The sequence below is a fragment of the Mesorhizobium sp. WSM3860 genome (assembly GCF_002294995.1).
GTDB lineage: Bacteria > Pseudomonadota > Alphaproteobacteria > Rhizobiales > Rhizobiaceae > Mesorhizobium.
In genome coordinates this window covers 166,430-224,100 of the sequence record NZ_NSGF01000007.1, presented here as the reverse complement: position 1 = coordinate 224,100, position 57,671 = coordinate 166,430, and the positions used below count along the sequence as shown (strand labels likewise).

The window sequence follows — 57,671 nt, the reverse complement described above, 5'->3', positions numbered from 1 at the left end:
TGAGCTGCCGTGGCTTCATCGAGCCGTCATGCTCACGCTTCACATTAGGACAAACGAATACGTTGATCCGATCGTCCCCCAGAAGGCCTCCTGGCCCGGTTTCCCGCCGGGCTTTCTTTTTCGCTTGCATCCAGCTTCGGTCGTATGGAGCCGATTGCGCTTACGATGGCATCGGCGGCGTGGCAGTCCAAGGCAATATCCAAGATGCCTTCCGTCGTGCGGATCGAAAGGATGCCAAGATTGCCCCCCTCATCGGCAACAGTGTGAATGTGGATTTCGGCCGGCACAAAAGGCGACGCCTTTTCCATTGTGCATCCCCCGTCTGCTTCCTGGGGCAACAATCCCGCAGTCCGGCTAAGGATTCAAGCGCGCTTGGGTTGAACTGCCTGGCCGCAGACACGGCGAGGCGCCCCCCCGCAAGGCGCGCCTCACGAGGTCGAAATGGGGTTTCAGTGATCGTGCGCACTATGCTCCTGCAGAGAAAGCCCAAAAGTCCGCACCAGGTCGCTGACCTGCTCCGGTGACAGGTAGCGGGGATTGAGACCGCGCAGAAGCAGATAGAGCTTTGCCGTCTCCTCCAGCTCCTCGGTAGCGAATACCGCCGCCTCGAGCGTTTCGCCCGCGACGACGGGACCATGGTTGGCGAGCAGCACCGAAGAGTAGCGTCCGGCGAGCCCTTTGATTGCATCGGCTACCGCAGGGTCTCCGGGACGGAAATAAGGCACCAAAGCCGTCTGTCCGGCGCGCATGAGATAGTACGGCGTCATTGGCGGCAGCACCGACTTGGGATCGATCTCGGGAAGCATGGTGACGGCCACCGCATGGGTGGAGTGCAGGTGCACAATCGCACGCGCTGCTGCCCGCGTCTCGTAGAGAGCGGTGTGCAGGGGGATCTCCTTGGTCGGCGCATCGCCCGCGACGAGCCGCCCTTGCGCGTCGAGCCTGGCAAGGCGAGCCGGATCGAGAAAGCCCAGCGATGCGTTGGTCGGCGTCACAAGCCAGCCGCCGTCATCGAGCCGCAGACTGATATTGCCCGATGATCCCGGTGTCAGCCCGCGCTCGAACAGGGAACGGCCGAAGCGGCATATATCTTCGCGAAGTTTTGCCTCGCTCATGTTGTGGCTCCCTCGATCAGTTCGAACCCGAGATCGATCTTCGTCGGCGGTCCGTCGGAGCAGACCAGCCGTGCGCCGGTCTCTCCGACCGCGACGCGTGGCGTCCGGATGGTGGAAAGCGGTTGTGGCGCCGCGCGTGCGACGTCCAGGCCGTTATAGCCGAAAATCGCCAACCGGCCGGGGATGGCGATACCGCGGGCAAGGCAATGGAAATAACCGCCAATCGCCATGTCGTCGTTAGAGAAATAGACGGCATCGAGATCGGGGGCGCGCCCGAGCAGCCGGCCCAGACCCTCGCGCCCGGCCTCGATCGACGAAGATGAGGGGATGATTTCTTTCGCCGCCACTTCAAGGCCGGCCTCTACAAGTGCCGAGCGAAATCCGGCGAAGCGCTTGGCGGCGCGCAGATCGCGGCTGAGATCGTGGCCCACATAACCGATGCGCCGATAGCCGCGCGAGACCAGGTGACGCGCGCTCGCGCCTCCCGCCCCGCGATTGGAATAGCCGACGACGATGTCGATGCCATCGCCATCGGAATCGAGTAGTTCGGCGACCCTGATGCGGGCGTGCCTGAGCATGGCCACGGTACGCTCGGTGTGTTCGAGCCCGGCCACCATCATGCCCGCCGGACGCCAGCTAAGCAGCGACTCGATGAGGGTTTCCTCGCGGCCCTGTTCGTAGTCCGTGACCGCGACGACTGGCTGGAATCCGGCGCCGACCAGCACCGTGTTGGCGCCGCGCAGCATGTCCGGAAAGACGATGTTGCTGAGCGACGGGATCACGATCCCGACCAGCTTGGAGCCGGTCGAGGCCAGCGTGCCGGCGATGCGATTGGGCACATAGCCGAGGCTTCTCGCGGCATTGAGGACGCTCTCGCGTGTCTTGGCCGAAAATGAACCATGCCCGCGCAACACGCGGGAGGCGGTGCTCTCGCCGACGCCGGCCGCGCGTGCGACATCGGTAAGGGTCGTCGTCCCCGTCGGCGTGCCGTCGGCCAGTTCGTCGGCCACTTTCGATCTCCCCGCTGGAGCGCGACGTCGCACTCGACCATCTCGCCTCCGTTCATCTCTTTTGCCATGTCGCGACAACCTTTTCAAACAATTGTTGGCAGCGCTGCCACTTTTTCGTTGGCAGCGCTGCCAATCTATGTTACCCGGTTACGCAAGCGCTGCCAAAACCGCCACCGGAGGGGAGCGCCAACACCCAATCCACACGTCAAGGGAGGAACCAATGACCGTGCTTACACCTGCGCTTCCGGCGCAAGCCGTAGCCGAAATCGAAACGAGGAGAATCGCCTACAGCAAGGTCTTCTGGCGCATCGTGCCGTTCCTGATGCTGTGCTACGTCGTCGCCTATCTCGACCGCGTCAATATCGGCTTCGCCAAACTGCAGATGTCTGCCGACCTCGGCTTCAGCGAGACCGTCTACGGCCTCGGCGCCGGCATCTTCTTCATCGGCTATTTCCTGTTCGAGGTGCCAAGCAACGTCATTCTTCACAAGGTCGGCGCGCGCATGTGGATCGCGCGCATCATGATCACCTGGGGTTTGATCTCAGCTGGCTTCATGTTCGTCACATCCGCCCCGACATTCTACCTGTTGCGCTTTCTGCTGGGCGTCGCCGAAGCCGGGTTCTACCCGGGGATCATCCTTTTCCTCACCTACTGGTATCCCTCGCATCGCCGGGCCAAGATCATCGCGGTGTTCATGTCCGCGATCCCGGTCTCAGGCATATTGGGCAATCCGCTTTCCGGCTGGATCATGGATTCGTTCGATGGCGCCCACGGCCTCGCCGGTTGGCAATGGATGTTTCTTATCGAGGCGGTTCCAGCCGTGCTGCTCGGCATCGCTGTCTTGTTCTTCCTCGACAACGGCGTTCGTCAGGCCAAGTGGCTGAGCGAAACGGAAAAGCAGGCCCTCGAGCAGGAGATCGCACGCGAGGAGCGTCACAAGGAGAGTGGGCATTCGGTAGCCGGTATCTTCCGCGATCGCCGAGTCTGGCTGATGTGCCTGATCTACTTCACCTTCGTGATGGGCCAGTACGGGCTGACTTTCTGGATGCCGACCCTGATCAAGGCGACCGGCATCACCGGAAACTTCAATATCGGACTGATCAGCGCGATCCCCTTCATCTGTGCCGTCGTGGTCATGAATCTGTTCGGACGCAGCGCTGACAGGCATCGCGAGCGCCGTTGGCACCTGGTCGTTCCGGCACTCCTCGGCGCCGTCGGTTTCGTCGTCGCGGCCGCCAGCTCGAATCCGACGATCGCCATCGCCTTCCTGTCCGTTGCGGCGGCCGGAGCGATCACCTGCGCGCCGCTGTTCTGGTCGCTGCCGACGTCATTTCTCGCCGGCACAGGTGCCGCGGCAGGCATTGCGCTCATCAATTCGGTCGGCAATCTGGCCGGCTTTGTTAGCCCGTATCTCGTCGGCTACCTGAAGGATCTGACCGGCGCAACGCAGGTCGGCATGTATGCGCTCGCCGCAATCCTGGTGCTCGGCGCGGTCCTGGTGCTGACGACGCCACCCAAGCTGGTCAATCGCTAACCGGATTGCGTTTCGAACAAGGATCTCCGTGATGACCGTTTATGCTCGAAGGAAGGAAAACCCCGCCGGGGCAAGGACGAACCGGGCCGCTCTGATCGGCATCGGTTCCATGGGACTTGGCATGGCCATGTCGCTCAGGCGGGCCGGGTTTGAGGTGGCTGGCTTCGACGTCGACGCCGCGGCCGTCGCCCGGCTCGTCGACGAGGGCGGCCGAGGCGCGGCAAGCCCCGCCGAGGCCGCCGAGGGTGCCGACGTCGTCGTGTCGGTGGTCGTCAACGCCGCGCAAACGGAGGCCATCCTGTTCGGTGCGAACGGCGTCGCCGAAACCATGGCCGAGGGCGCGGTTTTCGTCTCCTCGGCCACGATCGATCCCGATGTGGTGCGCCGCCTTGCCACGCCGCTCGAAGCGACGGGACGGCTCTATCTCGACGCGCCGATCAGCGGCGGGTCGGTGCGCGCCGCCGAGGGTGCGCTGACCGTCCTGGCCTCCGGCAGCCCTGCCGCCTTCGCCAGAGCGCGGCCGGCACTGGATGCAATAGCCACCAACGTCTACGAACTCGGTGACGAGCCGGGCGTTGGTGCGGCCTTCAAGATGATCAACCAGTTGCTTGCTGGCGTGCACATAGCGGCGGCCAGCGAAGCCATCGCATTTGCCGCCCGCCAAGGGCTGGACATCCGCAAGGTCTACGAGGTGATAACTGCGTCCGCCGGCAATTCGTGGATGTTTGAGAACCGGGTGCCGCACGTGCTGGACGGCGACTACACGCCGCGCAGCGCGGTCGACATCTTCGTCAAGGACCTCGGCATCATTCAGGATATGGCCCGCAGCGCCAAATTCCCGGTGCCGGTGGCCGCGGCCGCGCTACAGATGTTCCTGGCGACCTCGGCGGCTGGAATGGGCCGGGACGACGACGCATCCGTCGCCCGGCTCTACGCAAAGATCACCGGCACCGAACTGCCGCCACCCGCAAACCTGACCAAACCGGCCTGACATCGGCCTGAGTAGGACTGGATCGCCCATGCCCCGCTTTGCCGCCAACCTGACCATGATGTTCAGCGAGTGGCCGTTCCTGGATCGGTTCCATGCGGCCGCCGATGCCGGCTTCCGTGCGGTCGAATTCCTGTTCCCTTACGAGCACACGCCCGAGGCGATCGGCGAGCGCCTTCGCAGATACGGTTTGACCCAGGCTCTGTTCAATTTGCCGCCAGGCGATTGGGCCGCCGGCGAGCGAGGACTGGCCGCCTTGCCCGATCGGTTCGCCGAGCTCCAGGCCGCCGTGGCATTTGCCCTTCCCTACACGGAGGCCACGGGCGTGAAGCGCCTGCATTTGATGTCGGGGCTCGCCGCTCGCGAGGACAGGGCGGCCGTGGATGCCTATCGCAAAGCGATCATCTGGACCGCCGGCGAGCTTGCCGATCACGGCATCGACTTGGTGATCGAACCGATCAATGGCCGCGGCATGCCGGGCTATTTCCTCAATGACTTCGACTTTGCCGAGCAACTCATCGGCGAACTGGCGCTGCCCAATCTCAAGCTGCAGTTCGATATCTACCACCGCCAGATCCTGCATGGCGATGTCGTCATGGCGTTGCGTCGGCTGCTGCCGATCATTGGCCATGTCCAGATCGCAAGCGTGCCCTCCCGCCATGAGCCGACCTCGGAAGAGCTCAACGACCGGTTCATCTTCGCGGAACTGGACGGGCTGGGCTATGATGGTTTCGTCGGTTGCGAATATCGACCCAGCGGCAAGACGCTTGAGGGGCTCGGCTGGTTCGGCCCCTTTGTCGGCGAGCCCCTCCCCCGGGCTGGCATCAGAGTTTCGCCATGAGCCTCGTCCTTGGCGCAATTGCGGACGACTACACAGGCGCGTCCGACCTGGCCAACACGCTCGCCAAGGAAGGCCTGCGCACGGTTCAAACCATCGGCATTCCGGCCGCTGGTCTCGATCTTCCCGAGATCGACGCGGTTGTCGTCTCGCTCAAGATCCGTTCGGTTGCCGCAGCGCAGGCGGTGCAGCGCGCCCGCGCGGCCGACCAATGGCTGCGCGCCCGCGGCGCAGCGCATGTGATGTACAAGATCTGCTCGACCTTCGACTCCACCGATGCTGGCAATATCGGCCCGGTGCTGGACGCCTTGCGTCACGACGTGGACGAGAAATCGGTTTTGGTGACGCCGGCCTTTCCGGAAACCGGCCGAACCGTCTACCAGGGGAATCTATTCGTCGGCGCGGTGCCGCTCAACGAGAGTCCGCTCAAGGATCACCCGCTCAATCCCATGCGCGATGCCAATCTGGTGCGCGTCCTCGCCCGGCAGAGCATGGCGGCGGTCGGGTCGGTCGACCTCGCGACGGTCGCGCGCGGCGCGGACGCGATTCGCGCGCGCAACGCCGCACTTTCCCAAGATGGGGCCGGAGCGGCGATCGCCGACGCCGTCTTCGAGAGCGATCTTGAAGCGGTCGGCGCGGCAGCCTTGGCACAACGCCTGTCGGTCGGAGCGTCCGGCCTGGGATTGGGTCTCGCCCGCGGCCTGATCGCCGCCGGCACCGCGCAGCGCCATCAACGGACGGTGCTGCGGGACCGGCCGGCCAAAGGGCCCGCGGCGTGCCTCGCCGGCAGCTGTTCGCGGGCGACACTGACGCAGATTGCCCGCGCCGAAGAGACGATGCCCGTGCTGAGGCTCGATCCGGAAAGGCTGATGAGCGGAGCGGCGGAGACGCACCGTGCGCTCGCATGGGCCGCCGCCCGCTTGGCCGATGGCCCCGTCCTCATCGCCAGCAGCGGATCGCCCGAGGTGGTTTCGGCGCTGCAGGCGCGGCATGGACGCGACACTGCCGGTCATGTCATCGAGCAGTCGCTGGCGACCATCGCCGAAGGTCTGGTCGAACTCGGCGTGCGCAGGTTGGTCGTGGCGGGCGGCGAGACGTCCGGCGCCGTCGTGGACCAGCTTGCCATTCCCGCCTTCGAGTTGGGCCCCGAAATCGCCGCGGGTGTACCCGCGCTGCGCGCGCTCGGCAGCCCGCACGGCGAACTGCTGCTTGCCCTGAAATCGGGCAATTTCGGCGGCAACCATTTCTTCGCGGACGCCTTGGCCGTTTTGGCATGAGGCGTGACGGAGTCTTGGTTGTCCAAGGATGACTGAGAAGGTTGCGCCGGGTCTGATTGCTCAGGCCTCGTCGCTCGCCGGCGGCTCCGGCGTCATCCTGCTGGCGTTCATCGTCATTGCTGTTTCAGCACGCCCCGTGACGCAGGCAGAGGGCTTCAGCAGCGGCCCACGGGTTCGTCGCAAGAGTTGACAGGATAGCGTCGCATCGTCCAACCTAGGCACCTCACCAGGGGAGTCCCGGCAAGGGGCTGAGATACTGCTATCGCGCGCAGTGACCCGTTGAACCTGATCCAGTTCATACTGGCGTAGGGACGGTGCGGGGCCTCGCGGGTCGGCAATCCGGCTTCGGCATTCGGGCGTTAGCCCGTGTCCAGGCGAGCGTCCCTTCCTCCTCATCGCGTGGACTGGGTCTCCGTTGCACTCGAGCAAGGAGGCTCACTCATGAATGCCCACACCCCGACCGTCACCGTCGGCGAATTGCCCGCTTCGAAGAAGGTCCACAAGCCCGGCCAGCTCCACCCGGAGCTGCGGGTGCCGATGCGCGAGATCTCGGTCCACCCGAGCGCGGGCGAGCCGCCGGTCACGGTCTACGACTCGTCCGGTCCCTACACCGACGCAGCCGTGAAAAGCGACATTGAGCGTGGATTGCCGCGGCTGCGCGAGACATGGATCGAGTCGCGCGGCGATGTCGAGCGCTACGAGGGCCGCACGGTCAAGCCCGAAGACAACGGCTTCGTCTCAGCCGATCGTCTGACGCCCGAATTCTCGCTTCGTAACAAGCCGTTGCGCGCCGCCGGTGGCCGTGCCGTCACTCAGCTCGCCTATGCGCGTGCCGGCATCATCACGCCCGAGATGGAGTTCGTCGCCATCCGCGAAAACCTCGGCCGGGAGCAGCTGCGTTTGAAACTTCAACGCGATGGCGAGAGCTTCGGCGCGGCGATCCCTGACTTCGTCACGCCGGAATTCGTGCGCGACGAGGTGGCGCGCGGCCGCGCCATCATCCCCTCCAACATCAACCACCCCGAAAGCGAGCCGATGATCATCGGCCGCAATTTCCTGGTCAAGATCAACGCCAACATCGGCAATTCCGCCGTCACCTCGTCGATGGCCGAGGAGGTTGAGAAGATGGTGTGGGCGATCCGCTGGGGCGCCGATACGGTGATGGACCTGTCGACAGGGCGCAACATCCACAACATCCGCGAATGGATCGTGCGGAACGCCCCGGTGCCGATCGGCACCGTGCCGATCTACCAGGCACTGGAGAAGGTCGGTGGGGTTGCCGAAGCGCTGACCTGGGAGGTGTTTCGCGACACCCTCATCGAGCAGGCCGAGCAGGGCGTCGACTATTTTACCATCCATGCCGGCGTGCGCCTGCCCTACATCCCGCTCACCGTCGACCGCGTCACCGGCATCGTCTCGCGCGGCGGCTCGATCATGGCCAAGTGGTGCCTGCATCACCACAAAGAGAGCTTCCTCTACGAGCATTTCGAGGAGATCTGCGACATCGCCCGGGCCTATGACGTGGCGTTCTCGCTCGGCGATGGCCTCCGCCCCGGCTCGATCGCCGATGCCAATGACGCGGCTCAGTTCGCCGAGCTGGAAACGCTCGGAGAGCTCACCAAGATCGCCTGGGCCAAGGACTGCCAGGTGATGATCGAAGGCCCCGGCCACGTGCCGATGCACAAGATCAAGCAGAACATGGACAAGCAGCTCGCGGTCTGCGGCGAGGCGCCGTTCTACACGCTGGGGCCGCTCACCACCGACATCGCGCCCGGCTACGACCATGTTACATCGGGCATCGGCGCGGCGATGATCGGCTGGTTCGGAACGGCGATGCTCTGCTACGTCACGCCGAAGGAGCATCTCGGCCTGCCCGACCGCGACGACGTCAAGACCGGCGTCATCACCTATAAGATCGCCGCGCATGCCGCCGACCTGGCCAAGGGCCATCCGGCAGCCAAGGTCAGGGACGACGCGCTGTCGCGGGCGCGCTTCGAGTTCCGGTGGGAGGACCAGTTCAACCTCTCGCTTGATCCCGAGACGGCGCGCGCCTTCCACGACGAAACCCTGCCCAAGGAGGCGCATAAGGTGGCGCATTTCTGCTCGATGTGCGGCCCCAAATTCTGCTCGATGCGGATCTCGCACGACATCCGCGCCGAAGCGCAAAAGGAAGGGCTCGCGGCCATGGCGGCGAAGTACCGGGACGGCGGCGACCTTTACATGCCCGTCGACAGCACCTCCGAGCGCACCGACACGCCATGAAGGTGCTCATTCGCGGCGCTGGCGTTGCCGGATTGACACTCGCGCACGAGCTGGCAACGCGCGGCGCCGAGGTAACCGTGGTCGAGAAACGCCTCGAGATCGCCGGCAACGCCTCTTGGCAGGCCGGCGGCATGCTCGCACCCTGGTGCGAGCGCGAGAACGCCGAAGAGACCGTGCTGACGCTCGGACGCGGCGCAGCCGACTGGTGGGACGCGGCCTTGCCCGGCCATGTCTCGCGCCGCGGCACGCTGGTGCTGGCGTCTGCCCGCGATGCCGGCGAACTCGACCGGTTCGGCGGCCGCACATCCGGCTTCAGGCAGTTGGACACCAGCCAAATCGCGGCTCTCGAGCCGGCCCTCGAAGGCCGGTTCGGACGTGGGTTGTACTTCGCTCAGGAAGCGCATCTCGACCCACGCAAGGCGCTGCTTTCCCTGCGCGACAAGCTCCGCGGCATGGGCGCGCGCGTCGAGTTCGGCCGCAGCTCGGCGCCCGCAGCTCAAAATATTGAGGTGAACTGTACCGGCAGCGGTGACAGGCGACCGGAACTGCGCGGCGTGCGCGGCGAGATGCTCATCCTGCGAACCGGCGAGATCTCGCTTGCCCGGCCGGTGCGTCTGCTTCATCCGCGCATCCCGGTATATGTCGTGCCCCGCGGGGAAAACCTGTTCATGGTCGGCGCGACGATGATCGAGTGCGATGCCGATGGGCCGATCACCGCGCGCTCGACCATGGAGCTGCTCGGCGCCGCCTATGCGCTGCACCCGGCCTTCGGCGAAGCCGAGCTGGTCGAAACCGGTGTTGGCGTGCGCCCTGCTTTTGCCGACAACCTGCCGCGCATCGAGCGCGACGGGAGGAACCTTCGCATCAACGGCCTCTACCGCCACGGCTTCCTGCTTGCGCCGGCCGTGGCGCGGCAGGCAGCCGACATCATCCTGGGAAATCCTGCCGCAAAGGAGTTTGCCCTTGAAGCTCATCATTAACGGCCAAAGCCACGAAGTGACGGCAGAAACGCTCGCCGCGTTGCTCACGGAACTCGATTTCCAGGGCAACTGGCTCGCCACCGCGCTGAACGGTGAAGTCGTACCAGCCAGGGAACGCGACCGCTGCCGGCTCACCGATGGCGACCGCATCGAAATCCTCTCACCGATGAAGGGAGGCTGATCCGATGCTCGAGTTCTATGGACAGAAGCTCTCCTCCCGCCTTCTGCTGGGCACTGCGCTGTACCCCTCCCCTGCCGTCATGGCGGAGGCGGTGAAAGCGTCCGGGACGGAGATCGTCACGGTGTCGCTCCGCCGGGAAACATCGGGCGGCAAAGCCGGAGGCCAGTTCTGGTCGCTGGTCCAGTCGCTTGGTGTTCGCGTGCTGCCCAACACCGCCGGCTGCCACTCGGTGAGCGAAGCGGTCACGACGGCGCGGATGGCGCGCGAGGTGTTCGGCACGGACTGGATCAAGCTCGAAGTGATCGGCAACCACGATACGCTGCAGCCCGACGTCTTCGGATTGGTCGAAGCCGCAAGGATGCTTGCCTCTGAAGGCTTCGAGGTCTTTCCCTACACGACCGACGACCTCATCGTTGCCGAGCGCCTGCTTGACGCCGGCTGCAGGCTCTTGATGCCTTGGTGCGCGCCGATCGGCTCCGCCCGCGGGCCGCAGAATCTCGATGCGCTGCGAAGCCTGCGCGGCCATTTCCCCGGCATTCCGCTGATTGTCGATGCCGGCATCGGCCGGCCCTCGCATGCCGCGGCAGTGATGGAGCTCGGCTACGACGCGGTGCTGCTCAACACCGCGGTCGCCAAGGCCGGCGACCCTGTCGTCATGGCCGCGGCCTTCGGCAGGGCGGTCGAGGCCGGCCGCGAGGCCTATCGCGCCGGCTTGCTCGAGCCGCGAGACATGGCCGTTCCCTCGACCCCCGTCATCGGCATGGCAGCATTCTGATGAAGCTCGATCCATTTTACCTGATCGTCGATTCCGCCGCCTGGATCGAACGCATGGTGCCGCTCGGCGTGAAGCTGGTGCAACTGCGCATCAAGGACCGGGACGACGCTTCGCTGCGCCGGGAGATTCGCGCTTCGAAGTCCTTGTGCGAACGCCATGGCTGCCAGCTCATCATCAATGATTACTGGCGCATCGCGATCGAGGAGGATTGCAATTTCATCCATCTCGGCCAGGAAGACTTGGCCGACGCCGATCTAAGCGCGATCCACAGGGCGGGCACCAAGCTCGGCCTCAGCACGCACGACGACGCCGAACTCGAAATCGCGCTTCGAGCCGAGCCGGACTATGTCGCACTCGGACCGATCTATCCGACCACTCTCAAGGCGATGAAATGGGCTCCGCAGGGGCTGGACCGCATTGGCGCCTGGAAGCAGCGCGTCGGTGAGATTCCGCTGGTGGCCATCGGCGGGCTCACCGTCGAGCGCGTTGCCGGTGTCTTCGCGCACGGCGCCCAAAGTGCGGCGGTGGTGACCGACATCACCCGGAACGCGCAGCCCGAGGCGCGCGCATTGGAATGGCTGGCGGCGACGGCGCCATGGCGATGACGCCGCATGTGCTGATCGTTGCCGGCTCGGATTCGAGCGGCGGCGCGGGAATGGCCCGAGACGTCGAGACCGTATCCGCCTTTGGACTGCGCAGTTGCCTCGCCGTCACGGCCGTTACGGTGCAGACTCACGCGGCCGTCGAGCACATCGAGCAGATGCCGCCGGAGCTTATCGCCGCTCAGATGCGTGCGGCCTTTGCTGCCAATCCGGTCGCAGCGGTCAAGATCGGCATGCTGGGCACGGCGGCAGCGGTCCAGGCCGTCTGCTCCGTCCTGGCTGCCAATCGCGAAGTGCCGGTGGTGCTTGATCCGGTTCTGGCCTCCACCTCGGGGCGCGTGTTGCTGGAGGACCATGCTATCGACGTGTTGCGCCGTGATCTGATGCCGGTCTGCCGGCTTGTCACGCCGAATCTGATCGAGCTGGCAACCTTGGTAGGAACAGAACCTGCGAAGGACGAAGAAGGCGCTTGCGTTCAAGGCGAGGACCTGTTGGCGACGGTGCGGACCGCCGTGCTCGTCAAGGGCGGGCACGCGCACGGAGGTCATGCGAATGACGTTCTCCTGCAGCCGGACCGTCGCGCAGTTCGGGTCGAAGCGCCTCGCGTCGATCGGGGGATGCGTGGCACCGGCTGCGTGCTGTCCAGCGCCATCGCCGCATCGTTAGCTCAAGGTTTGCCGTTGGAGGCGGCCGTACGAGGCGCCAAGCGCCATGTTCTCGAACACCTTCGTGGGGCGCGATGACGTTAACGGGCGAGCGCGATGCGCATCTTGACCGATTCCCAGGAGGGTCAGAGGCGCCCCGGGGTCCGCGCCGGCGATCTGAACCTTGAGGTCAGTGGCATCAGCGCGTTAGCGTCTGCTATTCACCTCGCTTCGTAAGATGCCGCCCCAAGGATCTGGAGCAGCGGCCGGAAGCGGATCGTTACAAGTGGCGGCGCGATTTCGCTCCCGCATGGGCATGCAGCGGCGGTTTAGGCTTGTGTCCGCGCAATGATTGTTAAACGCTCGATCGTGCTGCGCCTCCAATTTGACGGGAGCAACGATTTTGCCCAAGCCCACAACGTTTCGGGCCTAGCTCAATTTTAATCAACAAAATCAAAGATAATGGTGGGCCCGGAGGGTGTGAGACTTCTAAGGGAAACCAATGGCTTACGGGATGGTTAGCCAACCCATATCCTTCGTATGATCTCGTATGGTCTGGCGAACCGAAGGATCAGGAGAAAGATTAGTTTTCCTTGCGAGCGGGATTTCTATGCCGCCCACGCAAGGGGTTGATAAACGCATGTTCATTACAAAGGGCAAGAGCGCGGCTGTTGTGGGTCGAGAGCAGCCAGGCAGCTTTCGTGGGGCCACAATATCTTCAACTCAAGCCATTGACACTACTTTCTCATCCCGCGTGCCGAAGTGAGGCCGTCGTTCGAACGAGATATGAAGTCCCCTCTCCAACAAGAACTGACGAGCCAGATTCGTATCGCGCTTGCCGACCCGCGACACCCATTCCGAGAACAGCCTCACCGCGCGCCGGTTCATGTGCCGCGAAGGGCAAACGAGCCAGTATCCGGGAAACTCTATGACTTCGAACTCGGTCGAGACGGGCACCAAAGCGCCCGAAACAAGGTCCTCGAATGCAATCGACGTGCTTTCCAGGACCACGCCCGCTCCATCCTTCGCCAGTTGAACAGACATCGACGAACGGTCGAAACGAGTGGGATATGTCATGCGTGCGCCTTGGACACCGTTGCGCGGCAGCCAATAATCCCAGCGGAAATAGGCTTTCACGCTGTCGATCAGTCTCGCTTGGCGAAGCTGTTGGCGCGGGTCGGATGAAAGCCTTCGCAATTCAGCAAGGTAGGAAGGCGAGCACATCGGCAGGATCAGGTCGTTGACAACGCAATCCGAATAAAGGCCGGCCCAACCCCCGTCGCCGTAGCGAAGATCGAGATCGATGACCTCGGTTTCGAAATCAGAGAAATTGGGTGTCGCGTCGACGCGCAGATTCCAGGTCGGGTATTCCTTGCTGAATTCGGCCAAACGTGGCGCCAGCCATCTCTCGCCGAAGGATGGACTCACGCGAAGGCTGAGCTGGAAACTTTCGCGCTGCCGCACAATGGCGTTTCGAACCTCGCGTATGGATTCGAACGCCTGCGTGGTTGTCTGATAGAGCCGTTCACCATCGATCGTCAGAGAGAGATGGCGCTTTTCGCGCTGAAAGAGCCGCACGCCGAGCTGATGTTCCAAGAGCCGGAGTTGCTGGCTAACAGCCGAAGGGGTCACCTGCAATTCCTGTGCCGCCTTCGAGACTCCACCGAGGCGCGCAACGGCTTCGAAATGCGTCATCGAATTGAACTTGATGTCCGACATCGTCAGTTAAGTTCAGCTACACAACTCGTTAAGAAACGAGAATTGAGCCGAATGTCAATCGGCCGCATCATTTCTGCGATCTCGGGAGGAGATGCAGAATGGAAACGGCCCAGGGTCCAGGTGGCGCCGGCAATGTGCAGGCGGCTGCACAGGTATCGACCAGGAAGCCTTTGATCGACGCTGCCAATGTCGAGAAGAGTTATGGCGTGACCCGTGTCCTGCGCGGTGTGAGCTTTCAGGTCCGAGCCGGCGAAATCCATGCGCTGCTGGGCGGCAACGGCGCCGGCAAAAGCACCCTGATTCGCATCATCACAGGTCTGACCTCCCGTGACGCCGGCGAGATCGGTTTCGCATCGGCGAAAGCCGACCGGAGCGGTCCCATCATAGCGGTGGTGCATCAAGAGCTGGCGCTGCTGCCTGAACTGTCGGTCGCGGAAAACATCGGCATCGTGCATGCGAAATCCGGTTTGTCGCAGAGCAGTCGTCGTCGTATGCGCGAGATTGCGCTCAATGCCCTTCGCCTGATCGATCCAGCCATCGGTGAAGCGATCGTAGATCTGCCGGCGCGCAAGCTATCCCTGCATGAAGGACAGATCGTCGAGATCGCCCGCGCGCTTTCAACAGGCGCCGAGGTGCTGCTTCTCGATGAGCCGACCGCCAACCTCACCGCCGGCGAGACGGCAAAGCTTTTCTCCGTGCTCAAGCGATTGGCGCACGAAGAGGGCATTGGGATCGTCTTCGTCTCGCACCGGATGCGGGAAATCCGCGAGCTCTGCGATGTCTGCACCATTCTACGGGATGGAACAACGGTTGCGAATGCCACGCCGCTCGCATCGCTGAGCGACGCCGAGATCGTCCAGCGGATGGGGCAGTCCACGCACCGATCAGGACCACAGCCTAGGCGGCTGGAGCGCGCCCAAGAGGGCGCGCCGGTGGAACTCTTCGGCCCGGACGCCGCCAGGATGGAGATTTGGCCCGGCACCATTCTGGGGCTGGCCGGCGCGCCGGCGGGTCCGACGGGTCTGATCGATCCGCTTGTCGGCGCGGGAAAGGGCGCCGGCTGGCGCCTTGCTGGCGACGGTTTCGGAGAAAGCTTCCCCTCCCCGGCTGCGGCGGCGCGCGCGGGCATCGGCTTCGTCTCGGGCGACCGGGCGGCGAAGGGCATCCTTTCGCAGCTTCCGATCGTCGACAACGTGCTTGCCGCGCGGAGAGTCCGCGACAGGCGACGGGTCGTCAGCGCCGCCGAATGGCAGGAATGTTCCGATCTGGTTTCGGCGCTGCAGTTGAAGGCGGGTTCGATCTGGGACCTTCCGGCGTCGCTGTCCGGCGGCAACCAGCAGAAGCTGATCGTTGCCCGCTGGCTTGGATTGCCGCTGCGCATGGTGGTGCTGGAAGAGCCGACGCGCGGCGTCGACATCGGCACCAAGCACGACATCTACGCCCTGATCCGCGAGATGGCGGATGCCGGAGCGATCATTGTCTGGTGGTCGACCGAGAACGTCGAACTGCTCGAGCTGTGCGATGTGATCTTTGCCTTCGACACCGAGGGGCGCCCGAAGGGGTTTCTACCGGACGAGCGCTTCACCGAAGACGGGCTCGCCGAGCTGACGGGGATGGCAGCATGACCGACGCAACCAACGGCGCCACGACGGCCAAGAAGGCTCGGGCCGATAGGACCCGCGCGCCCGGGATTCTTCTGTCCTACCGCACCGAGTGTGCGATCGCCGGGGCGATTGTCGTCCTGTTGCTGGCGGTCGGCATATTCGTGCCCGCGGCGCTCAGCATGGGCAATGTCCAAAACATCATCCAGGCAGCCGCGCCGCTCATCATCATGTCCCTCGGCGTCTTCCTGGTCGCGGTCACCGGGGGTATCGATCTTTCGGTCGGCTCGGTGTTCTCGCTGACTGGAATGGTCACGGCGCTGGCAATGGCCAATGGAGCGGACGATCTTACCGCCAGCCTGGCAGGCTTCGCCGTGGGGCTGGTATTCGGAGCGATCAACGGCTTTCTCGTCACTGTCGTCAGGCTCGCCCCTTTCGTCGTCACCCTCATCACCTACGCGGTAGCGGGCAGCCTGGCCTTCATCGTCACGAACGGTCGCTCGATGCCGATCGGTGCGCCGGATTTCTGGCTGCTGAATTCCGGCGAGATCATCCCCGGCATCCCCAATCATCTTCTGTTCTGCATCATCCTGATGGTCGTGCTGGAATATGTGCTGCGCAAGGTCGTGCTGGGCCGCTGGTTCTATGCCGTCGGCTCGTCCGCCATTGCCGCCCGCCTGCTCGGCATTCCGGTGCTCCGCATCAAGTTCGCGGCCTATGTCGCGTCAGGGCTCCTCGCTTCGTTCGCCGGGCTGCTGACGGTGAGCTACATCCTCAACGCCGAGGCCACGGCAGGCGCCAGCCTGATGCTGCAGGCGATCGCTGCCGTCGTCATCGGTGGCGCCAGCCTCTTTGGCGGAACCGGCAGCGCTATCGGCGCCGTGCTGGGCGCGCTGATGATCACCTGCATCCAGAACGGCGTGAACCTCATCGGCGTCAACAGCTTCTGGCAAGGCTCCGTCACCGGCGCGGCGATCCTGCTTGCGGTGCTAATCGACCGCTTCAGCAACAAGAACCGACTCTAGATCATCACGGGAGGAACCAAGATGAAGTTGAAGAGCATACTGATTGCAGCATTGGCGGCGTCCGCCGTGTCCAGCGCATCATACGCCGAGGACAAGAAGACCGTCGCCTATATCGCGCCCTCGCTGGACATCTCCTACTGGCAATGGGTCGGCTACGGCGTGAAGGAGAAGGCCAAGGAGCTCGGCATGGACTATGTCGAGTACACCTCTGAGAACTCACCCGCCAAGCAGATGGACAACGCGCGGACGGCCGTGACAAAGGGGGTCGCGGCAATCGTGATCGGCCCGGTCAGCTCGACATCGACGCCGCCGCTGCTCAACTATCTGGAAAAGCAAAAGGTGCCGATCGCCTTCGCCGGCATCGGCCCGCAGCCGGGCCTGACCAACTATACGTCATCGGTCACTGCCAACAATTATGAGACCGGCAAAGCTCAGGGGAAATTCACCTGCGATCTCGCCAAGGAGCGCGGCGGCAACAAGGTCGGCATGCTGTCGCTGCCGCAAGACCGGGAGAATGCGCAGAAGTATCTCAAGGGCGCCAAGGAGGCGTTCGCGGCAGACGGCTGCGACCTGGTCCAGATGCTTGAAACCCGGGGCCTCACCATCAATGAGGCTGTCACCCAGGCAAATGAACCTGCTTACTGCGCATCCCGACATCAAGGCTATCTACGGCATGTATGATGAGGCCGGCAGCGGGGCCGCAAAGGTGGTCGAGACCCGAGGCCTTACCGGCAAAGTCGGCATCACCGTCGCCGACGGCTCGCCCACTACCATTGCGCTGCTGAAGAAGGGGGCGATCCAGGGCATCTTCTTCCAGGAAGCGGTCGGCCAAGGCATCGACGGCACCCAGCAAGTCTACAACGCCCTGACGGGAGGCAAGGTAACCCAGGATCTGGCCTTAGTGATGCCATTGGTCACCGCAGACAAGGTCGACAGCCCCGAGGCCAAGAAGGTCATCGCCCGCGTTTTCCCCCCGAGCAACTGACCGTCTTCGAACGGACCCGCCGGCGATGCCGGCGGGTCCAGCAGCAAGCGAGGGATTCCGACCGTGGCCGAACTGCCTTTCATCGATCCGCATCATCACCTTTGGGATCTGGAGACCCACTATTATCCATGGCTGACCGATGGCGTTAAGCCGGCCGCCTTCGGCGACTATGAGGCGATCCGCAAGAGCTATCTGATCGACGACTATCTGGAAGACGCCAGGAACCAGAACCTGGTGAAATCGGTCCACCTGGACGTCGGGTTCAATCCCGCCGATCCGGTCGGGGAGACGCGCTGGCTGCAAGGCATCGCCAACAAGCGGGGTTTTCCCCATGGCATCGTCGGCTACGCCGACCTGTCCAAGCCCGATGTCGGCGACCTTCTTGACCGACACATGGAATATCCGAGCTTCCGCGGCATCCGGCAGTCGATGAATTATCATGCCGACCCCGCCAAGACCTATCTGACGCGGCCGGAAGTCAGCCGGACACCCGAATGGCGGCGTGGCTTCCGAGAGTTGGCGAAGCGCGGGCTGAGTTTTGATCTGCAGCTCTACTATCCGCAGATGGGCGAGTTTCTTGAATTGGCGCGCGCCTTTCCTGATGTGCAGATCATCCTCAACCACACCGGCATGCAGGTCGACGGGCCCGAGCATTTCGACGCCTGGAAGAAGGGCATGCGCCAGCTCGCACAGGCGCCGAACGTCGCCTGCAAGATCTCGGGTCTCGGCATGGGCGACTGGACATGGACCACGGGGTCGATCCGACCTTACGTCGAGGAGGCGATCGCCGCCTTCGGCATCAACCGATCGATGTTCGCGACGAACTTCCCGGTCGACAAGCTGTTCTCCAGCTTCGACGCCATCGTGAACGCCTTCAAGGAGATCACGCGACATTATCCGCATGAAGAGCGGCTTGCGCTGTTCCATGACAACGCCGCCCGGTTCTACCGGCTTTAGGTCATCCGCCAAAAGATTGGAAATAGCAGGAGAGTTCGACATGTTGCTGAAGGGCAAGGCCGTGGTCATTTCGGGTGCCGCAAGCCCCCGGGGAATTGGCCGCTCCACGGCAACGCTGATGGCGGAGCAAGGCGCGCGCATTGCTATTCTTGACCTCGATGAGGAACAAGCCCGTGACGCCGCCGCGTCGCTTGGACCCGAGCACATGGGCATCGCCTGCAACGTCGCCGACCTCGATGCCTGCAAGAGAGCTGCGGCAGAAGCGACCGAAGCGTTCGGAAGGGTCGAGGTGCTGTGCAACATTGCCGGAATCACGCAGCCCGTAAAGACACTGGACATCGGCCCGGCCGACTGGGACCGCATCCTCGATGTCAATCTGCGCGGCGTCCTCTATCTCAGCCAGGCCTTCATCCCGCATATGCGTGAAAATGGCGGCGGCTCGATCATCTGCATGTCGTCGGTTTCCGCGCAACGCGGCGGCGGCATCTTCGGTGGCCCGCACTATTCAGCCGCCAAGGCGGGTGTGCTCGGGCTTGCCAAGGCTATGGCACGCGAATTCGGACCCGACCGCATCCGCGTCAACTGCGTCACGCCAGGCCTGATCCAGACCGACATCACCGGCGGCAAGCTGACCGATGCGATGCGCGCCGACATCATCAAGGGAATTCCGCTCAGCCGGCTGGGCGAGGCGCGTGATGTGGCGGGCGCCTACCTCTTCCTCGCCTCCGATCTGGCCAGCTACATCACCGGCGCCGTGATCGACGTCAATGGTGGGATGCTGATCCATGGCTGATGATGCGGCAGGATTGGAGATGCCGCGCGCGGGCAGCAACGTCAGCCTTGCCGAACGGGCCTATCGCATCCGCCGGCATGCCGTGCGCATGGGCGAAGTCCAGGGTCAGGGCTATGTCGGGCAAGCGCTCGGGGTGGCCGACGTGCTCGCGGTCGCCTATTTCCATGCGCTTCGCTACCGGCCGGATGACACGCAATGGGAGGGGCGCGACCGCTTCCTTTTGTCGATCGGACATTATGCGATCGCGCTCTATGCGGCATTGATCGAAGCAGGCGTTCTGCCGGAGGAAGAGCTCGAGACCTACGGCACCGACGACAGCCGCATGCCGATGTCCGGGATGGCCGCCTATACGCCCGGCATGGAGATCACCGGCGGGTCCCTAGGCCACGGGCTCGGCATCGCCGTCGGCATGTGCCTGGGGCTGAAACGCAAGCAGAGCGACAGTTTCGTCTATAATCTCTTGTCCGATGGAGAGCTCGGCGAAGGCTCAACCTGGGAAGCGGCAATGTCCGCCGCCCACCACAAGCTCGACAACCTCATTGCCATCGTCGACTTCAACAACCAGCAGGCCGACGGCCAGTCGACGGCGACGCTGTCGTCGGAGCCGGTGACAGACAAGTTTGAAGCGTTCGGCTGGCACGCGCAGCGCGTCGACGGCAACGACATCGAGGCGGTCCGCGCGGCGTTCGATATCGCCAAGGCCCTCAAGGAGCCGCGCCCGCGTGTCATCGTCTGCGACACCCTCATGGCCAAGGGCGTGCCGTTCCTCGAGGCCCGCGACATCACGCATTTCATCCGCGTCGAGCCGCACGAATGGGCGCTGGCGCTCGAAGCTCTGGAAAAGGGACGTCCGCAGTGAGGCTGTCAAAATTCGCGCCGCGCCAAGCCATCAAGGCGGGAGAGCGCAAAACCACGTCAGCGATGATCGCCTCGATCGCGGCCGACGGCGTTGCGACGCGCAACGCGCCGTTCGGGCACACGCTTGCCCGGTTAGCCCACCGGCGGCCCGGGATAGTGGGGCTGACGGCGGACCTTGCGAAATACACCGACCTCCATGTCTTCGCGCAGGAGCATCCAGACCGCTTCTACCAGATGGGCATGGCCGAGCAGGTGTTGATGAGCGCTGCCGCCGGCCTGGCGCGCGAGGGTTTCACGCCCTTCGCCACGACCTATGCCGTTTTCGCCTCGCGGCGCGCCTATGATTTCATCTGCATGGCGATCGCCGAGGAGAATCTTGACGTGAAGATCGTCTGCGCCCTGCCGGGGCTGACCACCGGCTATGGGCCGAGTCACCAGGCGACTGAAGACATCGCCATCTTCCGCGGCCTGCCCAACCTGACGATCATCGACCCTTGCGACGCGCTCGACGTCGAACAGGCCACCGAGGCGATCACGGACCATAAGGGGCCAGTCTATATGCGGCTGCTGCGCGGCAAGGTCCCCGTAGTCCTCGATAGCTACGGCTACCAGTTCCAGATCGGCAAGGCGCGGCTGCTGCGCCATGGCTCGGACGTGCTGTTCATTTCGAGCGGCCTGATGACCATGCGCGTGCTGGAGGCCGCAAAAGCGCTGGAAGCGGACCGGATCGGCTGCGCCGTTATGCATGTGCCGACGATCAAGCCGCTCGATGCTGAGGCGATCCGTACTGCCGCGCGCCAGTCCGGACGGATGGTGGTGGTCGCCGAAAACCACACGATCATCGGCGGGTTGGGTGAAGGGGTTGCCGCCCTGCTGATGCGCGAAGGCGTGACCCAGGTCTTCCGCCAAATCGCCTTGCCCGACGAGTTTCTAGATGCCGGCGCGCTGCCAACGCTTCACGATCGCTATGGGATCTCGACCGCCGAGATCGTGCGCCGTATTCGGGAATGGACGGAGTAAAGCAAAGTAGAAGCTCGAGCTAGCGCTTGGCTATCGCATGTCCGCTTATGGCAATGCGCCAAGATGGTGTTGACGACCGATATGCTGAAGGGTCAGGAACCCGCGGGCAGCAGGCGGTGAGCTATGGGGATTTGTGTTTTGGGGTGTGCCAGCGTCTGTCGCGGACGTCCGCTATTGGAGCTCTCGTGGCTGGTCGAGCATGCGGCTTCTGGGCCAGATCGGAGAGCTTCTTGCGGTGATACCGACGGGCTTCACGTGCCTGACGACCGGCGCCATAGCGACGCGCGCATACCTTCCCATTGAGCCGCGCCGGCGTGGCGCGGTCGTGCGAGGAAGCGGGCCATGCCGGGTCATGGAGCGTTCTCCCGGTTTGTTGCTGTTTGGCTCGGCGGTCCGCGCGGCTGCCTGCACCGTTCGAACACCTCGATGACGATCATACGCCCGCCGCAGCACGGGCACGGCGGGCGGAAGTCGTCCGGTTCCGTCGCAGGATCGTTCGTGACGGGAGGCGCGGCCGCGAGCAGGTGGCGGGCGAGCGCCAGGCAGTCCTTGCGAGAGCCGCCTGCGAGCAGGCCGTAGTGGCGGATGCGATGGAAGCCGCGCGGCAGGACGTGCAGCAGGAAGCGGCGAATGAACTCGTCTGTGGCGAGCGTCATGACCTGCTGGCGGTCGGTGCCGTCGCGGCGATAGTTCTTGTAGCGGAAGGTGACGCCAGCGTCGTCGAAGGCAATCAGGCGGCGGTTCGAGATCGCAACCCGGTGGGTATAGCGCGACAGATAGGCAAGCACCGCTTGCGGTCCGGCGAAGGGCGGCTTGGCGTAGACCACCCAGCGCTTTTTCCTGACGGCAGCCAGGTGGCGCAGGAATGCCCGTCGGTCGGCGAGGTGCGCCATCGATCCGAAGAAGGCGAGCCGCCTAGCGTCGTGCAGTGCGATCAGGCGGGTCAGGAACAGGTGGCGGAAGAGCTTGCCGAGCACCTTCACCGGAAGAAGGAAGGCCGGGCGCGAGGAGACCCAGCGTTTCCCGTCCGGCGCGATGCCGCCGCCCGGCACGATCATGTGGACATGGGGATGGTGCGTCATTGCCGAGCCCCATGTGTGGAGCACGGCAGTGATGCCGATGCGCGCGCCGAGATGCTGGGGGTCCGCTGCTATCGTGACCATCGTCTCCGATGCCGCGCGCAACAGCAAGTCGTAGACCAGCGACTTGTTGTGGAAGGCGACGTCGGCGACTTCGGCCGGCAGCGTGAACACGACATGGAAGTAGCCGACCGGCAGCAGGTCGGCTTCCCGCTCGGCGAGCCATGTGCGCGCGGCCGCGCCCTGGCACTTGGGACAGTGCCGGTTGCGGCAGCTGTTGTAGGCGATGCGCCACTGGCCGCAGTCCTCACAGGCCTCGACGTGACCGCCAAGGGCTGCGGTGCGGCAGTTCTCGATCGCTGACATCGCCTTGAGCTGCTGTTGGCTCAGATGCCCTGCATGGGCGACCCGGTATCCGGGGCCGGCAGCACGGAAGATATCGGCAACCTCCAGGTCCGCCCTCACCGGTTCAGCCGGGAGGCGACTTATCCTCCATCAGCGCCATCAGCCGGTCGAGCGGACCTGCGACCGCATGGATCGTCCGGGTCTAGACCTTGGTGTAGAGCGCTGTCGTTTCGAGCTTGCTGTGCCCGAGCAGCACCTGGATGACACGGATGTCGACGTCCTGCTCAAGCAGGTGGGTGGCGAAGCTGTGCCGCAGCGTATGCGGGCTGACGCGCTTGCGGATGCCGGCGACTTCGGCGGCTTCCTGAACCGCGCGATGGAGTTGCCGCGACGAGATCGGATCGGTGCAACTGCGCCCCGGGAACAGCCAGCCATGCGGAAGCATCACCCCGCGACGCCGGCCTTCGCGTCACCACAGCCGCAGCAGTTCCAAGAGTTGCGGCGAGAGCATGGCGTTGCGATCCTTGCGTCCTTTGCCCTGCTCGACGCGGATCAGCATGCGTGTCGAGTCGATGTCGTCGACCTTGAGGTGCGCGACCTCCGATACGCGCAGGCCCGCGCCATAGGCGACACCGAGCGCGGCCTTGTACTTGATGCCAGGTGCTGCTTCGAGCAGCCGCGCCGCTTCCTCAACGCTCAGCACGTCCGGCAGCTTGCGTGGATGGCGCATGATCACCAGCACACGGGCCAGATCCCGCCGCTTCAGCGTCACCAGGAACAGGAACCGCAGCGCCGAGACCGCGCCGTTGATGGTCGCAGGCCCGACGCCGTTCTCATGCTGATACAACTGGAAGCGGCGGATGTCCTCGGGCGTCGCAGCATCGGGAGAGCGTCGGAGGAAGGCTGCGAAGCGCCGGACGTGACGAACGTAGTCCTGCTGGGTATGGGAGCCCAGGCCCGCATGAGCATGTCTTGCTGCATGCGCTGGCGAAGTGGCGTGATCGGTGCATCCGTCGACGGGGTATCCATGGCGAGTTCCTCTCGTTGAAGGAACTCCATGGTCGGATCGCAGCTTCTACCCGCTCAAGACCAATGCCTGTCGCGCCATCTCAGAACGAGGCGCCCCTCCCGCGAAGCGGGTTCGTGCATGAGGCGCAAAGCCGCCATTCGTGTCCATCGTTGTTTGCGGCCCGAAAGGCGAATTAAGAACATCTATTTGTGGGCTAAAGTCGGAAATCTTCTGTATCGCTCCGCTTCGTCCCGCGCCCACCTAAATGTCGGAAAATATTGGATGGGTACCGCAAGCGAGCAGGGGCGCCGGTTGCCGGATCAGCCCGTCCATTCAGTGATAATAGATGTCCAGGCGATTGCAGTCGCTTACTGACATAGCGATATCCCAGGCAATTTTCGATCGCGTTCCTGCGCAGCGGCGCGCCACAGCCTGGGCACCCGTCTGAGCCTTCGCAAAACCCCACTTGTCTACCAAGCGCGTCGCTATCGCCTGCACTTTTGTTTCGTACCAAAGGCATTTCTTTAGGTCGCGCAGCTTGATGCTAGGCCTCATACATAAATCTTTTCCGCTTTTGCATCTCCTTGAGCCTTGAGCATCGACCTGACGCCCTCGTTAGCCCTTTATCGAACCGGCCATGAGACCGCGCAGGAAATACCTGCCGGCGAACACATATATCGCCAGAGTAGGCAGCGCGGTCATGACCACGGACGCCATGTCGACGTTGTAGGCTTTGACGCCCGTCGTTGTGTTCACGACATTGTTTAACGCCACGGTGACCGGAACATTTTCGCCCGACGTAAACGTCGTGCCGAAGATGAAATCGTTCCAGATGTTCGTGAATTGCCAGATGATCGACACGACGAAACACGGCACCGAAATCGGCAGGATGATGCGCCAAAGGGTCTGGTAGAAACCGGCGCCGTCAACCCGTGCCGCCTTAACCAGATCCGACGGCAGCGACAGAAAAAAATTCCGGAAGAACAAGGTTGTGAACGGAATGCCGTAAACCACGTGGACCATTATAAGTCCGACCATGGTGTTGGCGGCGCCGATAGCGCCCAGGGTCCGGGCCATCGGAATCAGGATGATCTGGAAGGGAATGAAAACGCCGAACAGCAGGATTGCGAAAATCAGATCCGCACCGCGGAATTTCCACTGTGTCAGCGCGTAGCCATTGATCGCCCCACCCGCCGTTGAAATCGTTACCGAGGGCACGATCATCACCACGGAGTTGATGAAGAAATCCTTTAGGCCGGCACAGCGCAATCCTATGCAAGCCTCGGACCACGCCTGGCGCCAAGGCTCGAAGGTAACACGCTGCGGAAGCGATAGGATCGATCCGTTGCGGATATCGTCAAGGTCCTTCACGGAAGTCAGGACCACGACCAGCAGCGGCATAAGATACACGGCTGCGAAAAGGATAAGGCAGACATAGATGAAGATGCGGGCGACCTGATGCGACGCGCCGCGCTGCAGAATGATGGCATCAGCGCTCATCGCGGTTGTTCCTGATGTCGATATAGAGGTAGGGAACGACAATCGCGGCCACTGTCATGAGGATCATGATGGCACTGGCCGCACCCACCGCCATCTGATCGCGCCCGAACGTCTGGGTGTACATGAAGGTCGCGGGCAGATTGGTGCTGTTTCCGGGGCCGCCTGACGTCAGTGCGACGACGAGGTCGAAGCTCTTTACGGCCTGTTGCATCAGGATCACGCCCACGGTCATGAAGGTCGGTCCAAGCTGGGGTATGATGATGCGCCGATAGATTTGCGTCGCCCCTGCCCCGTCGAGCCGTGCAGCTTTGACAAGATCCTCATCGATGCCCCGCAACGCCGCCAGAAACAGGGCCATTACAAAGCCCGAAGACTGCCACACGCCGGCGATGACCAGGGTGTAAATCGCGTATTCGGTGTTGACCAGCCAGTCGAACCTGAAGCTTTCCCAACCCCATAAATGGAGCAAACGCTCCAATCCGAGACCCGGATTGAGGATCCACTTCCACGCCGTCCCGGTGACGATGAAGGACAGCGCCATCGGGTAGAGATAGACGGTCCTGAGGAAGCCTTCCGCGCGGATCTTCTGGTCGATCAGAATCGCCAGAGCGAGGCCGATTGCCGTCGAAAACCCGATGAACAGAAAGCCGAATATGAAGATGTTGGACACGGCGATCTGCCATATCGGGTTTGACCAGAGACGATCGTACTGGGCAAATCCGACAAAGCTGTAGTTGGGCAGCATTTTGGATGCGGTAAGCGAGATCACGCCGGTCCAAATCATGAAGCCGTAGATGACTACCAGCACGATGACAACCGACGGAGCGAGCGCCAGTTGAGAGGCGTTCTTGCCCAGCCACAGCCGAAGATCGGACTTTGGCGTGCTACCGTCGGCGAAAGCGCCTGCATCGGGAAAACTCATCGCCACGGTATGGCCTTTCTGCATGCTCCGGATAACGGCTCCTGCCATGCGGCGAGGGGCAGTTGCGGCGGCGAAGTAGTTGAGGCAACGCCGCCGAAACTTCGGGGGCGTTGCTTCGGCTCGATTGCTGTTACTCGGCCGACTTCAACCCGGCCACGAGTTGATCGATGGCCTGCTGCGAGGTCATGGTGGGCGTTTCGAAGAAGGTCGAGACCACGTCGAGGAAGACGCCGGTCTTGGTGGCCCCGGTCGCAGCATTATGGGTAAGCGACGGAAGCGACGTGTTGGTCTTCTGTGCCTCGGCGCGATCGGCATAAGCCGCCTTGCCGCAGAAATCGAACTTGTCCATCGAAACGTCCACGCGGGACGGGATCGACCCCTTCTTGATGTTGAAGGCCTCCTGGAAATCCTTGTCGAGAATGGCGGACGCCATCTCCATCTGGCCCTTGACGCGGTTTTCGTCCTTGGTCGTGAAGAAACCGAAATTGTCGGTCAACCAGACGTAGTCGCCCTTGGTGCCGGGCGCCGGCGAACAGCCATAGTCGACATTCGGCTCCATCTTGGCGAGCGACAATTCACCCTTTGCCCAGTCGCCCATGATCTGCATGCCGGCTTCGCCCTTGATCACCATCTGGGTCGCCAGGTTCCAGTCGCGGCCGGGATAGTTCTTGTCGACGAATTTGTTCATGACGCGAAGCTGGTCGAACACCTTGACCATCGTTTCGCTCTTGATCGCTTCCTGATCCTGCTCAATCAGCGCCTTGCGGTAGAAGTCAGCACCGCCGAGGCCAAGCACAACGTTCTCGAACAGATCGGCCTCCTGCCAAGGTTGGCCGCCAAGGGCCAGGGGCGTCACGCCAGCGGCCAGCAGCTTTTCGGACACCTGGTTGAATTCGTCCCAGGTGGTCGGCGGCTGGACCCCGGCCTTGTCGAACACCTTCTTATTGTACCAGAGCCAGTTCGACCGGTGGACATTGACCGGCACCGCGACGGTCTTGCCGTTGTACGATATCAGGGGCACCAGCTCGGGAGCGATGATCTTCGCCCAGTCTTCTTTTTTGGCCAGATCGCTGAGATCGGTAAGCACACCCTCGGCAGCCCAGGCCTGAACCTGCTGTGCGTGCATCTGTGCTGCGGAGGGCGCTGTATCGGACGCGATGCGCGCACGAAGGACCTGCACCATGTTCATTCCGGTACCGCCGGCAACCGGAGAATCCGACCATGTGACGCCGCGCTTCTCAAGGAGCTGTTTCAACACGTCCAGACCTGCCGCCTCGCTGCCGCTGGTCCAGTAATGCATGACTTCAACATTTTCTCCCCCAGCAAACGACATCGTTGAGGATGCCGACAACATGATGGAAGCAATGATAAGACTACGTGTGATCATCTGAATTCCCCTGTTTAGTTTTCTGACAAATTTCGATCTCGATCATCGATTCAAAGCCTGCAGCCGACGACATTGTGTTTCGTCGACACAGGCATTGCTTGATCGTGAGCTTTGCAGTTCTGGCCTGACTTTCTATCGGCTCGGTCAATGTGCTCGCACCGCACCAGCGAGCCGCACCCTCCAGTTGGCAACACATGTCTGACTATCATGATTACATATTACATATCTGTCAACAATTATGGCTCACTAAAATAGCCGCATGCGCAAATTTTGGAGATCGACAGTTCCTATAGCGTGTTAACATGTTGAAATTTATGAGTACTTCCATAAATATCGATTTTTTGGCCTGCCTGCCTTTCTACAAAGCTTGTTGACAAATCCATCCGTTGTCAGACAATTGCGCAGTCGAGCCGCGACACAGGGCTGCGCCTCCGCGTAAGCCAACAGGGAAGGAAACAGGATGGTCGATACCGTTGTCTGGGGTCTGATCGGCGCAAGCACGATCGCACGCGAGTGGATGGTGGATTCCATCCGGAAACATCCGTCCGGGAAGGTAAAGGCGATTGTCAGTTCGGATTTGGACAGAGCCAGGGCCTTCGCCAGCGACAAGGCTATTGCTGCCAGCTATGCGTCAGTCGAGGCGATGCTTGCGGACCCTGAAATTACCGCCGTCTATATAAGCAGGACCAACGACCGGCACGTGCCGGATGCCTTGGCCGCAATCGAGGCCGGCAAGCACGTGCTGTGCGAGAAACCCTTGGCGCTTGAGATCGCGGATGCGCAGAAGATCGTCGATGCGGCTCGAAACAAGGGCGTCGTTCTGGCGACCAACCACCATCTTCGAAACATGGAGAGCCACCGCGCCATCAAGAGCCTCATTGACCAGGGCGCGATTGGAAAGGTGAATTCGATACGCGTCTTCCACGCAGGGGAACTCCCAGACAGCCTGAAGACCTGGCGGCTTCACGACAAGGCTGCCGGCGGCGGCGTGATCTATGATATTACCGTTCACAATGGCGACCTTCTTCGTTTTTACCTTGGCGCCAACCCAATCAGAATAGCGGCCATCGCCGCGACTTCGGGAACAGGCCCGAAACGCATCGAGGACAGCGTGATGTCGGTCTGGGAATTTCCCGGCGACATCCTTGTGCAATGCCATGACAGCTTTGTTGTGGGCCACGGACCGCGTGGCGTCGAAATCCATGGCAGCCAGGGCAGCATCCTGGGTATCGACGTCATGTCCCAGGCGCCCGGCGGCCGCGTGATCCTGCGCACGAAGGACGGCGACCGCGAAATTCCACTGGAACTGAAAGTGACCTATGACAGGGGCATCTCCGATTTCATCGCGGCCATCCAAAACAGGGGCAAGCCCTCCTCGTCCGGAGATGACGGCGTCTGGAGCCTGAAGCTGGCAAAGGCGGTCGCCGAATCGGCAGCGACGGGACGAACGATTTCGATAGAACAGACCTGAACCTGGGACCGCACCATGCTGACCATTAGCACGCTTGGCCACGCCGACGCGGAGCGCGCAATCAAGGTGATCGCTGATTCAATCCTGGCCGATGGCAAATGCGCCGTCATCGCCGTGGTGGATCAACAGGGTGAATTGATCGCCCTGTCTCGCCTTGATGGCGCACCCTATCCATCCATCCTGATTGCAGCCAATAAAGCATGGACCGCCGCACGTGAGCGCCGGCCCTCCATGGATGTCGGGCAGGCAGCAAGAGCGCCGGGCGCGGGTTTTGACATGGGTTCCTATGGCGACAGCCGCTACACCGGCTTTGGCGGCGGGCTTCCTGTCGTTGTCGATGGAACGGTGGTCGGGGCCGTCGCCGTCAGCGGTCTTTCCACGCAAGAAGATATCGATCTGGCCAAAAGAGGAGTGGACGCCATCTTGCAGGGCTGATCTAGCTGGAAGCTGGCGCCATCGTGTCCCTACGGTTTTCCAAAGACCGTCCCCAGTTCTTCGACCTGGGCGTCGGTAAGATAGCGCAACTTCATCGATCGCAGCACGATGAGCAGTTTGGCCGTCTCTTCGAGTTCCTCGGCGGCGAACACTGCGGATTCCAGATCCCTGCCCGCGACGACAGGCCCATGATTGGCGAGCAGGACGGCGGCATATTTCCCGCCGAGATCATCGATCAACTTGCCTGCCTTTTGGTCGCCGGGCCTGACATAGGGAAGGATCGGGACCTGCCCGACCCTCATGATGACGTAAGGCGTCAGCGGAGGAATGCAATCGTTGGGATCGACATCGGCCAGGCACGAGAGCGCGGTGCAGTAGGTCGAATGGAGATGCACGACTGCGCCAGTCGCCGGCCGGCTTTCGTAAAAGGCGCGATGCAGGAAGACCTCCTTTGACGGTCTGTCACCGGATATGTGGCGCCCATCCCGGCTGATCTTGGAAATCCTGTCCGCGTCGGGCGATCCCAGCGAAGAATTTGTCGGAGTGATGAGAATGCCGTCTTCCACCGCGCAGGAAATGTTCCCCGCCGACCCGACGGAAAAACCTCGGTCGAAAAGCGACTTTGCCAGCCTGACAATGTTGGCCCGAACCTGTTCTTCGCTAGTCATCGTCCCGCCATTTGTTGAAGTGCCTTGGAAAAGAAGTCGCGCGATCCGAAGTTGCCGGATTTCAGCGCGAGCGCCATGGCAACCGGCGCCGCAACGGAAAGTACAGGCACGCCTGGATCGATTTCCATGCCAATCGCGACGCTCTCGACCGCCAGCGCGCTGACGACCGCACCGGAGGTTTCACCGCCAGCGACGACCAGCCGCCGCACTCCGGAATCGACGAGGTCGCGGGCGGCATCGGCAAACAATTGATCCAGTCTATCGGCCACCGCCTGCCGACCGTACCGGGCTTGCGCCGCTTCCACGTCGGCCGGTGTGGCGGATGAGTAGGCGATCGGCGCGCGTCCTACGTTCGCCAAGGCGAATGCCACGATATCCCGCCTGGTCATCGTGCCGGCCATCACGTCGTCGACAGCCACCGGAAGGCCGGGATGCGATTGCAGGTGGAAGTCGATCTGGCCGCGCGTTGCACTGGAGCAACTGCCGGCGAGGATCGCCTCGGGACCGGCGACGCTCGATTTCTCGGGCAGCGCGCCCGAAGCCTTTTCCTGTGCTATGAAATTGGCGGGCAGACCGAGAGCGATACCCGATCCGCCGGTTACAAACAGGCTGTCCTGGACGGCAGCGCCTATCGCAAGCAAATCCGCATCGTCGATGGCGTCGACGATCGCCAGCACCTCGCCGCTTGCCGCCGACGCCCTGAGCGCATTCGCGATCGCATCACCGCCCGCCTTGACCGTTGGCCAGGCGATATGACCGACCTGGGTTGAGCACTGCTGCTGAAGCCAACGTCTCAGGTCCGGGTCGGTCATCGGGTTCAGGGGATGATGCTGCATGCCCGATTCATGAAGAAGCCGACCTCCGACAAACAGATGGCCCTGATAGACGGTTCTGCCCGCTGTCGGAAACGCAGGACAGGCGACGACGCCCCGGACGGAAAGCGCTTCTGCGATCGCCTCGGCGACCGGCCCTATATTGCCCTCCGGCGTGGAATCGAAGGTAGAGCAGTATTTGAACACGAGCTGCTCACATCCCTGTTTCCGCAACCATGCAAGGGCCGCCAACGACTGGTCGATTGCCTCCTTGGTCGGGACAGACCTAGTCTTCAGCGAAATAACGCCCGCCTCGATGTCGGGCTTGGCATCCCGCACCGGAACGCCGAGAAATTGGGACGTCTTGAGCCCGCCCTGGCCGGGAAGGCCCTTGGCGATCGTGTTGGCAATATCGCTCGCGCCGGTAAAATCGTCGGCGATGACGCCCAGAAGCATGAGGTACTCCGCGAGACTGAAATTCGTGGAATGGACGCGTCGGCAGCGACGCTCCCTCTAGTAGATCGCGTCCACGCCGGCCTTGTTCACGCCAGACGCCTGTCGACCTCGCGCCGCGCCGCAAGACTTTGCGATGAGGTCAGAGGCCAACAGAGCTTCGCGCCGCGTGACCTCCCGGTGGGTTAGGAGGCGCAGGCGCCCTGCCTTTACCGGCGATATCCGCACGCCGCTTTCGAGCAATTCGGAGTGCAGGTAGTCCACGTCGAAGTCACCTTGGGGCAGATTGACAAACACGATGTTGGTGTCGACGGTGGATGGATCGACATCCAGGCCCGCGTCCCTCAATCGTGTGGCCAGAAGTTTCGCGTTCTGGTGATCCTCCGCGAGGCGATCGACCATCGTGCGCAGTGCGACCCGCCCGGCCGCGGCTATCACGCCGGCCTGACGCATGCCACCCCCAAGAATCTGCCGCCACCGCCGGGTCTGCTCGATGATCTCGGAACTCGCAGCAACGACCGCACCGAGCGGGCAACTCAAGCCCTTGCACAGGCAGAATGTGGTCGTGTCCACCGACTGAACGAAATCGCTGACCGATCTGCCAAGGGATATGGCGGCATTGAAGATGCGCGCACCATCGAGATGGACATTAAGGCCGCTTTCATGGGCGATGCCGGCCAAAACCGCGAGATCCTCCGGGCTCATCACCCTGCCGCCGGCCGCATTGTGGGTGTTTTCCAGGCACAGCAAGCTTGCAGGTGCACTCAGCCGCGACTGCCCCACAGCGATCGCGTCCGCAAGCGCCGCCGGGGAGATCATGCCGCCTATGCCCTGGACCGGGCGTGGTGTCAGGCCGCCAATCGTCGACGGCCAGCCGCTTTCCTTGATGTGGATATGCGCGGCCGCCTCGAGGATGATCGAGGTGCCGCGCGGCGCCAGCGCCATGGCTGATACGACGTTTCCCATCGTGCCGCTGATCACCAGCATCGCACTTTCCACCCCAAGCAGATCCGCGACTTCCGCTTCGAAGTCGAGCACGGTCGGATCGTCGCGGAAGAAATCGTCCCCGAGCTCGGCGCGCGACATCGCCTCGATCATTTCCGGGGTCGGGGTGGTGACCGTGTCGCTGCGCAGGTCGATCATTCTGTTGGAAGCCTTCATGTTGTCTAAGCTCCCCATGCGCCGCCGGGCTGGAGATCCCGAAGCGCACCGATGAACCCGATGCGGGGACTGGTCAGGACCGGGACTTCGGTCTTGCCGACGAGTGGCAATGCCGCAGCCATCGAGGCCTGTGCCAGCACCACCACGTCGGCGTCGAGAGTGGCTGCGGCGATGCCCTCCGCCACCGCTTGGAGATAAGCATCGATGTTACCGCTCAGAAAAAGCTGTCTCGCTCTGTCGAGCACGACGGAATCGATATCGGGCTTGCGTCCTGCGGCCCTGGCTTCCGCCTCGATCAGCGCAGCGGTCGGGGCAATCGTCGTGCCGAGCGTCGCCAGGACCAGAATGCGGCTTCCAGTCCTGACGCTTTCGCGAGCCATGGGCCGGTCGATGCGCAACACAGGCCTGTGGGAAGTCGAGTTTGCGACGTCGGCGGCTGCCCCGATCGTTGAGCAAGTGCAAATCACGGCATCCGCCCCCAGCCGGAACTCCGCCAGCATGGCTTCGGCGGCCGCGGCTATGATCCCAGGCGTGGCGCTGCCGCACTCGATCGCCGACTTCAGCAGATCTTCACGCACCGTGTGCTTCAGCGCTATGCCCGCACCGAGCTCCGTCGCAAGGCCGTCGAACACAGCAACCAACGCAGGCGCCGTATGAAACATATGAAGGATCAAGGGGCGGGCTTGGCTCACAGTCACCCTCTCAATCCACGCTGACGGAATGCCCGGGCAGCGTGTCCGATTCCTATCGACGGCTGTGTGGTCTGTTCCCGCCTTCCTAGGATGGCATCCGCGCCGCGCTCTCCGATCATGATGGAGGGGGCGTTGGTATTGCCGCTGACAAGCGTCGGCATGATCGATGCGTCGATGACCCGCAGGGCGTCGACCCCACGCACCTTCAGGTCCTTATCGACGACTGCCATATCGTCGCTTCCCATCTTGCAGGTACCTGCCGGATGGAAATCGGTCTTGGACCATTGCCTTATGTATTCGGTGATTTGCTGGTCAGAGCGCACATCTTTGCCGGGCAGATGCTCCGCCTTGTAAAGGCTGCTGAAGCTCGGCTGCGACAGGATTTCCCGCGCCAGCTTGAAGCCTTCGATGCTGTGGCGCAGATCATTCGGATTGGACAGGAAATCCGGGTCAATAAGCGGATCGTCCATAGGATCTGTCGATGCCAGCGTCACCTGGCCGCGGCTTTCCGGGCGAAGATAGGCGGTGTTCAATGTCATGCCATGCCCGGCAACGCGCACGCGGCCATGATCGATTACATAGGCGGGCAGGAAATGCATCTGCATGTCGGGCCAGTCATTGTCGCCGGTTGTGCTGACAAATGCGCCGCCCTCGCACACATTGCTGGTGAGCGGACCGGTTCCAAACATCAAGAACTGCAGGCCGTGCCAGGCGGCCATCGGGCCCCGGTCATGGCCGTTGTAAGACGCGCGCTCCTTCAGGCTGACGCAGCAATATACATCCATATGGTCCTGGAGGTTCTTGCCAACACCTGGAAGATCAGCGACCGTCTCCACACCTGTTTGGCGTAGTTCCGAAGCTGGTCCGATTCCCGAAAGAAGCAGCAGTTTCGGCGAATTGATCGCGCCGGCGGAAACGATGATCTCACTGCCGGCTCGAACAATCGCGGCGCGGTTGGAACCTGGCGCGAGATAGGTGACTGACCGTGCCCTGCCATGTTCAACGACAATCCTGGTGACCCGCGTTTCCGTCACCACGGTCAGGTTTGGCCGTGACAGGTTTGGGTAAATGAAGGCGGCTGCCGTGCTGCTGCGGCGAACGGCCCGCTGCGTCACTTGATAGTAGCCGACGCCATACTGATCGCGCCCATTGAAATCCGGGTTGTGATTGAACCCGGCTTCCTGGGCCGCGCGGACGAATTTCCGGGTCAGATCTATGGGCAGGCGCTGGTCCGAAACTCCCATCGGCCCATTGGTGCCGTGGAAAGCGTCGGCAAAGCGCTCATTGTCTTCCGAGCGGCGGAAATAGGGCAGCAGATCGTCATAGCCCCAGCCTTCGTTACCCTGCTCACGCCAGGAATCGTAATCTTTCCGGTTGCCTCTGATGTACACCATCGAGTTGACCGAACTGCCGCCGCCGAGGAGCTTGCCTTGCGGAAACAGAAGCTTCCGGTTGTTGAGGTGCTTCTGCGGCACCGTCGACCATTCCCAGCGAACCTTGTTGCCTTGCAAGCGGGAATAGCCGGCCGGCCAGCGCACCAACGGTGTATCGTTCCTGGCGCCGGCTTCCAGCAGCAGCACCGTCACGTCAGGATTCTCGCTCAGGCGGGAGGCAACGACACAGCCGGCCGATCCGCCGCCGACAACGATGTAGTCATATTCGGGCTTGATCGTCGTGTCAGGCATTAGGAGCCTCAATCGCCTGTCCGATCCAGCGCCGGGAATAGCCGCCGCTGCGTATCTGGACTGTTTTAATGTCTGTGAACTCCTCGACGCCGAGCCTGCCGACTTCACGACCGATGCCGCTTTCGCCCACACCGCCGAAAGGAAGCTCGGCCGGGCCATCGAGATAGGTGTTGACCCATACAGTGCCAGCGTTGAGCGATTGTACTGCCTTCATCGCGTGCGACACATTTCCGGTCCATATGCCGGCGGACAGGCCGTAGACGGACTCGTTTGCCAGAGCGATTGCGTCCTCCAGCGTCTCGAATTCGAGGATCGATACGACCGGTCCGAAAATTTCCTCCCTCGCTATGCGCATATGCGGTCGCACGCCGGTGAAGACCGTAGGGTCGATGAAATACCCCCCATTCTCTTCCCGGTGCGTGCCGCCCAGCGCCAGCGTCGCGCCCTCCGCCTTGCCGACGGCGATGTAGTCGACGATCTTATCGTACTGATCCTTGTTGATGATCGGTCCGAGCAGCATACCGTCAGCCTGGGTATCACCCACCGTCACCCGCGCGGCGCAATCGACGAATTTCCGGATGAATTCCGCCGCGATGGAGGACTGGAGCAGAAGTCTGCTGCCCTGGTTGCAGGATTGACCTGCATTGAGAAATGCTCCGTGCAGAGCAGCGTCCAGCGCATTGTCCAGATCGGCATCCGCCATGACGATGTGCGCGTTCTTTCCACCCAATTCCAACGACACCTTCTTCATGCCGTCAGCACCGACCCGCATGGCATGTCTGCCCACTTTGGTGGAGCCGGTAAACGAGATCATGTCGATGCCGGGATGACGCAGGAGCAGATCCCCACAGGTCGCACCCGACCCGGCGACGATGTTGAGGACGCCGTCCGGCAGGCCCGCCTCTTGAAGGATTTCGCCGAGCAGAAAAGTCGTCGTGCTGGTCAGTTCACTTGGCTTGACCACCGCAGCGCAGCCGGCGGCAAGCGCGAATGGCAATTTCTGGCTGATGATGAGAAACGGGAAATTCCAAGGAGTGATGATGGCAGCGACACCGAGCGGCGCACGCACCGTCGCCGCGAAATAACAGTCGCCGAGCTGGCCAAAGCTATCGCCTGTGATGGAGCGCGCCTGTGTTGCCGCATAGGTCCACAGCATGGAAGAGCGCTCTATTTCGACGCGGGCCTGCTTTGCGGGCTTGCCGCTTTCTGCCATTTCGAAAAAAGCGAGTTCGTCCGCACGACGCCAGATGATATCGGCCGCTTTCGCAAGGACTGCCGAACGCTCTGCTCCTGTCGCACCGGCCCATTTCGTTCTGAACGCGCTTTTCGCGGACAAAACCGCCATGTCGACGTCGGCTTCCGTAGAATCGCGAAATCGCGAGACCAGAGTGCCATTGCTTGGGTTGCGACGCTCGATTTCGCGCCCTGATGCCTGACGCCAGCTGCCATCTATCCAGTTGCCGAAATTTCTTGTCTTCGTAAATGTCATGTCAGTTTCCGAAACAGTTCTGAATTCCTTTCGGCCCGGATTTTCCAGGGCCTGAACTCCATAGATTCGCGACCGGAACAAACGCGCCATCCGCCGGCTCCCAGCATGCCGCACACACCTGGCCAATGCCGTCCGTCGAGTTGCGAAGCCGCACTGCCGGCGCCTTTTCCCTGCCCCGGCGCACTGAGTTAAGAGCCGGCAACATCCACAGTCATTTGATTTTACATATTTGTCAATTAGAATTCTGTTTGTCATGCGCAATTCCCCTGGACAACCACGGGAGAAAACAGAGAATTCCGGCTGAATGGCATCCAGATTTTCAAATAACATGAACAATTTCAACGTAATAGCATAAAAACTCAAGGACCTTCGCTTTCCCACGGCGACTTCCTCACCGGGGAAGATACAGGATTGACATAGCTACATTAGTCAGACAAACTACCTTCAACTCTGTTCCCAAGGTAGGCTATGAACGCGCAAATGAACCGTGTGTCCGTCGACATCGGCGGTACCTTCACAGATGTCGTGCTGGAAATAGCCGGCGAACGCTCTTCCACCAAAGTGCTGACGACGAAACGGGCACCTGAGGAAGCGGTTCTGGAAGGAGTCGAAAGTCTCCTGGCGCAGAAAGGCCTGTCATTCGCCGATCTCGATCTGTTCCTGCACGGAACGACGCTGGCGACGAACGCCATCATCGAACGGCGCGGGGCGAACACAGCCCTTGTGACCACCGACGGCTTCCGCGACACCATCGAGATCGGTTCAGAAAGCCGTCACGACCAATACGATATTTTCATCAAGAAGCCTCAGCCCCTTGTAGGCAGGAAACATCGGTTCGTCATAGGAGAGCGTGTCGCCGCCGATGGTTCGGTGCTGAAAGCCTTGCCCGAGGACCAGGTGGCAGAACTCGGTAAAACGCTCAAAACGGCTGGCATCGAAAGTGTTGCCATCTCGTTCATCCACGCCTACGCGAACCCTGCACATGAGCTCAAGGTCCGGGAAGTCCTGTCGGCCGCCTTGCCGGACGTGACGTTCTCGCTGTCCTGCGAAGTCTGTCCGGAAGTTCGGGAGTATGAGCGTACGTCAACCACCGTGGCCAACGCCTATATCCGCCCGATCATGGCCGGCTATCTCGGCCGTCTGAAGACGGAACTTGCCCAACGCGGACTGCGTGCTCCCCTGCTGCTGATGACGTCGGGTGGTGGGCTGACGACCGTCGACCAGGCGGCAGCATTCCCGATAAGACTTGTGGAATCAGGCCCCGCCGGCGGCGCCATTCTTGCTTCCAAGATCGCCGGCGACTGCGGTCTTAAGGAAATCGTGTCCTTCGACATGGGCGGCACCACCGCCAAGCTTTGCCTGATCGACAACGGCACGCCCTTGAAATCCCGCAGCTTCGAGGTCGACCGCACAGAACGGTTTCTGAGAGGCAGCGGCCTTCCGGTTCGCATTCCGGTCATCGAAATGGTCGAGATCGGCGCAGGCGGCGGTTCCATTGCCCAAGTCGACAGCCTTGGTCGGCTGACCGTCGGGCCGGAAAGTGCGTCGTCGGAACCAGGTCCGGCTTGCTACAATCGGGGCGGCAATCGCCCCACGGTCACTGACGCCGATCTGGTTCTTGGCCGCATCGACGCCACGAACTTCGCCGGCGGCAAGGTCGGCCTGCGCCGCGACCTTGGTGAAAAGGCGCTGGGCGATCATGTCGGCTCTCCGTTATCCTTGGAATCGGTGGTCGCGGCTTCGGCCGTGGCAGCCATCGTCGAGGAAAACATGTCGAACGCCAGCCGCGTCCATGCGGCGGAACACGGCAAGGACCTGCGCAAACGCGCCATGATCGCATTCGGCGGCGCTGCGCCGATGCATGCGGCCCAGCTTGCCCGTAAGCTCGGCCTGGAAAAGGTGATCGTGCCGATAGGCGCGGGCGTTGGCTCAGCCATCGGTTTCCTGGAAGCGCCGCTGGCCTATGAGATCGTGCGTAGCCGCCACAGTCGTCTTGCCGACGTCAACGAGGGCGCCATCCACGACCTCATCTTGCAAATGCACGCCGAAGCCATTTCAGTGGTCGAGCCGGCGGCAAACGGGCGCCCGGTCGAAATGCGCACGTCGGCATTTCTGCGCTATGTTGGTCAGGGCCACGAGCTGGAAGTCGACCTGCCGCTTGATACATCAGTCAACATCGATCCCACCAAGCTACGCCAGCGTTTTGAAGAGCACTACAGCGCAGTGTTCGGACGCTTCCTGGAAAACCACGCAATCGAGATCCTGACCTGGGCGGTCACCGCGACGGCGAATCAGCCCTTGCACGACACCGTGAAGGAAGTTCGACCGACGAGCGCTAAGCCAAAGCCGAGCGGCTGGACGGATTTTGTCGATTTCGACGGCAAATCCGTCAAAGCGCCGGTCTATCTGCGCGCCGAACTTGGCAGCGGCCATTCCATCGCCGGCCCCGCGGTCATAACAGAATCCGAGACCAACACCGTCGTGCCTGCGCATTTCGAAGTGGCGGTCGACCGGCTGGGTCATCTTGAACTTACCAATACCGCCATCGGTGTAGCGGCGGCCGCGGAATAATGGAGACTTGCATGCAACAGACTGACCGGCCGATACCCGCTATCAACGAGATCGAATTCCAGATCATGTGGAATCGCTTGATCGCAGTCGTCGAAGAACAGGCCCAGGCGCTCCGGCGCACAGCCTTCAGCCCAATTGTGCGGGAGTCCGGAGATCTATCCGCCGGCTTCTTTCACCCCGACGGGCGGATGATCGCACAGGCGGTGACCGGTACGCCAGGCCACGTTAACACCATGGCAGCATCGGTTCGTCACTTCCTGGCGCGGTTTCCCGCGTCGTCCATGAAGGATGGTGACGTCTACATCACCAATGATCCATGGCTCGGCACCGGCCATCTGCATGATTTCGTCGCCGTCACGCCAGCTTTTTTTGCAGGGTCGATGGTGGGGCTATTCGCTTCCACCTGCCACTTCATGGATGTGGGCGGCATCGGCTTCGGACCTGACGGCCGTGACGTCTTCGAGGAAGGTTTTTATGTTCCTCCCTTGAAGATGATCGCCGAAGGCAAGCTCGATGGAACGCTGATAACGCTTGCGCGAAGCAATTCGCGCTATCCCGCCGAAATGGAAGGCGACCTCATGTCGCTTGCCGCATGCAATGCGATCGGGGTGGGACGTTTGCGCGAGATGTTAGGGGAATTTCCGCTGGGCGATCTCACACCGCTCTGCGACCAGATCGTCAGCCGCTCGCGCGAGGCAGCCATTGCGGCGATTGCGGGCCTGCCGACCGGAACAACCACCGCGGAAATGGTGATCGACGGTTACGACAAGCCGGTTGCCCTGGTTGCGACGACGACCATCTCCAGCGATTTAGTCAAAGTTGACTTCACGGGCACGTCGGGCCTTTCGGCACGTGGCATAAACGTGCCTTTGAGCTACGCACAGGCCTATTCCACGTACGCGATCGCATGCGCGCTCTTTCCCCAGGTGCCCAACAATTCGGGGTCGCTGTCGGTCGTAGAGGTCACCGCGCCGGAAGACACGATGGTCAACGCACAGCGCCCTGCCCCGGTCTCGTCACGGCATGTGATAGGCCAGATGCTTCCCGACGTGGTCTACGGCTGCCTGGCTCAGATCGTACCTGACAAGGTGCTGGCCGAGGGTGCATCCTCGCTCTGGAACCTCATCCTCGAGGACGCGCATGACGCCTGCCTGACCCAAGGCATCGGGCAGACTGCGAGGTTCTCGGCACTGTCGGTCCAGACGGGAGGAACCGGCGCCCGCCCCAATGACGACGGGCTCAGCGCCACCGCCTTTCCGAGCGGTGTTTCGGGCGTGCCGATCGAGATACTGGAGACCATGACGCCGTTGGTCTTCTGGCGCAAGGAACTGCGCCCGGGAAGCGGCGGACAGGGCCGCTTCCGGGGCGGGCTCGGCCAGACCATCGAGATCGGCCATCGCGACAACCATCCGTTCTATATCTATGCCGCACTTGATCGCATCGAGCATACGGCGCGAGGACGGTTTGGCGGCGCAGAGGGCGGCGCCGGCTATCTTGGGCTGAAATCGGGACCGCGGCTGCGCGGCAAGGGCAAGCAACTCGTCCCAGCAGGCGATACGCTCGTCGTCCAGACGCCTGGGGGTGGTGGATATGGCCCGGCCGGGGAACGCGACAGCACCAGAATTGAGGCTGATCGCATCAACCAGCTCGAAAACTGAAAAACGGGCAAGCCTTCCGTTTCACGTTCCACAGCCGGCAAGTCATGTGACCAAATCGGCAAACGGCGATAGCCACGGCTATCTCCGACACATTTCTTCTATTCTTTTCTCATTGTATGGGTGATGCGCGCCGGTGCCGAAATTCGACATATATGTGTCGTGGCGATAGCCACGTGCCTCAAGGACGACGGCGATCAGTGCGTAGAGCACAGCAAGAAGCGTCAGAACCACCCCTACGCCAGGCACCCAAAATTGTGAAAGCCCAGTGGCGACCGCGCCCAACGCGCAGGCAAGCGTCAGCCAGCCGACCGTCTTGTGATAGGCTTCAAACCAGCGCCGTCGTGCCGTCATGTCATAGTGATCTCCAGACGGAACAGGAGGCTCGTTGTTCATTGAACCTGCCGGATTACGGACACCGTGCGAGCCGCGAAACCAGGCGCTGACGATCTGCATTGCGCCCAAGACCAATGTCGCGATTCCGAACACGGAGTGAAGCGTGCCGCTGAAACCTCCGCTCGCGGCAATGGCGATAGCGCCAGCGACAACGCTGGCCATGGCAAGTACTGACAAACCGAACCGGTGCATGGTGAACCAGAAAAGCTTGCGGCCTAGCTTGGCGCTTGCTTTCGGGATGCCGATCGGCGACGGCGCCGGTTTGCCGAAACGCGTAAGCAGCAGTACGGCCGGTATGAGCACGATCCAGATCGTGAACATCACCCACGCATGGTAGATCCAGTGCGGCCTGGTCCCGAATACCTCGTCATACAGCGATTGCGGCAGGTCCATCAGGGAGTCCTCAGGTTGACCATATGCGCGCCGAACCGCGGTGGCTGTCGCGGCAGCATGAATGCGCCCGCCGGACATTGCCTGGTCCCGGCTCAGGATTGCCCGGCATCGTGCATAGGCCGGCGTCCCGCGCCCTGCACAATGCTGTGCTAAACGCAGATTCTACAGGTCAGGCCTCTGGCAATGCGTGCCGGCGGGCGGTTTTCTGCAAGCTGGTGCAGAGGGAGGACTCACACCGCGCTCAGCATCAAACAAAATGACAATGTCTGACTTTTTAGCGCAAATCAAGCTTGAAATCTGACAAATGACGTGTAGATTTACAAATATGTAATGAGGCGCTGGAATGGCTTACGCCCAAAGGACAAAACTTTCGGAACGGCTCTACGAGACGATGAGGCAGCTCGTCGACAGCGGGGAATGGTCCGAGGGAACACGCATACCGACCGAAATGGAGCTTGCCGAACAGCATGGCGTCTCCCGGCCGGTGGTGCGCGAAGCCCTCATCCGGCTGCGCAATGACGGCATAATCAACTCGAAGCGGGGTTCAGGCAGCTACGTCCTGAATGGCTCCGATGCCCCTGCCAAAGGCTTCCGCCCAATCGAGAATATCGCCGATCTTATCCATGCATTCGAGTTCCGGCTCACGATCGAATGCGACGCCGCGGCCGTGGCCGCCCTTCGCCGACGTGCCGAGGACATGGATGTGATCATCACCGCACACAATGCATTTGAGGAAGGCATGAGCGATGAGGCCTTTGGCGATCTCGACCTGGATTTTCATATCGCTGTCGCGCAGGCCTCGCAGAACTCCATGTACGCCAGCACAATGTTCATGCTGCACAAGCAGATCGTTTTCGGCATGCGGCTAACCGGCCAGTTCGCCACCGCTGCGAGCCAGACCCGATTGGAAGTGGTCCGCATCGAACATGCATCGATCGTGGATGCGATCGCCGCCCAAGAGCCGCTTCAGGCTTACCAGGCCATGTTCAACCATTTGACCTTGTCCCGGCGCAGATTGCTGGGCTTCGATGCCGTTCTCGACTGGAAGAGATCCGAACCGACCGTTCTGATCAACAAGATGGGAGCGCCTGACAGCTAATTCCGCTGTCCGCCGCAAGCGTCACTCTCGAATTCTGGTCCAATCGGCTGCCATACCCGAACCGCGCTCCAGGCGGAGCGCGAAGCCTTTGTTTTGTCGTTGCCACCCGTTCACAAGGCCAGTTTCCCTTAGACAAGGTACGTCGATGTCATCCCTCGCCCTCAACCAGATCAACAAATTCTACGGCCCGAACCTCGCGGTGCTGAAGGACATCAACCTGGAAATAGATTCCGGCGAGTTTCTCGTCCTGCTTGGCCCTTCCGGCTGCGGCAAGTCCACCTTGCTGCATGCGATAGCAGGTCTTCATGGGGTGACCTCGGGCGAGATCAAACTGAATGGCAGGGTGATCAATGATTTGCCCTGCCAGCACCGCGACATCGCAATGGTGTTCCAGTCCTATGCGCTCTATCCGTCGATGACTGTGCGCCAGAACATCTCGTTCCCGCTGGAAATGCGGAAAGTCTCCAGCGAGAAACGTTCGGAGGCCGTACAGGGGGTCGCCAAGCTTTTGCAAATCGAGCACCTGCTGGACCGTAAACCGTCGCAGTTGTCGGGGGGGCAGCGTCAGCGCGTTGCCATCGGGCGCGCCCTTGTCCGCGAACCCAGCATCTTCCTGTTCGATGAACCGCTTTCCAATCTTGACGCGCTGCTCCGGGTGGAGATGCGGACGGAATTGAAGAAGCTGCACCAGCGGATGGGCAAGACCACCGTCTACGTCACCCACGATCAAATCGAAGCGATGACGCTCGCAACGCGAATTGCAATTCTGGACAAAGGCGAGCTGCAGCAGGTCGGGACGCCCAACGAGGTGTACGATTCGCCTGCCAACACATTTGTCGCCACCTTTATCGGCGCGCCGCGCATAAACCTGATCGATGGCAGCGTGGTCGAGAGCGGCAGCAGCCTGACGGCAAGGTTTGGCTATGCGCCGGATATGATCCCTCTGCCCGCGGCGTTGGCCAGGCATTTTTCGGAAGCGGCCCCTGACTGCACCTTTGGCATCCGCCCCGAGAACTTTTCCAGCGTCACGGGAAGCCTTGGTGAGAACGATCTCGATATCGACGTCGTCATCGAGTTGATCGAGCCCACTGGTTCTGACGACGTCATCATTTTCAAATTCGCCGGCGCCGAACTGACGGCGCGACTGCGTGCCGGTTCGATCCTCGGACTTGGCCCGACCCGGCTGCGCCTAAACACAACGAAACTAATCGCCTTCGACAAGCAAACCGGAAGCCGGATCGGCTGACCGCGACCAGATTTTCATCTCCATTCTGCAGCCTGGAGGACGCTCTCCGATGTCAGTCTGGAATAAGACCTCCCCCTCCATCACCACGAGTTCCAGGAAGAAACAGATGAGCAAAATTTACAAATGGGGATTGATAGGCGCCAGCCGGATTGCCGAGGAGTGGCTGATCCCGGCTATCAACGGCGATCCGAACAGCGAGGTCGCCGCAGTGTTTTCCTCCGACACGGCCCGTGGACGCGCCTACGCCGAGCGAAACGGCATTCCGCAGGCCTACGATACGCTCGAAGCGCTGCTTCGCGCGGATGTCGACGCGGTATACATAAGCAACACCAATGAGAAGCACGGTCCAGATGCGATTGCGGCAATTTTGGCTGGCAAACATGTGCTCGGCGAGAAGCCGATGGCAATGACCGTAGCCGAAGCCGAAGCCATGATCGCGGCCGCCGAATCGCATGGCCGCGTCTTGGGCATCAATCACCATCTGCGAAATATGGCGACTCACATCAGGCTCCACGACTTGGTGAAGAATGGTGATCTGGGCACGCTCGTCGCTGCCCGCATGACATTCGGCGTGCTGCTTCCGGTCGCCAATCGCGGCTGGAGAACCGAGTCCGTGACCGCCGGAGCCGGCGTTTTCTTCGACCTTACCGTGCACGACGCGGACCTTTTGCACTACATCCTTGGCACGGAAGCGCAGGAGGTCGTCGCGATGACCGCCAACAATGGAATAACGTCGAAGGAAGTCGAGGATACGGTCGCGATCATCGCACGAATGAAGACCGGCACAATTGTTCAGATCACCGAGAGCTTTGCCATCGATCACGCTAGAACGACGGTTGAGCTCTTTGGCACGAAGGGCTCCGTTTTTGCGGACGACGTTCTGCTCCAGCGTGGCGGTGGACGTGTGTTCGTGCGCAGGAATGGCGAACAGGTCGAAGAGCAGATCGACCATGTCAACGCCTACGACAAGGTCATCCGTGACTTCAATGCGGCCATGGCTGGCAATGGCTTCCCAACGGTGACAGGCCGCGACGGGTTGAAATCCTTGAAATTTGCCATGGCCGCACGCGAAGCGGCACGGACCGGCCGCTCGGTGCCGGTCTGAGGTTCATTCGCGAGGAGCGGTTCCGGTCGAACCGCTCCTTTTTTTAATCCAGCGGATATCCGATGCGCGAGGCGATTTCTGCCCCGCTGCGCGGTTGGCTGAGGACCTGAACATTTCAGTTCCACGTCACTAGAACTGGGTAGATCCGCCTTGCACTGCGGGCAGGGCATGAGTCCACATCTACGTGAACTTTTCTTCTAATAAAGGCGTTCTCGTGCGTCAGATTGCGAATGCAAAATTTTACCTGCGAAATCGCGCTGTAGCCGCCCCGATGTAAGACAAGTGCGGTGAGCGGACCAGTAGGTGAAGCTTGCAGGCGTTCTCTGGGTGTATTCACAGGTTGCGCCTTTGTAAGCCGCTACGATACTCACATCACGGTTTGAACCGATCGCGAGTCAGTCTCCAGTGGGCAATCACAATCAGAGGTGCCAAGTGTTTTTGCAGATAGCAAAATTTTGTTGGCCTTTCCTGGTTCTTCTTATCTTTGCAATGCTCTTTCCAAGCGCGATATCCATGCTTGCCGAACAAAGCGTGGAGCGCGGCATAATTGCTCAGGCGCAATCATCTGCGGCTGAGCACTATCTTTCGATCCTTGTTGAGAAGCCCTAAATAGGCGCCTTGCGATCCGGGCATTTCAACCAACTTCGCGAGCTAGAATGTTCGCTTTACGTCGATTGTAAACAATCCGCACCGCCACCGATGAACGACCTCAGGAACTTGGCCGACGGGGCCCTGCTGGAAGCCGTTCAACGGCAGACGTTCAGATATTTCTGGGATGGCGCTCACCCTGCGAGCGGCATGGCGCGCGACCGGCAGCGGCGCGGTGGAAAGTCCGACAACGATCTGATCTCGCTAGGTGGCACCGGCTTCGGGCTGATGGCCATTGTCGTTGCTGTCGAACGCGGCTGGGTTCCACGCAACGACGCCATGGAGCGAATTGATCGCATCGTAAGTTTTCTGGAACAGGTCACCCGATACCACGGCATGTTCCCGCATTTCGTCCACGGTCGGAGCGGGAAGACTATTCGCTTTACCCGCAAGGACGATGGTGGCGATTGCGTCGAAACCGCATTGTTGTTCCAGGGATTGTTATGCGCGCGCCAGTATTTGAATCGACGGTCTATGGCTGAAACTCGCCTACGCGAGGGCATCAATCGGTTGTGGCGCGCTATCGAATGGGATTGGTACTGCCGCGATGAGGAAGTGCTTTACTGGCACTGGAGCCCCAGCTTCGGATGGGCAATGAACTGCCCTGTATCGGGTTGGAACGAGGGAATGCTGTCTTATGTGCTGGCGGCGGGGTCCTCCACGCATCCGATAAGGGCAAGCGCTTATCACAACGGGTTCGCTCGCGACGGCCAAATGTGCAACGGCCAGAGTTTCTATGGAATAGACTTGCCGCTTGGCCCGGATCACGGGGGGCCGCTGTTTTTGGCCCAGTACTCTTTCTGTGGTCTTGATCCTCGCCGCTTGCGAGACCGGTACGCGCACTATTGGCAACAGAATGTAGCCCACACGCGCATTAATTACGAGCATTGCGTCCGCAACCCGCACGGACATTCCGGCTACGGGGAAGATTGCTGGGGACTCACCTCAGGCCATGGGCCGTATGGTTACGTCGCGCACGCACCAGACGAAGACAAGGGGGTCATCACACCAAGTGCTGCCCTGTCGAGCCTGCCCTACACCCCGGTGGAATCCATGCGCGCGTTAAGATGCTTCCTCGCAAAACCGCTTCACCGGATCTGGGGGAGTTTCGGATTTTTCGACAGCTTCAGCGAGAACCTAAGTTGGTTCGCGCAAACCTATCTGGCGATAAACCAGGGACCGATCATAGCCATGATAGAGAACCATCGCAGCGGCTTGCTCTGGGAGCTGTTCATGAGCGCGCCTGAAGTGCGCGAGGGATTGAGGCGATTGGGCTTCGTTCAGGTCTAGGGTTCAGCGACTGATGCCGTCCCCACGCGGCCGATAAGATCAAGGTCGGCCTGATCACCAAGTTACCTGTTCCATTCTATTCCACTATGGAAGAGGCCGACATGTGCCGCTTATCCCCAGATCGAATTGGTGACTGGGCCGGGCAAGCACCACCGACGCGGTGAGCGACAACCTTGGCTCCCTTGAAGTTCACAGCACAGAGGCACTTTGGCCCGACGCTGCAAACGCGACCTCGGCATGAGCTTCATGAAATGGCGGCAGCGGCTGCGCCTCTCGCGTGCGGTCACCATGCTTGCCAACGGCTTTTCCGTTCAAACTGTCAATGACCACGGAATCGTGACCCTGGTTTTTCATGTAAAAGGGACCCCGGTTTGGGGTGGTGAAGGGCACGCCGGTGAGCGCCCGATCAGGCGGAGCTGGTCGAGCTCGAGACCATCGCTGCAGTATCATAAGTGGAGCAAGCTTCCTGGGCGGCCGCGGGCGTCTCGACAACGCGCTAATAGCGCACCTCAAGCCGAGAAAGCGTCCAAGAGACCCGCGAACCCGGCACTGTTGCCAAAAATCTGCTCAATTTGGTCGGGAAGCAGAACCCCCTCTTCTTCCACGACTTGACGCAAATTCCTCTTTCCTGCCAAGGCGCGCTTAGATAATTCAGCCGCTTTGCCGTAGCCGATGAGCTTTGCCAGGGGCGTCGCTAGAACAAGGGATTGGTCGAGCAGCGCTCTGCAGCGATCAACATCGACTTCAATTCCGTCGATGCAGCGCTCCTTGAAAATGAGCATTCCTCTTGTCAGGAGCCGAATGGATTGAAGAATGTTCAATACGATCACCGGCTCCATTGCATTCAACTGAAGCTGGCCCGCGCTTGCGGCCAAGGTCACGGTAAGATCGTTACCAATCACCTGGAAGCCGAGCTGATTCATCATCTCTGGAATGACGGGGTTGATCTTGCCCGGCATGATGGAAGAGCCGGCTTGTACCGGCGGCAGGCGAATCTCCCCGAAGCCACCGAGCGGTCCGCTGCTCAGGAGGCGCAGATCGTTGCAGATCTTGGTCAGCTTGACCGCAATGCGCTTCAGGATACCTGAAAAGGACACAAACCCGCCGGTGTCGGATGTTGCCTCGATGAAATTGCGGGCAGCGATAAGTTGAATCCCGGATATTTGCGACAGATGACGACAAACGACGCCGGGGAACTCGCGCGGCACATTGATCGACGTTCCGATCGCCGAACCGCCGAGGTTGATTTCTAGCAGCAATCTCGATGCTGATTGAAGCTGGATGATGTCCTCGTCAATGAGTTCGGCGAAGGCCCCGAACTCCTGCCCGACTGTCATCGGAACGGCATCTTGAAGCTGAGTTCTGCCGACCTTCAGGGCATTTGCGTGCTGCAGCGCTTTCGCGCGGAACGCCTCACGCAAGCCGACCTGTGCAGATGCCAGCCCCTCGCAGGCTCGCAACACCGTGAGGCGAATTGCGGTCGGATACACATCGTTGGTCGACTGGGAGAGGTTTACGTCGTCATTGGGGTGCAGTCTCGAATAGTCGCCAACCGCTGCGCCGAGCTTGATCAAGGCCAGGTTCGTTACAACCTCGTTGACGTTCATGTTGGTGGACGTACCGGCGCCACCCTGCATCATGTCCACGGGGAAATTCTCATCGATCCCCCGGAGCCCGATGAGTTCGTCACAGGCATCCGATATGGCCTGTGCCTTTTCGAACGAAAGCAGTCCGAGTTCCATGTTTGCAAGGCCAGCGGCCTTTTTCACCATGGCCATCGACTGGATGAGCTCGGGGAAATCCCTCAGGCGCAGTCCGGACACGTCAAAGTTCTGTTCCGCTCGACGGGTGTGCACGCCGTAGAGCACATTGCCAGGAATAGCGAGCGGTCCGATTAGATCGGATTCGATGCGTTCGACAAACATGGTTGCTACCCCTCTCAGGACAGGATCTCGGCATGATGTACCGCCTCATCGGTTGCCTCTGGACGGCACGATCGGCTTGGCGCGGCAAGCCCCCGAGTTGCAGACCCGGGAAAGCTTTTGTGGTATAACGACGCTCCCACAACGTGCAGGCTTTCGACTCTGCCATCGCAAAGCTCGAGGTTGCTGCAGTTCCCGCACCCGCGGGAGGTGACATCGCTACGTCTGCTTGATTGTGGCGCCAGCCTTGATGGCGAGTGCCGCGACGGTCAGTGCAGGATTAACGGCCGCTGATGTAGGAAGCACCGAAGCATCGGTCACGTAGAGGTTTGCGATCTCATGCGAACGACAGTCGGTCGATACAACTGACGTCTGAGGACTGCTTCCAAGCCTGGCGGTGCCACACTGGTGCGAGGTCGTCTTTCTGCCGAAGGTTCGGGAGAGCACAATGGGAAAGCCCGCCTTACGCATGACGTGGCGCGTCCTTCGGATAAGGATCTCGTGCGCACGCATGTTGCTGCGTACCCAATGCATGACGATACGGCCGTTGCTAACCGTGACGCGGCTCTCGGGATTGGGCAGGTCCTCGCTGGTCAGAAACCAGGCATAGCAATTGCGGGCAATCAGTCCGGCCAGCCAGCGCGGCAGCAATGGTGCGTTGGCCTTCAGGATATTCCCCGTAATGTGTCCGAGTAACTGGACGTTTCCGAGCGGAAAACCTGTCTCCGGGTCGGCATTGTAGAAGTCGTTGAACGCTAGCGTCTTCTGGTACACCGATGTGTTGGCGGATAGCGGGTCGATCGCGAGCATGGCGGTGGTGTTGTGGTTCATGAAATTGCGGCCGAGTTGGTCGGAGCCATTAGCCAGCCCGCGCGGGTGCGCGGCATTGGCAGACCGCAGCAGCAGCGCCGCGGTCTGGACGGCGCCGGCCGCAACGGCAAAAACGCCTGCGCTGATGCGTTGCTCAACGCCATCTTTCAGGAACACCGCGGCAGTCACCTGCTGGCCCGTTGGATCGGTCTCCAAACGCAAGACGTTGGCCCCAGTCACGAGACTGACGTTGCCATGATTAAGCGCAGCCGTCAGCGGGCCAGCCTCGGCATCGATCTTGCCGGATCCGGTATTGGGAAACGCATCCCATCCGGTCTTAGCGCGGCGAAGCCATTCTTCGATGTCTATTGCCAGAGGCAGACTGGAGGGGTGTATGCCTGCCTTGTTCAGCCGAGAGCGCACGGCGGCGATGGCCGGCTCGTCCTGCACCGGTGGAAAGCGGTAGGGGCTTTCACGCGGAGGCTCGGTTGGATCCTGTGAGGCATCGCCGCGCACCTTGAAGATCGCCTCGGCACGATCGTACCACGGCTCGAGTTCGTCATAGGTGATTGGCCACCCTGGCGAAGCGCCGTCCATGTGAGGGCGAGGCGAGAAATCCTCCAGCCTGTAGCGGTACATGACGGCGCCAAAGAACTTGGAATTACCGCCGACATAGTAATAATTGCCCGGCTGGAAGGCCTCGCCGTCGCTCCCAACCCACTCTTCAGTCGAACGGTAGAAGCCCTTGAGGAATATCGCCGTCTCATCGCGCGCTTCGGGGGTATCACGCAGGTACTGGCCACGTTCCAAGATCACGATCCGCCTACCGCTGTCGGCGAGGCTATAGGCCAGGGACGCGCCTCCAATCCCCGACCCGATGATTACGATATCAGCTGTCTGATCCAAGTCGGTACCTCAATCTATGCGTTTTTCGGTCTCAGCATCGAACAGCACGATCTTGGCAGTATCGACAGCGAGGGTCGCGGAAGTGCGGGCTGCTACAGCCCGTGGTGGCACGCGTGCCGTGACCTCCACGCCCCCTGCCTGGAACAGAGCAAGCGTGTCGGGTCCAGTCGGCTCGACAACGTCGATGTGTACCGACACCGTTTGCGGAGACTGCACGCCGGCGACGCTGAACAACTCCGGTCGAATGCCCACCAGAATACTGCGCCCGGCGTATTTGGCTGCCGCTTGTGAAGACAAAGGGATGCCCGTGAGGCGGCCCGCCGTCGCGCCCGGGATGTCGACCACCGCGACTGGCCTGCCGTCTTCCACGTCAAGGCTCGCCGGAATGATGTTCATCGAGGGCGACCCGACAAACTTGGCCACATATACGTTCGCCGGCCGGTCGTAGACGGACTGTGGATCGTCGAGGTGTTGAACAACGCCGTCCTTCATCACAGCCACGCGAGTGGCGAGCGTCATCGCCTCAATCTGATCGTGCGTGACGTAGACGATGGTGGTTCCCAATCGTGCATGAAGACGCTTGATCTCGGTCCGCATGTCGACGCGCAGCTTGGCGTCCAGGTTGGACAAAGGTTCGTCGAACAGGAACAGCTTGGGTTGGCGCACAATCGCGCGCCCCATTGCCACGCGTTGGCGCTGGCCTCCGGAAAGTTGCGAGGGCTTCCTATCCAGAAGATGCGTCATCTGAAGCAGGTCAGCCGCGGTCTTGACCGCCTTGTCCCGCTCGGCCTGCGCCACACCGCGTATCTTCATTCCGAACTCGATGTTCTGGCGAACTGTCATCGTGGGGTACAGGGCGTAGGACTGGAACACCATGGCGATGTCCCTGTCTTTCGGTGACAGGTCGTTGACCACCTTGCCGGCGATGCGGATCTCTCCACCTGAGATGTTCTCAAGGCCCGCGATCATGTTGAGCAGCGTTGACTTCCCGCAGCCCGACGGGCCGAGCAACACCAGGAAGTCGCCGGTACCGATGGAGATACTGACCTCCTTCAGGACCTCGAGGTCACCGTAGACCTTGCGGGCCCGATCGATTTCAAGAGTTGACATGGCATTAGCCTTTCACGGCACCGGCGGTCAGACCGCGCACGAAGTAGCGTCCAGCGACGACGTAGACGAAGAGAGTGGGAATGGCTGCAATCATGGCGGCGGCCATGTCGACGTTGTATTGCTTGCGCCCCATCGTCACGTTGACGATGTTGTTCAGAGCCACGGTGATCGGTGATGACTGCCCGGCAGTGAACGACACGCCGAAAAGAAAGTCGTTCCAGATCTGCGTGAACTGCCAGATGCAGGAGACCACGATGATGGGAAGCGCAGTCGGCAACATCACTGAAAAGAAGATTCGAAAGAAGCCGGCTCCATCGATCTGTGCCGCGCGGGTCAGTTCGTCCGGGATGGTGATGAAATAGTTCCGGAAGAACAAAGTCGTGAAGCTGATGCCGTATACCGTGTGAACCAGCACGAGACCGGGAATGGTGCCCGAAAGGTGCAGGCGACCCAGCACTTGCGCCATGGGCAGGATCACGGCTTGGAACGGCAGGAAGCATCCGAACAGCAACAATCCGAATATGGCATTCGCGCCGGCGAAGCGCCACTTCGTGAGGATATAGCCGTTTATCGCCCCTATCCCTGTGGACAGGATGACGGCAGGCACGACCATCAGGATTGAATTAATGAAGTAGGGCCGCAGCCCCGTGCAGGCCGTGCCAATGCAGGCCTCCTGCCATGCCTTGTTCCAGGCTTCCAAGGTGATCGCCTTGGGCATCCCGATGAATGAGCCCCCATAGATCTCGTCCAGCGACTTGAGCGAGGTGACGGTCATCACCCACAGCGGCATTAGGTAGAAGGCGGCGAGTGCGATCAACGAGCCGTATATGAACACGCGCCCGATCTGGCGCGAGCGGCGCGCTGAGTGTTCTTCAGTGCGCATTGCGGTCCTCCCTCAGTTCCGAATAGAGGTAGGGAACGATGATCGCCGCAACCGTCATCAGCATCATGATGGCGCTGGCGGCACCGACACCCATTTGGTTGCGCCTGAAGGTTGCCGCAAACATGAAGGTGGAAGGCATCTCGGTGGCGCTGCCAGGCCCGGCATTTGTCAGGGCCAGCACGAGGTCGAAGCTCTTGATCGAGATATAGCTCAAGAGGACAATGACACTAAGAAACGCCGGGCGCAGCATCGGCACTATGACGTTAAGGTAGATTCGCGGCAGGCTGGCTCCCTCGATCTGCGCGGCCTTTATGATTGAAGTATCGATCGCCCGCAGCCCCGCCAGGAAAATGGCCATGGCAAACCCTGTCGATTGCCAGACCGCTGCGATCACCACGCAATAGATTGCAAAGCTCGGTTGTGTGATCCAGTCGAAGACGAAGCCTGTCCAGCCGAGCTCGTTGATGACCTTCTGCAGACCGAGGTCCGGGTTCAAGATCCATTTCCAGGCTGTGCCGGTGACAATGAACGACAAGGCCATGGGATAGAGGTAAACGGCACGCAGGAAGCCCTCCGCCCGCACCTTCTGATCGAGAAGGATCGCCAGGAACAAGCCGAGCGCAATGGTGATGGTCAGGAACAGCGCCGTGAAGATGAAGAGATTTGCGACGGCTGTATGCCAGCGTGGGGTCGACCACAACCGGACGTATTGCTCGACCCCGACGAAGTCGAACTTAGGCACCATCTGCGACGAGGAGAGCGAAATCCAAGCTGTCCAAACTATGAAAAGATAGACGGCGATCAGAACGGCCAGGAGACTGGGCGACAGGACGAGCCGCGGCAACCACAGGTCTAGTTTGTTTTTGGGCGACATAGGACTGACCAACCTCGCTATTGCTGAGCACGGTTACAGGAGAGGGCCCCGCCGAGGCCATATTCCGGCAGGGCCTGCCTGCCCTGATCAGCGGGCGTTATTGATGCCGTCGACCAAAGCCTGAACGGCGTCTTTGGACGACATGTCGGTGACGAAGAATTTGCCGACGACGTCGGTGAATACGCCAGCAAATTGAGGCTGAGCGGCAAAACCTTCTGTCAGACCGCCGAGCATGGCTCCATTCTTCACCGCCGCCTCGCGGTCAGCGTAGCTGCGTTTCGCGCAGTCATCGAAGCTGTCGACGGAAACGTCGGAGCGAGCAGGGATAGAGCCCTTGATCAGGTTGAACTGCTTCTGCACTTCGGGATCCATGATTGATTCCGCCCACGCGTCCTGGCCCGCCGTGGTCACAGCGTCATCGACTTTGAACATGCCGAAGGCATCGATCACGAACTTGAAGTTCGGCTTGTCGGTCGGGGTGGGAAAACACAGAAAATCGACGCCCGGCTTCAGGCCCTTGGCGAGGAACTCACCTTTGGCCCAGTCGCCCATGACCTGCATGGCGGCCTTGCCGTCCGCAACCATGCCAGTGGCCACGGCCCAATCACGCCCGGTGAAGCCATCATCGACAAGCCCGCGGACCTTCCTCAGCCTGTCGAACGTCGCAATCATTTCTGGACTCGAGAGAGCGCCCTCGTCCAAGTCGATGACAGCCTTCTTGTAGAATTCGGGTCCGTTCACATCCACAAGGATTGCCTCGAAAACTTCGAGGATCTGCCAGCTCTCGTCACCCATGGCCAGGGGGATCGCTCCGGCAGCACGCAGTTTCTCGCCGTCGGCGATCAGCTCGTCCCAGGACTTCGGTTCCTTGACGCCGGCCTTGTCGAACACGGCCTTGTTCGCCCAAAGCCAGTTCTGCCTGTGCATGTTGATCGGGACCGAAATGAAGTCGTCTCCGTTTTTCACGAAGGCAAGCAGTTGCGGCGCGAGCGCTTTGTCCCAGCCGTTCTTGGTGTAGAGGTCGTTGAGGGAGCGCAGGACGCCCTGCTTCCCCCAATCGAGACCCTCATAGCCAAGAAACTGCATCGTTGCAGGCGGATTCCCGGCGGCAAGGCGCGTGCGCAGCGCCTGGAGCGCGTTGGCGCCGCTGAGGCCGCCCACCGCGCTGTCCTCCCAGGTGTAGCCCTTAGTAGCTAGCTTGTCGGTGATGACCTTGAGAGCTTTCACCTCGCTTTCGGACACCCAGTGATGAATACCTTCAACCTTGCCTTTGCTTTCGGCCATTGCGGCTACGGGCGCGAGGGCGATCGAGGCGGCCAGGATGGTAGTGAGCTTCATTGTAGTTCCCCTTCTTGCTTGCGTTGGTGATTGATGAACCGGCTCGACCTTTTCGGGGCGTGCCGTGGCGTTCCGCATCAGAACGGTTCGGCGGCCGAACCGTATGGAACGTTGCGTCGGCCGTACCGGCGGACGCGGATGTTGGACTGCTCTGCGTGTCCTGCAAAACCTTCCATGATGCAGAGGCGTGAGCTGTACTGGCCGACCAGAGCGGACGCTTCATCGGTCTCGATGCGCTGATAGGTGCAGGTCTTCAGGAACTTGCCGACCCAGAGCCCGCCTGTGTATCGGGCCGCCTTATTAGTAGGCAGCGTATGATTGGTCCCGATCACCTTGTCGCCGAAAGAGACGTTGGTGCGGGCCCCAAGAAACAGAGCGCCGTAGTTCTTCATTTTCTCAAGGAAATAGTCCGGATCACGTGTCATAACCTGCACGTGTTCGGAGGCGATGCGATCCGCCTCCGCCACCATCTCATCGACCGTATCACACAGGATGATCTCGCCGAAATCTTGCCAGGCTTTGGCCGCGACGGCGGCTGTCGGCAGGATTTTGAGCAAGCGCTCGATCTCATCCAGCGTATCGCGGGCCAGCTTCTCGGAATTGGTGATCAAAAGAGCGGGAGAGTTTACACCATGCTCTGCCTGGCCCAGCAGGTCGGTCGCCACGATTTCACCGTCGGCACTGTCGTCAGCAATCACCAGGGTCTCGGTCGGACCCGCGAAAAGATCAATGCCGACCTTACCGAACAGCAACCGTTTGGCCTCGGCGACGTAGGCGTTGCCGGGGCCGGCCAGGATATCCACAGGCGCGATCGTCTCCGTGCCGTAAGCCATGGCGGCGATAGCCTGGACGCCGCCAAGGCAGTAGATTTCGTCCGCACCGGCGAGGGCCTGGGCGGCTACAATCTTCTCGGCGATCTTGCCCCGGAACGGAGGTGCGCAAGTGATGACACGCTCGCAGCCCGCCACCCGAGCGGTCAAGACGGTCATGTGAGCGGAAGCAAGCAGCGGATACTTGCCGCCCGGGACGTAGCATCCAACGTTCTGAATCGGTATGTTCTTGTGGCCCAGAATCACACCAGGCAGCGTTTCGATTTCCAGATTGCGAAGAGTGGCGCGCTGGGCTTCGGCGAATTTGCGCACCTGGTCCTGCGCAAAATCGAGGTCTTCGCGTTCGCGCTTGGTCAACGCGTTGATGCATCCATCGATCTCGGCCTTGCTCAGGCGATAGCTATCCCGGTCGAACTTGTCGAAGCGATTGGACAATTCGCGAACTGCCCTGTCGCCCCCCTTCTCGATTTGGGCAAGTAATGCCTGAACCGTCGCGGTGACTTCCGGTTGGCCGCCGTCTGCGACGCTGCCTTGGGCGGACTTGACCATGCGTATCATGACAATAACTCTTCATTCGCGAGCGCTTGCGCGTCGCATTCTCTGTGAGATAGATGGCGATTAGCGAGGGCGGTGCTTAGCCTGCCCTCACCTCAATCTTGCTATAGGTGCTGCTCGCGTGCGCGCATTTCGGCGTATGCGGCCTGTTCTTTTTCGTAGTAGGCCGGCGATGGGAAATCCCACCAGCCGGTCGCGAACGGTCCCGCCGCGTCGCGTGAGACAATGACCTCGACAAGAGCCGGGCCGCCGCATTCCAAGGCTGCCTTCAAGCTGGTTTCGAGATCTTCATCCTTCTCGACTTTCCAGGCCTCGAGCCCGAATGCGCGGGCGGAGGCCGTGATATCGGCAGAGTAAGGCTGGCCATTGCCGGAGTGATGGGTAAATTCGGAAGCAATATGGCGACCCATGAACTTGCGCTGGCCGCCACGGATCGACATGTAGCCCGAGTTGTTCAACACGAGAAACACCACATTGATGCCGTTCATCACGGCAGTGCCCATTTCGGGCAGCGACATCATGAAGTCGCCGTCGCCAACGATCGCCACGACCTGACGATCTGGGCATGCAAGCTTGGCACCCAACGCGGCCGGCACTGCCCACCCCATCGGTGAATAGGAGCCAGAGGTCAGATGGGTGCGCGGCTCGTAGACCGGGAAGCTTTGCTTCACCGAACCCTGGGTGTTACCCGAACCGACAACCACGATACCATTGCGGTCGAGGACCTTACGCAAAGCGACCAGCGGGCGTTGCGATGTGAAGGGCGTTTCGCGGCTGTTTTCGCGCGGCGACACCTGGGCGATCCAGTCGGCCTTCGCCTTCTGGACGTCGGCCAGGAACGTCTCGCGTTTCGCCAGAGCCTTCTTGGCATCGGCCTCCGACAGCAACGCCAGAATTGCCTCCAAAGCGACCTTTGCGTCTGAAACAATGCCAACCTCGGTCGGATAGGTTTTGCCGATCTCACGCGGGTCAAGATCGATGTGGATCAGCTTGCCCGGCGGGATCGAGAACGAAACGCCCTTGGCGTAGGAGGACGCCGACCAATCTGTGAAGCGGCAGCCTACCGAGATCACGACGTCGGCGGATGCGGTGATCTTGTTGCCGCATGTCGTGCCGGTCTGGCCGACCGCGCCGATGAAGAGCTCATGATCTTCCGAGATGGCGCCCTTGCCGTTCCAGGTGATCGAAACTGCCGCGCCGAGACGCTCGGCCAAACGCGTCAATTCGTTTGAAGCGTTGGCCGTGATGGCGCCGCCACCGGCAACGATGACCGGCCGCTCGGCCTCCAACAGAAGCTTTACCGCAGCCTCGATCGCGCTCGGATCCGGGTAGGCGACACCTATCGGCAGCCGCTTGTCCAACGGATGAATGCTCACGTCCGCCGCCTCGACCTGCACGTCCATTGGCACCTCGATATGCACGGGGCCCGGACGGCCGGTGAGCATCTCGTTGAAGGCGCGATGCATGATGGTCGGTAGAACCTGGACGGATTGCGCCTGCCAGGCGCGTTTGGTCACCTGCTCAGTGATGCGCGCAAAGGCGTTGTCCTGTTGGCGTTCGATCTCCTGCATGGTGCCGTGGCCATGCATGTAGGTCTGCGGCGAGCCCGAGACATAGAACAATGAAGTCGAGTCGCAGTAGGCTGTCGCAAGACCAATGATCGTGTTGGTAGCGCCAGGTCCGACCGACGTCGAACATGCCATGGGCTTGCCGCTGGCGCGGAAATAGCCGTCCGCCATATGAACGGCGCTCTGTTCATGCATGACCT

The 57,671-nt window shown here is 61.3% G+C and carries 48 protein-coding genes, 2 pseudogenes and 1 riboswitch (1 of these 51 cut by a window edge); of the genes and pseudogenes, 26 read left to right on the top strand and 24 right to left on the bottom strand.

What is annotated here, in order from left to right; genetic code table 11:
* Window positions 1-44: 44 nt before the first annotated feature.
* The 3 genes from CK220_RS14470 to CK220_RS14460 all read right to left on the bottom strand — a co-directional run bounded on the left by CK220_RS14470 (window position 45) and on the right by CK220_RS14460 (window position 2,125).
* The gene (locus CK220_RS14470) at window positions 45-308 is read right to left on the bottom strand and encodes a hypothetical protein (RefSeq protein ID WP_245429185.1); all 264 of its coding nucleotides are present in this window, start codon (window positions 306-308) and stop codon (window positions 45-47) included.
* A 141-nt stretch (window positions 309-449) separates the two neighbouring features.
* Window positions 450-1,115, bottom strand: a complete 666-nt coding sequence (locus CK220_RS14465; protein ID WP_095812156.1) for an aldolase — start codon at window positions 1,113-1,115, stop codon at window positions 450-452.
* Window positions 1,112-2,125: a LacI family DNA-binding transcriptional regulator gene (locus CK220_RS14460; RefSeq protein ID WP_245429183.1), complete on the bottom strand. Its 1,014-nt coding sequence runs from the start codon at window positions 2,123-2,125 to the stop codon at window positions 1,112-1,114. The genes CK220_RS14465 and CK220_RS14460 overlap by 4 nt, the downstream gene beginning before the upstream one ends.
* 220 nt (window positions 2,126-2,345) lie before the next feature.
* Here CK220_RS14460 and CK220_RS14455 point away from each other — a divergent pair, with 220 nt between their 5' ends.
* The 11 genes from CK220_RS14455 (at window position 2,346) to CK220_RS14410 (ending at window position 12,305) form a co-directional block, all read left to right on the top strand.
* Entirely contained in the window at window positions 2,346-3,659 is a 1,314-nt protein-coding gene (locus CK220_RS14455) for an MFS transporter (RefSeq protein ID WP_095812154.1), read from the top strand.
* Between the two features lie 31 nt (window positions 3,660-3,690).
* On the top strand, window positions 3,691-4,650 hold the full coding sequence (gene ltnD, locus CK220_RS14450; RefSeq protein ID WP_095812153.1) for an L-threonate dehydrogenase: 960 nt from the start codon (window positions 3,691-3,693) through the stop codon (window positions 4,648-4,650).
* Window positions 4,651-4,678: 28 nt separating this feature from the next.
* Window positions 4,679-5,488, top strand: a complete 810-nt coding sequence (gene otnI / locus CK220_RS14445) for a 2-oxo-tetronate isomerase (protein ID WP_095812152.1) — start codon at window positions 4,679-4,681, stop codon at window positions 5,486-5,488.
* Window positions 5,485-6,762 (top strand): 3-oxo-tetronate kinase, encoded by a 1,278-nt coding sequence (gene otnK / locus CK220_RS14440; protein WP_095812151.1) that lies wholly within the window; start codon window positions 5,485-5,487, stop codon window positions 6,760-6,762. Before otnI ends, otnK (CK220_RS14440) begins: the two co-directional genes overlap by 4 nt.
* A gap of 28 nt (window positions 6,763-6,790) precedes the next feature.
* Window positions 6,791-6,952 (top strand): hypothetical protein, encoded by a 162-nt coding sequence (locus tag CK220_RS31925; RefSeq protein ID WP_176479091.1) that lies wholly within the window; start codon window positions 6,791-6,793, stop codon window positions 6,950-6,952.
* A 28-nt stretch (window positions 6,953-6,980) separates the two neighbouring features.
* A riboswitch (TPP riboswitch) is annotated at window positions 6,981-7,092 on the top strand.
* A gap of 111 nt (window positions 7,093-7,203) precedes the next feature.
* Entirely contained in the window at window positions 7,204-9,024 is a 1,821-nt protein-coding gene (thiC, locus tag CK220_RS14435; protein WP_095812150.1) for a phosphomethylpyrimidine synthase ThiC, read from the top strand.
* Window positions 9,021-10,004 carry an FAD-dependent oxidoreductase gene (locus CK220_RS14430; RefSeq protein WP_095812149.1) on the top strand — a complete coding sequence of 328 codons (984 nt, stop codon included), beginning with the start codon at window positions 9,021-9,023 and terminating at the stop codon, window positions 10,002-10,004. The genes thiC and CK220_RS14430 overlap by 4 nt, the downstream gene beginning before the upstream one ends.
* Entirely contained in the window at window positions 9,988-10,185 is a 198-nt protein-coding gene (gene thiS / locus CK220_RS14425; protein ID WP_095812148.1) for a sulfur carrier protein ThiS, read from the top strand. Before CK220_RS14430 ends, thiS begins: the two co-directional genes overlap by 17 nt.
* Before the next feature lie 4 nt (window positions 10,186-10,189).
* Window positions 10,190-10,960, top strand: a complete 771-nt coding sequence (locus CK220_RS14420) for a thiazole synthase (protein ID WP_095812147.1) — start codon at window positions 10,190-10,192, stop codon at window positions 10,958-10,960.
* The gene (locus CK220_RS14415; RefSeq protein ID WP_095812146.1) at window positions 10,960-11,565 is read left to right on the top strand and encodes a thiamine phosphate synthase; all 606 of its coding nucleotides are present in this window, start codon (window positions 10,960-10,962) and stop codon (window positions 11,563-11,565) included. Before CK220_RS14420 ends, CK220_RS14415 begins: the two co-directional genes overlap by 1 nt.
* Entirely contained in the window at window positions 11,556-12,305 is a 750-nt protein-coding gene (locus tag CK220_RS14410; protein WP_095812236.1) for a hydroxymethylpyrimidine/phosphomethylpyrimidine kinase, read from the top strand. Before CK220_RS14415 ends, CK220_RS14410 begins: the two co-directional genes overlap by 10 nt.
* Before the next feature lie 624 nt (window positions 12,306-12,929).
* Here the strand turns inward: CK220_RS14410 and CK220_RS14405 are convergent.
* Window positions 12,930-13,925 (bottom strand): LysR substrate-binding domain-containing protein, encoded by a 996-nt coding sequence (locus tag CK220_RS14405; RefSeq protein WP_095812145.1) that lies wholly within the window; start codon window positions 13,923-13,925, stop codon window positions 12,930-12,932.
* Window positions 13,926-14,023: 98 nt separating this feature from the next.
* Between CK220_RS14405 and CK220_RS14400 the strand changes: the two genes are divergently transcribed.
* The 7 genes and pseudogenes from CK220_RS14400 (at window position 14,024) to CK220_RS14370 (ending at window position 21,164) form a co-directional block, all read left to right on the top strand.
* Window positions 14,024-15,550 (top strand): sugar ABC transporter ATP-binding protein, encoded by a 1,527-nt coding sequence (locus CK220_RS14400; protein ID WP_095812144.1) that lies wholly within the window; start codon window positions 14,024-14,026, stop codon window positions 15,548-15,550.
* The gene (locus CK220_RS14395) at window positions 15,547-16,551 is read left to right on the top strand and encodes an ABC transporter permease (RefSeq protein ID WP_095812143.1); all 1,005 of its coding nucleotides are present in this window, start codon (window positions 15,547-15,549) and stop codon (window positions 16,549-16,551) included. The genes CK220_RS14400 and CK220_RS14395 overlap by 4 nt, the downstream gene beginning before the upstream one ends.
* Window positions 16,552-16,572: 21 nt before the next feature.
* Window positions 16,573-17,536, top strand: a pseudogene (locus CK220_RS14390) (substrate-binding domain-containing protein).
* A 63-nt stretch (window positions 17,537-17,599) separates the two neighbouring features.
* Complete coding sequence (locus CK220_RS14385; RefSeq protein ID WP_095812142.1) at window positions 17,600-18,493, top strand: amidohydrolase; 894 nt, start codon at window positions 17,600-17,602, stop codon at window positions 18,491-18,493.
* Window positions 18,494-18,533: 40 nt separating this feature from the next.
* On the top strand, window positions 18,534-19,286 hold the full coding sequence (locus CK220_RS14380; RefSeq protein WP_095812141.1) for an SDR family NAD(P)-dependent oxidoreductase: 753 nt from the start codon (window positions 18,534-18,536) through the stop codon (window positions 19,284-19,286).
* 19 nt (window positions 19,287-19,305) lie between these two features.
* Complete coding sequence (locus tag CK220_RS14375; protein WP_095812140.1) at window positions 19,306-20,145, top strand: transketolase; 840 nt, start codon at window positions 19,306-19,308, stop codon at window positions 20,143-20,145.
* The gene (locus CK220_RS14370; protein ID WP_245429181.1) at window positions 20,142-21,164 is read left to right on the top strand and encodes a transketolase family protein; all 1,023 of its coding nucleotides are present in this window, start codon (window positions 20,142-20,144) and stop codon (window positions 21,162-21,164) included. Before CK220_RS14375 ends, CK220_RS14370 begins: the two co-directional genes overlap by 4 nt.
* Before the next feature lie 350 nt (window positions 21,165-21,514).
* Here CK220_RS14370 and CK220_RS14365 read toward each other — a convergent pair whose 3' ends face one another.
* From CK220_RS14365 to CK220_RS14340, 5 genes and pseudogenes are all read right to left on the bottom strand, one after another.
* Window positions 21,515-22,681: an IS91 family transposase gene (locus CK220_RS14365; RefSeq protein WP_245429208.1), complete on the bottom strand. Its 1,167-nt coding sequence runs from the start codon at window positions 22,679-22,681 to the stop codon at window positions 21,515-21,517.
* 31 nt (window positions 22,682-22,712) lie between these two features.
* Window positions 22,713-23,617 (bottom strand): annotated as a pseudogene (locus CK220_RS14360) (site-specific integrase).
* A gap of 595 nt (window positions 23,618-24,212) precedes the next feature.
* Window positions 24,213-25,097, bottom strand: a complete 885-nt coding sequence (locus CK220_RS14350; protein WP_095812136.1) for a carbohydrate ABC transporter permease — start codon at window positions 25,095-25,097, stop codon at window positions 24,213-24,215.
* Window positions 25,087-26,043, bottom strand: coding sequence for a sugar ABC transporter permease (locus CK220_RS14345; RefSeq protein WP_245429179.1), 957 nt, complete (start codon window positions 26,041-26,043; stop codon window positions 25,087-25,089). Before CK220_RS14345 ends, CK220_RS14350 begins: the two co-directional genes overlap by 11 nt.
* A gap of 106 nt (window positions 26,044-26,149) precedes the next feature.
* Window positions 26,150-27,319 (bottom strand): ABC transporter substrate-binding protein, encoded by a 1,170-nt coding sequence (locus tag CK220_RS14340; protein ID WP_176479090.1) that lies wholly within the window; start codon window positions 27,317-27,319, stop codon window positions 26,150-26,152.
* A gap of 547 nt (window positions 27,320-27,866) precedes the next feature.
* Here CK220_RS14340 and CK220_RS14335 point away from each other — a divergent pair.
* Window positions 27,867-28,877 carry a Gfo/Idh/MocA family oxidoreductase gene (locus CK220_RS14335; protein ID WP_095812134.1) on the top strand — a complete coding sequence of 337 codons (1,011 nt, stop codon included), beginning with the start codon at window positions 27,867-27,869 and terminating at the stop codon, window positions 28,875-28,877.
* A 15-nt stretch (window positions 28,878-28,892) separates the two neighbouring features.
* The gene (locus CK220_RS14330; protein WP_095812133.1) at window positions 28,893-29,312 is read left to right on the top strand and encodes a heme-binding protein; all 420 of its coding nucleotides are present in this window, start codon (window positions 28,893-28,895) and stop codon (window positions 29,310-29,312) included.
* 29 nt (window positions 29,313-29,341) lie between these two features.
* Here CK220_RS14330 and otnC read toward each other — a convergent pair whose 3' ends face one another.
* The 6 genes from otnC to CK220_RS14300 form a co-directional block, all read right to left on the bottom strand.
* Window positions 29,342-29,980 carry a 3-oxo-tetronate 4-phosphate decarboxylase gene (otnC, locus tag CK220_RS14325; RefSeq protein WP_095812132.1) on the bottom strand — a complete coding sequence of 213 codons (639 nt, stop codon included), beginning with the start codon at window positions 29,978-29,980 and terminating at the stop codon, window positions 29,342-29,344.
* Window positions 29,977-31,248: a 3-oxo-tetronate kinase gene (otnK, locus tag CK220_RS14320; protein ID WP_095812131.1), complete on the bottom strand. Its 1,272-nt coding sequence runs from the start codon at window positions 31,246-31,248 to the stop codon at window positions 29,977-29,979. The genes otnC and otnK (CK220_RS14320) overlap by 4 nt, the downstream gene beginning before the upstream one ends.
* Before the next feature lie 57 nt (window positions 31,249-31,305).
* Complete coding sequence (locus tag CK220_RS14315) at window positions 31,306-32,406, bottom strand: GntG family PLP-dependent aldolase (RefSeq protein WP_176479089.1); 1,101 nt, start codon at window positions 32,404-32,406, stop codon at window positions 31,306-31,308.
* A gap of 5 nt (window positions 32,407-32,411) precedes the next feature.
* A complete protein-coding gene (locus CK220_RS14310; RefSeq protein ID WP_245429206.1) occupies window positions 32,412-33,038 on the bottom strand; it encodes an aspartate/glutamate racemase family protein in 627 nt (208 codons plus the stop codon).
* Window positions 33,039-33,100: 62 nt separating this feature from the next.
* Window positions 33,101-34,783 (bottom strand): GMC family oxidoreductase N-terminal domain-containing protein, encoded by a 1,683-nt coding sequence (locus CK220_RS14305; protein ID WP_095812129.1) that lies wholly within the window; start codon window positions 34,781-34,783, stop codon window positions 33,101-33,103.
* The gene (locus CK220_RS14300; protein WP_095812128.1) at window positions 34,776-36,362 is read right to left on the bottom strand and encodes an aldehyde dehydrogenase family protein; all 1,587 of its coding nucleotides are present in this window, start codon (window positions 36,360-36,362) and stop codon (window positions 34,776-34,778) included. Before CK220_RS14300 ends, CK220_RS14305 begins: the two co-directional genes overlap by 8 nt.
* Window positions 36,363-36,740: 378 nt before the next feature.
* Here CK220_RS14300 and CK220_RS14295 point away from each other — a divergent pair, with 378 nt between their 5' ends.
* Together CK220_RS14295 and CK220_RS14290 are read left to right on the top strand one after the other, a co-directional pair.
* Window positions 36,741-38,843, top strand: a complete 2,103-nt coding sequence (locus CK220_RS14295) for a hydantoinase/oxoprolinase family protein (protein ID WP_095812127.1) — start codon at window positions 36,741-36,743, stop codon at window positions 38,841-38,843.
* Between the two features lie 11 nt (window positions 38,844-38,854).
* Window positions 38,855-40,501, top strand: coding sequence for a hydantoinase B/oxoprolinase family protein (locus CK220_RS14290; RefSeq protein WP_095812233.1), 1,647 nt, complete (start codon window positions 38,855-38,857; stop codon window positions 40,499-40,501).
* A gap of 78 nt (window positions 40,502-40,579) precedes the next feature.
* Here CK220_RS14290 and CK220_RS14285 read toward each other — a convergent pair whose 3' ends face one another.
* On the bottom strand, window positions 40,580-41,287 hold the full coding sequence (locus CK220_RS14285; RefSeq protein ID WP_095812126.1) for a hypothetical protein: 708 nt from the start codon (window positions 41,285-41,287) through the stop codon (window positions 40,580-40,582).
* Between the two features lie 343 nt (window positions 41,288-41,630).
* Between CK220_RS14285 and CK220_RS14280 the strand changes: the two genes are divergently transcribed.
* From CK220_RS14280 to CK220_RS14265, 4 genes are all read left to right on the top strand, one after another.
* Window positions 41,631-42,386, top strand: coding sequence for a FadR/GntR family transcriptional regulator (locus CK220_RS14280; RefSeq protein ID WP_095812125.1), 756 nt, complete (start codon window positions 41,631-41,633; stop codon window positions 42,384-42,386).
* 145 nt (window positions 42,387-42,531) lie between these two features.
* Window positions 42,532-43,632 carry an ABC transporter ATP-binding protein gene (locus tag CK220_RS14275; protein ID WP_095812124.1) on the top strand — a complete coding sequence of 367 codons (1,101 nt, stop codon included), beginning with the start codon at window positions 42,532-42,534 and terminating at the stop codon, window positions 43,630-43,632.
* A gap of 49 nt (window positions 43,633-43,681) precedes the next feature.
* Window positions 43,682-44,737, top strand: a complete 1,056-nt coding sequence (locus CK220_RS14270) for a Gfo/Idh/MocA family oxidoreductase (protein ID WP_095812123.1) — start codon at window positions 43,682-43,684, stop codon at window positions 44,735-44,737.
* A gap of 699 nt (window positions 44,738-45,436) precedes the next feature.
* Window positions 45,437-46,675 carry a glucoamylase family protein gene (locus tag CK220_RS14265; RefSeq protein ID WP_095812122.1) on the top strand — a complete coding sequence of 413 codons (1,239 nt, stop codon included), beginning with the start codon at window positions 45,437-45,439 and terminating at the stop codon, window positions 46,673-46,675.
* 509 nt (window positions 46,676-47,184) lie between these two features.
* Here CK220_RS14265 and CK220_RS14255 read toward each other — a convergent pair.
* The 8 genes from CK220_RS14255 to CK220_RS14220 all read right to left on the bottom strand — a co-directional run.
* The gene (locus CK220_RS14255; protein ID WP_095812121.1) at window positions 47,185-48,600 is read right to left on the bottom strand and encodes an aspartate ammonia-lyase; all 1,416 of its coding nucleotides are present in this window, start codon (window positions 48,598-48,600) and stop codon (window positions 47,185-47,187) included.
* 216 nt (window positions 48,601-48,816) lie between these two features.
* On the bottom strand, window positions 48,817-50,313 hold the full coding sequence (locus CK220_RS14250) for a GMC family oxidoreductase (protein ID WP_095812120.1): 1,497 nt from the start codon (window positions 50,311-50,313) through the stop codon (window positions 48,817-48,819).
* Between the two features lie 9 nt (window positions 50,314-50,322).
* On the bottom strand, window positions 50,323-51,423 hold the full coding sequence (gene ugpC, locus CK220_RS14245) for a sn-glycerol-3-phosphate ABC transporter ATP-binding protein UgpC (protein WP_095812119.1): 1,101 nt from the start codon (window positions 51,421-51,423) through the stop codon (window positions 50,323-50,325).
* 4 nt (window positions 51,424-51,427) lie between these two features.
* Window positions 51,428-52,306 carry a carbohydrate ABC transporter permease gene (locus CK220_RS14240; protein ID WP_095812118.1) on the bottom strand — a complete coding sequence of 293 codons (879 nt, stop codon included), beginning with the start codon at window positions 52,304-52,306 and terminating at the stop codon, window positions 51,428-51,430.
* Window positions 52,296-53,180 (bottom strand): sugar ABC transporter permease, encoded by an 885-nt coding sequence (locus CK220_RS14235; protein ID WP_095812117.1) that lies wholly within the window; start codon window positions 53,178-53,180, stop codon window positions 52,296-52,298. Before CK220_RS14235 ends, CK220_RS14240 begins: the two co-directional genes overlap by 11 nt.
* Before the next feature lie 87 nt (window positions 53,181-53,267).
* Complete coding sequence (locus CK220_RS14230; RefSeq protein ID WP_245429178.1) at window positions 53,268-54,596, bottom strand: ABC transporter substrate-binding protein; 1,329 nt, start codon at window positions 54,594-54,596, stop codon at window positions 53,268-53,270.
* The gene (gene hisD, locus CK220_RS14225) at window positions 54,596-55,906 is read right to left on the bottom strand and encodes a histidinol dehydrogenase (RefSeq protein WP_095812115.1); all 1,311 of its coding nucleotides are present in this window, start codon (window positions 55,904-55,906) and stop codon (window positions 54,596-54,598) included. Before hisD ends, CK220_RS14230 begins: the two co-directional genes overlap by 1 nt.
* Before the next feature lie 101 nt (window positions 55,907-56,007).
* Window positions 56,008-57,671: the 3' portion of a thiamine pyrophosphate-binding protein gene (locus CK220_RS14220; protein WP_095812114.1), read on the bottom strand. It continues 139 nt past the right edge of the window; the window shows 1,664 of its 1,803 coding nt (coding positions 140-1,803); its start codon lies beyond the right edge, outside the window; it ends in the stop codon at window positions 56,008-56,010.

Coding starts and splice junctions, on each gene's coding strand:
- CK220_RS14470 (WP_245429185.1), bottom strand. CDS start 308: ATGGAAAAGGCGTCGCCTTTTGTGCCGGCCGAAATCCACATTCACACT.
- CK220_RS14405 (WP_095812145.1), bottom strand. CDS start 13,925: ATGTCGGACATCAAGTTCAATTCGATGACGCATTTCGAAGCCGTTGCG.
- CK220_RS14395 (WP_095812143.1), top strand. CDS start 15,547: ATGACCGACGCAACCAACGGCGCCACGACGGCCAAGAAGGCTCGGGCC.
- CK220_RS14380 (WP_095812141.1), top strand. CDS start 18,534: ATGTTGCTGAAGGGCAAGGCCGTGGTCATTTCGGGTGCCGCAAGCCCC.
- CK220_RS14335 (WP_095812134.1), top strand. CDS start 27,867: ATGGTCGATACCGTTGTCTGGGGTCTGATCGGCGCAAGCACGATCGCA.
- CK220_RS14410 (WP_095812236.1), top strand. CDS start 11,556: ATGGCGATGACGCCGCATGTGCTGATCGTTGCCGGCTCGGATTCGAGC.
- CK220_RS14345 (WP_245429179.1), bottom strand. CDS start 26,043: ATGCAGAAAGGCCATACCGTGGCGATGAGTTTTCCCGATGCAGGCGCT.
- CK220_RS14340 (WP_176479090.1), bottom strand. CDS start 27,319: ATGCATTACTGGACCAGCGGCAGCGAGGCGGCAGGTCTGGACGTGTTG.
- CK220_RS14420 (WP_095812147.1), top strand. CDS start 10,190: ATGCTCGAGTTCTATGGACAGAAGCTCTCCTCCCGCCTTCTGCTGGGC.
- CK220_RS14455 (WP_095812154.1), top strand. CDS start 2,346: ATGACCGTGCTTACACCTGCGCTTCCGGCGCAAGCCGTAGCCGAAATC.
- CK220_RS14295 (WP_095812127.1), top strand. CDS start 36,741: ATGAACGCGCAAATGAACCGTGTGTCCGTCGACATCGGCGGTACCTTC.
- otnK (WP_095812131.1), bottom strand. CDS start 31,248: ATGCTTCTGGGCGTCATCGCCGACGATTTTACCGGCGCGAGCGATATT.
- CK220_RS14255 (WP_095812121.1), bottom strand. CDS start 48,600: ATGTTTGTCGAACGCATCGAATCCGATCTAATCGGACCGCTCGCTATT.
- otnK (WP_095812151.1), top strand. CDS start 5,485: ATGAGCCTCGTCCTTGGCGCAATTGCGGACGACTACACAGGCGCGTCC.
- CK220_RS14300 (WP_095812128.1), bottom strand. CDS start 36,362: ATGGCGCGTTTGTTCCGGTCGCGAATCTATGGAGTTCAGGCCCTGGAA.
- CK220_RS14375 (WP_095812140.1), top strand. CDS start 19,306: ATGCCGCGCGCGGGCAGCAACGTCAGCCTTGCCGAACGGGCCTATCGC.
- CK220_RS14270 (WP_095812123.1), top strand. CDS start 43,682: ATGTCAGTCTGGAATAAGACCTCCCCCTCCATCACCACGAGTTCCAGG.
- otnI (WP_095812152.1), top strand. CDS start 4,679: ATGCCCCGCTTTGCCGCCAACCTGACCATGATGTTCAGCGAGTGGCCG.
- CK220_RS14290 (WP_095812233.1), top strand. CDS start 38,855: ATGCAACAGACTGACCGGCCGATACCCGCTATCAACGAGATCGAATTC.
- CK220_RS14430 (WP_095812149.1), top strand. CDS start 9,021: ATGAAGGTGCTCATTCGCGGCGCTGGCGTTGCCGGATTGACACTCGCG.
- CK220_RS14465 (WP_095812156.1), bottom strand. CDS start 1,115: ATGAGCGAGGCAAAACTTCGCGAAGATATATGCCGCTTCGGCCGTTCC.
- CK220_RS14240 (WP_095812118.1), bottom strand. CDS start 52,306: ATGCGCACTGAAGAACACTCAGCGCGCCGCTCGCGCCAGATCGGGCGC.
- CK220_RS14275 (WP_095812124.1), top strand. CDS start 42,532: ATGTCATCCCTCGCCCTCAACCAGATCAACAAATTCTACGGCCCGAAC.
- CK220_RS14280 (WP_095812125.1), top strand. CDS start 41,631: ATGGCTTACGCCCAAAGGACAAAACTTTCGGAACGGCTCTACGAGACG.
- CK220_RS14230 (WP_245429178.1), bottom strand. CDS start 54,596: ATGCGGAACGCCACGGCACGCCCCGAAAAGGTCGAGCCGGTTCATCAA.
- CK220_RS14330 (WP_095812133.1), top strand. CDS start 28,893: ATGCTGACCATTAGCACGCTTGGCCACGCCGACGCGGAGCGCGCAATC.
- CK220_RS14415 (WP_095812146.1), top strand. CDS start 10,960: ATGAAGCTCGATCCATTTTACCTGATCGTCGATTCCGCCGCCTGGATC.
- hisD (WP_095812115.1), bottom strand. CDS start 55,906: ATGATACGCATGGTCAAGTCCGCCCAAGGCAGCGTCGCAGACGGCGGC.
- CK220_RS14305 (WP_095812129.1), bottom strand. CDS start 34,783: ATGCCTGACACGACGATCAAGCCCGAATATGACTACATCGTTGTCGGC.
- CK220_RS14265 (WP_095812122.1), top strand. CDS start 45,437: ATGAACGACCTCAGGAACTTGGCCGACGGGGCCCTGCTGGAAGCCGTT.
- ugpC (WP_095812119.1), bottom strand. CDS start 51,423: ATGTCAACTCTTGAAATCGATCGGGCCCGCAAGGTCTACGGTGACCTC.
- thiC (WP_095812150.1), top strand. CDS start 7,204: ATGAATGCCCACACCCCGACCGTCACCGTCGGCGAATTGCCCGCTTCG.
- CK220_RS14285 (WP_095812126.1), bottom strand. CDS start 41,287: ATGGACCTGCCGCAATCGCTGTATGACGAGGTATTCGGGACCAGGCCG.
- CK220_RS31925 (WP_176479091.1), top strand. CDS start 6,791: ATGACTGAGAAGGTTGCGCCGGGTCTGATTGCTCAGGCCTCGTCGCTC.
- CK220_RS14235 (WP_095812117.1), bottom strand. CDS start 53,180: ATGTCGCCCAAAAACAAACTAGACCTGTGGTTGCCGCGGCTCGTCCTG.
- ltnD (WP_095812153.1), top strand. CDS start 3,691: ATGACCGTTTATGCTCGAAGGAAGGAAAACCCCGCCGGGGCAAGGACG.
- otnC (WP_095812132.1), bottom strand. CDS start 29,980: ATGACTAGCGAAGAACAGGTTCGGGCCAACATTGTCAGGCTGGCAAAG.
- CK220_RS14315 (WP_176479089.1), bottom strand. CDS start 32,406: ATGAAGGCTTCCAACAGAATGATCGACCTGCGCAGCGACACGGTCACC.
- CK220_RS14400 (WP_095812144.1), top strand. CDS start 14,024: ATGGAAACGGCCCAGGGTCCAGGTGGCGCCGGCAATGTGCAGGCGGCT.
- CK220_RS14350 (WP_095812136.1), bottom strand. CDS start 25,097: ATGAGCGCTGATGCCATCATTCTGCAGCGCGGCGCGTCGCATCAGGTC.